Genomic DNA, 56,146 nt, shown 5'->3' on the forward strand with positions numbered 1-56,146 from the left:
GCGCATTCGGTCTTTCGCGCATCGTGCGGACCCAGCGGGCCGCGCTAGCGACCCGTAGGGCCACGTTAGTGAAAAGTGGACCCGGTTTTCCGCAATAAACGATGCACCAGCTCAGGGTTCGAGCATCGGATTGATCCTAAAAGTGGATTCCACTTTTAGGTCCGATGCTCTAAGAGCCCTGCATTCGATCAGACAGAACAGGGGCCCTCCCATGGCAACGCACAAGCTTCTCCTTCTCCCCGGCGACGGCATCGGTCCGGAGGTCATGCGAGAGGTCGAGAAGATCGTGGGTTGGTTCCGCAAGCGGGGCGTCGGCTTCGAGACCGAGACGGATCTCGTCGGCGGCGCGGCCTATGACGTGCACGGCGCGGCGATCTCCGAAGCCGCCATGGACCGTGCCCAACAGGCCGATGCGGTGCTCTTCGGCGCTGTCGGCGGCGCGAAATGGGACAGCGTGCCTTATGCGGTGCGCCCCGAAGCCGGCCTGCTCCGCCTGCGCAAGGATCTCGGCCTCTTCGCCAACCTGCGCCCCGCGATCTGCTATCCGGCCCTGGCCGATGCCTCCTCACTCAAGCGCGAGGTGGTGGAAGGCCTCGACATCATGATCGTGCGAGAGCTCACCGGCGGCGTCTATTTCGGCGAGCCGAAGGAGATCGTAACCCTGGAGGACGGCTCCCAGCGCGCAGTGGACACGCAGATCTACCACACGCACGAGGTGGAGCGCATCGCGCGCGTCGCCTTCGATCTCGCCAGGAAGCGCCGCAACAAGGTCTCCTCGGCCGAAAAGTTCAACGTGATGAAGACCGGCGTGTTCTGGCGCCAGGTCGTCACCCGCATCCACAAGGGCGAGTTCTCGGACGTTGAGCTCGAGCACGTGCTCGCCGACAACTGCGCCATGCAGCTCGTGCGCTGGCCGAAGCAGTTCGACGTGATCGTCACCGACAACCTCTTCGGCGACATCCTGTCGGACATCGCCGCGATGCTCACCGGCTCGCTCGGCATGCTGCCCTCCGCCTCGCTCGGAGCGGAGGATCCGGCCACCGGCCAGCGCAAGGCGCTCTACGAGCCCGTGCATGGCTCCGCGCCGGACATCGCCGGAAAGGGACTGGCCAATCCGATCGCCATGATCGGCTCTTTCGGCATGGCCTTGCGCTATTCCTTCGGTCTGCTGGACGAAGCGGATCGCCTCGACAAGGCCATCGCCAACGTGCTCGCCTCCGGCACTCGCACGAAGGACATTGCGGCTCCCGGCGCGAATGCGGTCGGCACCCAGGACGTGGGCGACGCCATCGTCAAGGAACTGGAAGCGCTCTCGTAAGAAATCGAAAAGCCCCGGAGCGATCCGGGGCTCTTTCTTCAGCGGATCGAACCTGTTGATTCGATGGTTGGGGTGCTATAGGCGGGGAACGGGTTGCGCGAGCCGACGAAGGGCCCGTTGGTGATCGGGTCGGGCAGAGAATCGAGACCGAAACGACCACGGTTTGGAGCATAGTCAGGGCTCAGCAGATAGGCCTGTGTTTGCCCATAGCCGCTGATGCCCGGGTTGATCGATCCTACAGGAACCACGGGGCCCGGATCCAGGAAGCTGCGAGGCTGGACCCGGAGGACAAGAGGACGATTCCGGGTCTGCGCATCAGCCACCACCGAGAGTGATGTGAGCGCAGCCAATGAAGCCAAACCCAAAAGTGCGATGCGGCGCATGGGTAAACCTCCAAGAATGGCGCATTGACCTTCTGTTGTGCGCCGTCAACACATGCAAACACTGTCAGAACAAGGCGACGCCGTTAAAATGGTTCCGTCTAAGCGTAACGTTCACCGCGAGGTGAGGAGGGCGACAGCCGATGCAGGATAAACCCAAGCTTGGCTTCGATCTATCGGCAAAAAAGGGTCTGAGTCTTCTGGGCGAGACCCCGCTGGTGGCCGAAACGCCCGAAGAGTTGCTCGACGACGAGACGACTCCGACCGCGCGGTTCTTCGTGCGCAACAACGGCCTTCTGCCCCAGCCGGTGGACGATCCCGAAGCTTGGACCTTCACCATCGACGGGGAGGTGGAGCATCCGCTTCGCCTGACGCTTGCGGAGCTGAAGAGCCGGTTCCAGCACAAGACCTTCCGCATGGTGCTCGAATGCGGCGGCAATGGGCGCTACTTCTTCGAGCCCAAGGCCGAAGGCAACGCCTGGACGAATGGCGGTGCAGGCTGCGCCGAATGGACGGGAGTTCCCCTCGGCGACGTGCTGCGTGCGGCCGGCCTGAAGGATAATGCCCTGTTCACGGGGCATTTCGGCGCCGATCCGGACAAGCATGGAAGCCACGAGCATCAGGCCATGTCGCGCGGCATGCGGATCGCCAAGGCCTTGGAGGAGCACACGCTGCTCGTCTGGGCGATGAACGGCGAGCCCCTGCCGTTCATCCATGGCGGTCCTCTCCGTCTCATCGTGCCGGGCTGGCCGGGATCCTTGAGCCAAAAGTGGCTCACGCGGATCTGGATCCGCGACCGGGAGCACGATGGGCCGGGCATGACCGGTCTGTCCTACCGGCTGCCGGTCCATCCCTTGGCCCCGGGTTCGGACGGGCGGGGCGTGGAAACCCGGATCCTCGAATCGATGCCCCTGCGCAGCATCGTCACCGCACCGGCCGATGGCGGGCGCTATCCGGAAGGCACACGCTCCATCAAGGTCCGAGGCTCTGCCTGGGCGGGCGATGACACGGTGACTCGGGTCGACGTGACCATCGACGGCGGTGCGACTTGGATCGAAGCGGCGATGACGCCGCCGCGCAACCGCTACGACTGGGTGCGCTGGCAGGTGATCCTGCCCCTGGCCGGCGACGGCTATTATGAGATATTCGCCCGCGCCACGGACTCACAAGGCCGCGCTCAGCCCTTCCGCGCGGCCAACTGGAATCCGAACGGTTACGGCTGCAACGTCATGCACCGGGTCGCGATCACGGTCGGGCCGGAGGCTTGATCGCCGTCGAGGCGGTGCGTGCGCTTGGCCCGCAGCCCTCCGTGCGGCTGCGCTCGGCCCGGGCGAAGACTGCTTTCAGGGAGGGGTTCGTGCCTCCCGCCAGGGTGATTCCGTCGATGAAGCAGGCGAGCTGCGCCTCGTCCGGCGCGGAGGATCCGCACAGCCAACCCTGGAAGCTGAACTCTGCGGCCGCATCCGGGAGGCGGAACGCCTGACAGGCCTGCTCGCCTTTGTTCGCCAGGAGCAGAGGTGCCGCCTCTACGGGGCCGAACTTCGTCTCGATCATGCGGCTCTGGCCCTGATGCGCCACCGCGAGGCCCGAGCGGGCCGCCCTGCGGACAATGTCGATGTAGAAGCTCCCGGCGGTCTCGGCCGTGCCCTGCACGAGAGTCACTTGCGCATAGCGGAAATCGCCGAAGCGCCCGAGGACCAAGGTGTCCTCCCGGGCTCCGTTCACATGCTCGCGCGCTTCCGATGCGACGGCGCCGGACGAACCTGCGAGCGCATAGGGGGCCGTAGGGGCCGGCACGGGCCTCCAGGTTGGCGCCGGCGCGACCAGAACCGAGGAGGGGACCTCCTTCTGGCGCTCCGTTGGCCGCGTCGTCTGCTCCTGCTCCAGGGCGAAATAGACCAGTCCTGCGATGCTGCAGGACGACATCAGGACGATGCGCAGCCACGCCAGAGGCTTTCGGCGCGGGCGCCGGGCAGGACGTTCATCGACCCAGTCGGCGACGTCGTCCTCATCCCATTCGGCATAAACCGCCCGCGGCATCGCTTGAACCCATCAACTCTGCTGATTACGTCATCAACATGTTCTACCGTGACACTGGCCAGTGTCCGAAAGGTTTTGCTAAGCAAGGTAAACCAAAGCCTAATCGCGCCGTGTGCCCTCATGACCCCCATCGTCATTCGCTTGGCTACCTCCGAGGATGCCCCTGCGGTCGCGGCCCTGATCCGATCCCTGGACCTGTATTACGTCGGTCCGGAGGTAGCCCAGCCGATGGAGCCGACTTTGGCCATGGTCGAGCGTTCCATGGTGGAGGCGGAGGGCACGCGCTATGCTCTGGCCTTCCTGGATGGCCGCCCTGTAGGCCTCGCCTGCTTCGCGGTGCTGCGGCCCGGCTTCAGGCTCTCAGGCCTCCTCTTCGTCAAGGAGCTGTTCGTCGAGCACCAAGCGCGCGGACAGGCAGTAGGGGCAGGGTTGATGCGGTGGCTGGCCGATTACGGCCGTGCCCATGGCCTCTCCCGGATCGACCTGACGACCGAGGGCACCAACACGCGGGCACAGGCCTTCTACGAGCGCCTCGGGGGCGAGCGGATGGACAAGGTGTTCTACCGCTTCAATCTCTCCACCGACGTGCTGTCGAATGATTGAAGCCCTGCGGGACCAAGGAAATACTTGACGAAAGCGTGTCTTTGGTGTGTTGCTGGCAGCGTATCGAAGCCCGGACCGGGCTTCTGGATGGACGATGGCAATGGCGCTGCTCACCCTCACGACGAGCAAAACGAAAACCGCCACGACGGCCGTGAAAACGACGGCCGAATAAGCCTCGTCGTCCCCGGTCCTCTCTCCCGTCGGGGCGAGAGGCAGCACCCGAATAGGGTTTTCACACATCCGGGGAGAGCGACAACAGGAGAAGACCAATGGGTTTCAAGATCGCCGTCGTCGGTGCGACCGGCAATGTGGGCCGCGAGATGCTGAGCATCCTCGCCGAGCGAGCCTTCCCGGCTGATGAGGTGGTGGCTCTGGCCTCCCGCCGCAGCCAAGGGTCGGAGGTCTCCTACGGCGACAAGACGCTCAAGACGAAGGCCCTCGACACTTACGACTTCTCCGACATCGATCTATGCCTCATGTCCGCCGGCGGCGACGTTTCCAAGGAATGGTCGCCCAGGATCGCCGCCCAAGGCGCGGTCGTGATCGATAACTCCTCGGCCTGGCGCTACGACCCGGAGGTGCCGCTGGTGGTGCCGGAGGTGAATGCCGAGGCGCTGCGCGACATCAAGAAGGGCATCGTGGCTAACCCGAACTGCTCCACGGCTCAGCTCGTCGTGGCCTTGAAGCCGCTTCATGACCGCGCCACCATCAAGCGCGTGGTCGTCGCCACCTACCAGTCGGTCTCCGGCGCCGGCAAGGACGGCATGGACGAACTCGACCGCCAGACGAAGGCGCTCTACTCCCTGCAGGACGTGCAGGAGAAGAAGTTTCCCAAGCGCATCGCCTTCAACCTGATCCCGCACATCGACGTGTTCATGGAGGACGGGTACACGAAGGAAGAGTGGAAGATGGTGGCCGAGACCAAGAAGATTCTCGACCCGAAGATCAAGCTCACGGCCACCTGCGTGCGCGTGCCGGTCTTCATCAGCCACTCGGAAGCCGTGAACGTGGAATTCGAAAACCCCATCACGGCTGACGAGGCGCGCGACATCCTGCGGGCCGCCCCCGGCATCATGGTGGTCGATAAGCGCGAGCCCGGCGGCTACATCACGCCCCATGAGGCGGCCGGAGAGGACGCCACCTACATCTCCCGCATCCGCGAGGACATCACGGTCGAGAACGGCCTGTCCTTCTGGTGCGTCTCCGACAACCTGCGCAAGGGCGCGGCCCTGAACGCCGTGCAGATCGCCGAAGCCATGGCCAATCGCGGCCTGCTGAAGGCCAAGAAGCAGGCAGCCTGACCACGCCTGGACGGAGGTTGTCCGGTCTCACCGCGTGAATACAAAGGGCCGCCGTCACATACGACGGCGGCCCTTTTCATGTCTGGGTGTAGCGGCTCCCAGGATTGGTCTGATGCGTTACACGAAGAAGAAATCCTTGTAGGTGATCTCCCCGCCGGTCTTCTTGTTCGGGTCGTAGGTGACGGTGGCGATCTCCAGGGCCTTCTGCTTCGTGCCCGAGCCGTCGGCATCGAAGTACAGCTTGTAGGTCTTGGCGTTCACCTTCTTGGCGACGAAGAAGTCATCGGCCTGCTTGGCCTCGCCGAGGGCGAACCATCCCTTCTTGATGGCGATGGGCTTGTCCAGCGACGCTCCCTTGCCCTTCAGGTGCTTGGCGATGGCCGAATTGCTGAAGGCCGCGTCGTCGAAGTAGAACGCATCGTACTTGGCCTGGAAATCCTTCACCTTGTCGACATGGCTCTTGTAGGTGCTCTTCGTCACCGAGAAGTCGAACAGGAAGGCGTCCCGGTTCGCGTCTGCCGCGGTCCACTTGCCGCCGGTGAGCGTGTCTTTGCCGGCCCCGCCCGACAGGATGTCGTTGCCGGCATCGCCCGAGAGAACGTCGTCGCCCGCGCCGCCGAACAGGCGATCAGTGCCGAGATTGCCGGAGAGCGCGTCGTTCAGGGCGCCGCCGTAGAACACGTCGCTGGCCGTCGAGCCGAGGGTGAACTCGGGATTCCAATCGATTACGCCGACGACGACGTCCTTCGTGAAGGACGCTCCGGCGCTATCGGTCACCCTTACCTTGACCGTGTGCGTTTGGGCCTGCTCGAAGTCGAGCAGGAATCCATTGTCCACCACGAGATCATGTCCGTTGACGATCTTGAAGCGGCCACCGGCGGTGTCGACGAGGTCGTAGGTGAACGTCTCGCCACTATCCTGATCGGTCGCACTTAGAGAACCCACGAAGTCGCCCGTTGCGGACAATTCGCGGATGGTGCTGTTCGACAGAGTGACATCCGTCGGCGCATGGTTGATCGGCTTGATCGTCAGATCGACCTGCTTGGTGACGGTCAGGATCGGATCGCTCTGATCGGTGATCTTGACGAAGACCGGAACGACAGTGGGAGACAACACATCCGGCAAGCTGCCGGCGCCGACCTTGATCGTCCCATTCGCATCTACCGTGAAGGTGTTGCCCGTATAGGCGGTGCCGTCGCCATTGACGAGAGCGTAGGAGTAGGTGCGGAAAGCAGACCGCGTGTCCGGATCGATCACGCCCTGCAGGGTTGCCAATGTGGTGCCGGCCTGAGCATCTTTCTGCACCGCGTTGACCGCATAGGTCGCTCCAGCCGGCGCCTCGTTCACGTCCTTGAGATAGACCTTGATGGTCGTGCTGGCCGAGGTCAGCCCATTTGCGCCGCTCTCGCGGGCGCGGACCACCACCTCGAAGTATTTCTTCTCGTCGGGCGTGTTGGCATTCTCCGGCGTAAGCTCGATGTTCGCTGCTTCGTAATTGGCCCCGCCCACGAAGGAGATGACGCCGGTACTCTGATTGATGGAGAACAGATTGCCGGGGTTGCTGACGAGTTCGTAAGTCAGCGTCGTCCCACCCAGGTGATCGTCGTTCGACTGCACCGTTGTGACCGCCGTAACCGGCCCGCCATTCTCGCTGAGCTCCACCACCATACTCTCGTCATATGTAGGGGCAGACGGCGGTGTGTTGGTTGCAGCGACAGGGTTCACCAGCACGTTGAGCTGCTTGGTGAAGGCAAGCGTCGGGTCGCTCTGATCCGTGATCTTCACGAAGACGGGGAGGAAGGTCGGGCTCGACACGTCGGGCAACCCGCCCGAGCCGACCCTGACATTCCCGTCCATATCCACCATGAAGGCGTTGCCCGTATAGGCGCTACCATTGGCGTTCACGAGGGAGTAGCTATAGGTGCGATACTCCGCCCGCGTGTCGGGATCCGTGATGGACACGAGACTTGCCACGGTCGTGCCGAAGGTTGCGGTTTCGCTGACCGTGTTGACCGTGTAGGTGGCAGCGACCGGCGCTTCGTTCACATCCTTGAGGTAGACCTTCACCACCGTATCGGACGAGACGAGCCCATTGGGGCCGCTCTCGTGAGCCCGCACGACGAGGTTGAAGTACTTCTTCTCGTTCGGCCGACCTTCGTTCAGGATCACGAGGCCGGTCGTGGTCGATTCATAGTTCGCACCGCCTGCGAAAGAGATGACGCCGTTCTCGTCGATGGAGAACAGATTGCCGGGATTGTTGACGAGTTCGTAAGAAAGCGTCGTGCCACCGGTCCCGTCATCCGTCGATTGCACCGTCGCAACGGTCGCGACTTCATCGCCGTTTTCGGTGAGTTCCACCACCGTGCCCTGGAGGATCGGCTTGGTCGGCGCGGTGTTGACGTTACCGGTGCTCGTCGGGTTGATCGTGACATTGAGCTGTTTGGTATAGGCGAGTGTCGCGTCGTTCTGATCCGCGATCTTCACGAAGACCGGGACATCGGTGGAACTCGCCACATCGGGGAGCCCGCCCGAGCCGACTCTGACATTGCCATCTACATCCACCGCGAAGGCATTGCCCGTGTAGTCGCTGCCATCGGCGTTGACCAGGGTGTAGCGATAGGTCCGGTACTCGTCCCGGGTGTCGGGATCCGCCACGGATACGAGCGTCGCGATCGTGCTGCCGGCCTGTGCATTCTCGCTGACTGCATTGACCGTGTAGGTGGCCGCGACCGGCGCCTCGTTCACGTCGTTCAGATAAACCTTCACCACCGTGTCGGAGGAAATAAGGCCTTTCGGCCCGCTTTCACGCGCCCGCACCACGAGGTTGAAGTACTTCTGCTCGTTCTCGCTCACGAGGCCGGATGTGAGCGATTCATAATTCGCGCCGCCCGCAAAAGAGATGACGCCGTTCTCATCGATCGAGAAGAAGTTGCCGGGGTTGCTGACCAGCTCATAGGACAGTGTAGTGCCGCCGAAACTGTCATCGTCGGAATGGACCGTTGCCACTACCGCAACAGCACCGCTGTTCTCGGTGAGGTTCTCCACGGCTCCCTGGACGACCGGCTTCGTGGGTGCGGTGTTGTCGGCTCCGGGCGTCACGGTGATCTGGAAATCCTTGTAGGTCGAAACCGCACCGGGGCCGCCGTTCTTATCCGTGACCTTGAGGGTGATGGTGTATGTTTCGACTTTCGTGACATCCGTCAGGGCGGCCACTTTCAGCTGGCCATTTTCGATCTTGAACCGCCCGCCCGCATTGCCGGCGCCGCTGGTGCCGCCCATGCCGGAGGTATCGAAGGCGAAGATGAGATTGGTGTCGCCGTCCGGATCGGCTGCCAGCAGCGTGCCGAGCAGCGTGCCGTCCGATGCCGTTTCGCTGATGGTGGTCAGGCCATTGAGGAAGAAGTTTGTGGGCGCTTCGTTCACGTTGTTGACGTAGACCTTGATGGGCGTCTCCTCCGACGACCAGTTGGTGAGGGCCTCCGTCGCCTTCACGGTCAGAAGATAGAATTTGCGCTCGAGCGCCGTACCGGGGTTCTCGACCTGGAGATCCGGGTCGGAGGTGCCGGCTTCGTAGTCCACCGCGCCCACCAGAGTGATGACGCCGCTTGCGGCATCGATGGCGAACTTGTTGCCGGGATTGGACCCAAGTGAATAGGTGGCGGCACCGGCCGTAAGACCCGGCGATTGCACGCTTGCGACGACCGTGAACGGGGCGGCGTTCTCGTTGATCGAGCCCGCGGCACTTTGCACGATCGGAGCGCCAGGAGCTTGGGTCGGCAGCGTAATGGTACCGTCCGCGAAGCTCAGGAACTCCAGATTCCTGAGCGTATCCGTGCCGTCGCGACTATTCGTGTTGTCCTTGACGGTCAGCGTGCCGTTGGCGTTGCGGGTGATCGTGTAGTCGGACAGGATGCCGGAGAACACGGCCGTGTCCTGACCCGCCCCGCCATCGAGCAGATCGTTGCCGCCTCCACCCTCGATGCGGTTATCGCCGGCGTTGCCGGTGATCGCATTCGCCAATCCATTGCCCGTGCCATTGACATTGCCGGAGCCGGTGAGAACGAGGTTCTCCACATTCGCGCCAAGGGCATGGGAAACGGAGGCGCGCACCGTATCGGCGCCTTCGCCCGCCGCCTCGGTCACGACATCATTCACGTCATCGACGATGTAGGTATCATTGCCGAGCCCGCCGGCCATCTGGTCCGCCCCTGCGCCGCCGTCGAGCAGGTTGCTCCCCGCATTTCCGGTGATCGCGTTGGCCAATGCGTTGCCGATGCCGCTGATGTCGTCCGATCCGGTGAGAACGAGATTTTCCACATCAGCGCCGAGCGCATAGGAAACCGAGGCGCGCACCGTATCGGTGCCCTCACCGCCCCGCTCCACCACCATGTCGCCCGCATGATCGACGATGTAGGTGTCGTTGCCTTCACCGCCGGTCAGAATGTCGGCACCCGCGCCGCCGTCGAGCGTATTGTTCCCCGCATTGCCGGTGATCGTATTTACCAGTGCGTTGCCGGTGCCCTCGATGGCGCCGGTGCCGGCGAGAACGAGGTTCTCTACATTGTCGGCGAGCGTATACGACATCGAGGCGCGCACGGTGTCGGTGCCTTCGCCCACCTCTTCGATGATGATGTCGGCGGCATCATCCACGACGTAGGTATCGTTGCCGCGTCCCCCCGCGAGTGCGTCGGCCCCTTCGCCACCGTCGAGCACGTTGTCGCCGGCATTGCCGACGATGCTGTTGGCCAGTGCGTTGCCTGTGCCGTTGATATTGTCGCTGCCGATGAGGGTCAGGTTCTCGACATTCGCGCCGAGCATATAGGAGATCGAGGCGCGGACGAGATCGGTCCCTTCGTCTGCCAGCTCAGTCACGACATCGTCCACGTCGTCGACCACGTAGCTGTCACTGCCGTCGCCACCTTCCATCACATCGGCGCCTTCGCCCCCGTCGAGATAATCGATCCCAGTGCCGCCCTTGAGGGTGTCATTTGACCTTCCGCCGAAAAGCGAATCGTTGCCGTCGTCGCCGATCAGCGTCTCGACGCCATCGCCGCCATAGGCCACGTCGTTGCCGGTGCCGAGGTCGACGTTGCCTGAAACAGTCCCGCCGCGCCCGTCGTAGAGGTCGTCGCCGGCCAGAAGAGAGACCCGGCCTTCCAGGTGTCCTTCGTTGCGAATCGTCTCCCGCCACTCTCCGCCCTCGATGGCCGTTTCGCCGATGATGGTTCCCTTGTTGATAAGAGAAGCGATGGTGGCGGGCTTATCATCAGTCGCGGCTTGCGTCGCGAATTTGATGCCGATGCTTCCGGAACCGTTGAGAGCCTGAATCAGCCCTTCATTGATGACGTGGCTTTCTCGATGAAGAAGAAGTCCGCGGGTTACACCGGTGATCGTTCCGAAATTTTTGACCTGAGTTCTGTCTGCATCGACCGTATTACTGGCCACATCCTCCACGCTGGTTTCGATGCCGATCCGGCCGTAGATCGATCCAGTGTTGGTGATGGATACATCGGAGTTTCCGACAAAAACCCCCGTTTGATCGCCGGTAATCTGGCCAGCATTCTCGACGACACCATTTTTACCGATTGCGGCACCTTTGGTCCCGCCATGGACGCTTCCGGTGGAAGCAACATGGATCGTCGCGTCCCTTACGTCGAGAATATTGAAATTAATGCCGGTAATTTGGCCAGCTACCAATCCGTAAACAGTGGTCGTGACATTGGTAGCCCCCTCTGAGGTTGAAATACCATCATTGGACGCGTCGCCCCAGTCTGGATCAGCGACAATCATCCCGCTTTCTGCAACGATCAGGTGCTCGCCGATACCAACGAGTGCGCCATAAACTTGAGTATCCAGAATGTAACGGATGGTCATAGCAATAATCTCCAGTTTCCCAGAGGTTATTACGTTACAAAAAACGGTCAACGTCTAAACTATCTCGTTAACCATCCTGACAACTTAGTCTTAGATATAAGTCCCTGTAATCGCTTCAGAAACCGCACTCAGAGCGGATTGGGCAGGAAAGCAAAATCCGTTTGCATTCCCGCAATTCGATGGCGACCAACCTTCGAATCCCTCACAAAACAGCTCCAGGCCTCATCCTGATAAGCATCGCACGATGAAAGCTTCACCGACCCAAGCTCAGGACCGGTGGAAGCTGCTGCTAACAGTGTGAGTTGCGTTCCATGGCCTACGTACAACGGAACGTTGTCTTAACGTCGACGTCTTCCACCACCGGCTTGAACTCGCCCGTGTCCGGATTGCGCACCAGCAGCTTGCCTGTCGCCACCCCGAAATAGGCGCCGTGGAGCTGCAGCTTGCCGCGCTCGACGAGAATACGCACGCAGGGGAACGTCATCAGGTTCCGAAGGCTGTTCTCGATGGCGGCAAGTTCCAGACGGGGCAGGTACTCTTCGAGGTTGCCGTCAGGCGGCCCGAGGCGATCGCCCGCCGGTTTGATCAGGCTCATCCAGCGGCCGATGAAATCGCCGGGCGAAAGGGGGGCCGCATCATCGGCAAAGGCGCGGATGCCGCCGCAGCGGGCATGGCCCAGCACCACGATATGCTTGACCCTGAGCGCCTGCACGGCGAATTCGAGCGCGGCCGAGGTGCCGTGGTAATCGCCGCCCGTCTCGAAGGGTGGCACCAGGTTCGCCACATTGCGGACCACGAACATCTCTCCCGGGCTCGCATCGAAGATGACTTCCGGCGAGACGCGGCTGTCGCAGCAGCCGATGATCATGACCTCGGGCGACTGTCCCTTCTCGGCCAGCGCCTCATAGCGGTTCTTCTCGCGCGGAAGGCGGTCATCGAGGAACGCACGGTAGCCTTCGGACAGACGTTGCGGAAACATGGGCGTCCTTCCCTTCAAGGATGGGTGATCTCGGCAAGCTTGGCGAGCTCGACATTGGCGCCGCACAGGAGCACGCCGATGCGCTCGCCCGAGCGGGGTTTATAGGCCCCCGAAACGAGAGCCGCCAGTGCCGCCGCTCCGCCGGGCTCGGATGCGATGCGATAGTCGCGCCAGAGCAGCCGTTGCGCATCGCGGATCGCCGCATCGGTGACGAGCGCCACGTGATCGACCGTGTCCCGGCAGATGGAATAGACGAGATCACCGGTGTTCTTCGCGCCGAGGGAATCGGCCGCCACCGAATCCACGTCCACGTCGACGGGCCGTCCGGCTTCGAGCGCGGCATGGAGCGCCCGCGAGCCTTCCGGCTCGACGCCCACCACCTTCACGCGCCCGGCCCACCAGCTCGCCACGCCGCCGATGAGGCCGCCGCCGCCAACCGCCACGAGGACGGTGTCGAGAGAGGGCGCATCCTGCTCCCATTCGAGGGCCGTCGTGCCCTGGCCGGTGATGGTGCTCTCGGCTCCGAACGGATGCACACGCAGGGCGCCGCTTTCCTCCACGTAGAGATCGCAGGCTCCTTGCGCATCCGCGTAGCGGGCGCCGCCGATCACCACCTCGGCTCCATGGGAGCGGATGACGGCGATCTTGGCGGGGCTCGAGATCTCCGGCACGAAGATGCGCGCCGTCACGCCGAGTTGTTTCGCCGCATAGGCCACGGCCGCGCCGTGATTGCCGCCGGACGCGGCCGCAACGCCGGCAACCGGAACATCCTTCGACAACAGGGTGTTGAAGGCGCCGCGGGTCTTGAACGAGCCCGCGTGCTGCAGGAATTCGAGCTTCAGGCTCACCGGCCCGTCATGGCCGAAGGCGCTGCCCATGTTCAGGGCAGGCGTGCGGCGGATATGGGGGGCGATGCGGGCGTGGGCCGCTTCGATATCGGCGCGGGTGATGGGCATGGCTCAACCTTGGGGCTGCTTGCGGAGCGTCCAGATGGCGACCGGCAGGCCGTGGGCATCACGGCCAGGCGGGTCGGGAAAGGATTGTCCTCCACCTCTCGCGAGATCCAGCGCCACGGTCAACCCCGCAAGTGCATCGAGCAGGTCGTCCTGGGCGGCTCCACGCGGAGGCGGCGCATCGATCAGGCTGCCAGGAAGCAGTCCGGACATCTTCAGGAGTTCTCGGCGAAGCGCCATGCCCGGCCCGTAAGGCGTTCCCTTCACCTTCTTCGGCCGGTCAAGCGCCCGGCTTCCGTTCAGGGCCCAGAAGGCGAGCTCGGGATGCACCTCATAGACGCGAGCGATCAGATCGGGCCGGGCGCGGAGCAGCGCGTCGATCTCGCGGATCTTCGGGAAGATGGCGAAGCCCTGCCGCGACACCTTCCGCGGCGGATCGGAGGTGGCGGCGGCCATCGTGCAGGCTTCTCCGTAGTCGGTCGTCTCTACGGCGCGGCGCGACGGAATGGCGAAGACGGAGGATTGCCGCTCGCCGAGCAGAGGACGAATCAGCTGCTCCGGCAGACGGCCCGATCCTTCGGTCCGGTCAGGCAGACCGATGGGCATGTCGACGGCAATCACCGAAGGCCGCTCCGGCGTGTCGGCAATGACTTCGAGAGCCGGCGCCGTCACGATGCGATAGGCGTTCGGATCGTCCAGCCGCATCAGGACCGCAATCCACCCGGCCCGGCAGCCATCGACCCCCGCAACCCACATTTTCTATGCGTCTCCTAACCCTATCTCACCCATCAAGAGATCTTCCTGTCATGGCCGGGCTCGTCCCGGCCATCCCGATGCTGTGAAGCGCCGTGCATCGCTCATCGAGATCACCGGCACAAGGCCGGGGATGACATGGAGGGTGCCAATTCCGCCGGGCGGCCTCTCGAAAATGACCCTGTTCTTCCCCTGACAGCACCCCTAAAACCGATGGGCCGAAGGAGGAAGCAGCCATGATCCCGATTCGCCCGCGCCGCAGCGCCCTCTACATGCCCGGACCCAACGCCCGCGCGATCGAGAAGGCGAAGACGCTGGCCGCCGATGTGGTGATCTTCGACCTCGAGGACGCGGTCGCGCCCGATCTGAAGGCACAGGCGCGCGAGCACGTCCGCGCGGCCGTTCAGGCCGGTGGTTACGGCCGGCGGGAAGTGGTGATTCGCATCAATGCGCTCGATACGCCCTGGGGAGAGGCCGATCTCGCGGCCGCAGCGGCGGCCGCGCCCGACGCAATTCTCGTGCCGAAGGTGTCGTCGGCCGAAACGCTCGCGGCGGTGGGCCTACGCCTGCGCAAGCTCGGTGCTGCGGAGCGCACCAGGGTCTGGGCCATGATCGAGACGCCGCTTGCGATTCTGCGGGCGGAATCCATCGCGAGCGCGGCTCACGACGTCGACGCCCGGCTGGCCTGCCTCGTCATGGGCACGAACGATCTCGCCAAGGATACCCGCACCCGCCTGCTGCCGGGGCGAACGGCGATGCTGCCCTGGCTGATGACGGCCCTTGCCGCCGCGCGGGCGCATGGCATCGACATTCTCGACGGCGTCTACAACACCCTGTCGGATGCAAACGGGTTCCGCGCCGAATGCGAGCAGGGCCGCGATTGCGGTTTCGACGGCAAGACGTTGATCCATCCTGATCAGATTGTGACGGCAAACGAGATCTTCGCGCCGTCACCGGACGAGATCGAGAGCGCTCGCGCGCTCGCGGCGGCTTTCGAGCAGCCGGAGAATGCCAGCAAGGGCGCCATCAGCCTCAACGGCCGGATGGTGGAGCGGCTTCATGCTGAGATGGCGAAGCGGACGCTGGCATTGGCAGACGCGATCCGGATATGACGGGCCTGGCCGGATCACATCTTTTGATTGCGGAATTGAGATAGTTCTCCGTAAGGTTGAAATGCATCAAAGTTTCGATAGGATCCCAACCAGGGTGTCGGCTCTCCGGCGGCCTCCCAATGCGACCTATCAAAAGCGCTTCCTCATGCATATTACCATCGACCAGAGCGAAACGGACCGCGCCGGAAAGAGCGAAATACAGTCGCTTCTTCTCATGAAAATCACCTGCAACAAGTACGATGCCGACGAATTCCCGTTCTACATGATCAGCGAGATCGTGGGCGGAGCCGTGTATACGTTTCAGTTGAATCCCATTCAGGACATGCAATTCATCGGCTCGACCGGGGAGCAGACCGAAATCTGGTTCAGGCCGGCCCCGATCCTGTTTGAGGGATCGTCGTTTCGGATCACGCAGTCCCGGTCCAATGATGTCTCCAACCGGCATGATCCCAACAACGCAGCCTTCGGCCAAACGTTTGTGATGCATGTGCCGAACACGCCGCGAAAGATCGGACCCGGCCAGTCCTGATGTCAGACATGCCGGAACCTCTTCGGTGGTGCTGACGAAGTCCTGCCGTGTCAGCCCTCCAGCTGGCGCGCCTCTTCCGGCAGCATGATCGGGATGCCGTCGCGGATCGGGTAGGCGAGTTTGGCGCGGCGGCTGATCAGCTCCTGGCGCCCGGCATCGTATTCGAGGGTTTCCTTGGTGAGAGGGCAGACGAGAAGCTCCAGGAGCTTGGGGTCGATCCGCGTCGCCTCCACCGGTTGGGGCGTCTCGGGCTGAGGGGTATCGGGAACCATCGGGTTATTCCTAAGATAAACTTGCCTATTGCAGGGTCGAGTCGGAGCCGGCGCCGCCGCGAGCGAGCTCGATCTCGGTCAGGGCGATGAGCACTTCAGCCCGACTCTTCAGGTCCGGCGCTTCGAGCAGCGCCTGTTTCTCACGCACGCCGAAGGGACTCATCATGCATAAAGCATTCACGAGGGCTTCGTTGGGAGCTTCCTCGATGCCGCGCCAGTCGACTTTCACATGCACCGCGTTGACGAAGTCGCGCAGGGCCTTCACTACGCCGGCGCGGTTTACGGCGTTCTCGCCGGCGCGAGCGGTGAAGTCGTTGGTGAACGGCTCGAACGTCACCCGGCATCGGCGGAACAGGTTCACCGCCGGAAGCTCCTCTTCGATGCGGAAGCGCGCGATGCCGATCAGCGTGATGAGGTACCGCCCGTCGCCGGTCTCGGCGAGCTGCGTGATGCGGCCGGCGCAGCCGACCCGGTAGAGTCTCGGTACGCTTGCCTGCGGGTCGTTGTCCGCATCCGGCTGCACCATGCCGATGATGCGGTCGGTCTTCAGTACCTCATCGACCATCGCCAGATAGCGCGGTTCGAAGATGTTGAGCGGCATCTGCCCGCGCGGCAGGAGGAGGGCGCCGGGGAGCGGGAAGACGGGGATGACCGACGGGCAATCCTCCGGCCCTCGGTATACCGCGTTCATTCCCATTCCGATCTCCTAAACCGCGTTAAACGGCGTCAAGAGAACAGGAGCGAGGAGAGCCTCCGCCGCCCTGCCAGCGTCATCGCGTCCATCGGGCCCCAGGCCTCGAAGAACTGGACGAGCTGCTTGCGTGCGCCGTCATCGTTCCAATTGCGGTCGCGACGAACGATTTCAAGGAGGTGATTGGCAGCTTCTTCGCGGCGCCCGAGGGCATTGAGTCCCACGGCCAGATCGAAGCGGGCCTGATGGTCCGTCGGGTCGGTCTCGACCTTGTGCTGGAGGTCCGCCAAGTCGCCCAACGAGCCCGCCTGCTCGGCGAGCTCGATCGCCGCCCGCGCGCCGGCCAGGGCCGGATCGTTGGCTTTCGCCGCCGGAGCCATGGCCAGGAAACGCTTGGCGCCTTCCAGGTCGCTCACCTCCACATGCAGCTTCACGAGGGCGGCCAGCGCCGCGACGTTCTCAGGGTCCTGGGCCAGGACGGCGGAGTAGAGCTCGGCCGCCCCGCCGATATCGCCCTCGGCGGCCAGGCGATCGGCCTCGGCTAGGATCTCCTCGGCCGCGCCGGGCCCGAGCGGCCCGACGAGACGCTCGATAAAGCTCTTGATCTGGCTCTCGGGCAGGGCCCCCATGAAGCCGTCCACCGGCTGGCCGCGCTGGAAGGCGAAGACGGCCGGGATGGACTGGACGCCGAGCTGACCTGCGATCTGGGGATGCTCGTCGATGTTCATCTTGACGAGTTTCACCTTGCCGCCGGCGGCTCGCACGGTCTTCTCGAGAATCGGGGTGAGCTGCTTGCAGGGGCCGCACCAGGGGGCCCAGAAATCGACCAGCACCGGCTGCTGCATGGATTCGGCCAGCACGTCCTGGCGGAAGTTCGCCGTGGTGGTGTCCTTCACGAGATCGTCGGAGGAGGGGACGGGGGTATCGGACAGCATGCGATCCTCGAAAGGTGAGAGTCGTGAGAAGAACGCTCCTTAGATGGGAGCTCAGGCGTCGTCTGGCAATTCCGCCGGCGGCTCCGGCAGGCGCAGGATCAGCGGATCGTGCCCCGTGGCCCGCAGGAAGGTCACCAGATCCTCCCGCGAGACCCCGGTGGTCATGGAATTGACCAGGGGGTGAAAATTCACCCGCTCGTGATCCATGAGGTTGGCGTCGAGCACCATGGTAACCTTGCCGTCCGTATCGTTTACCACCGCGAAGGCGGTGACCGAACCGGGCTCGACCCCCAGCAGGGCGCGTAGCTGCTCGGCCGATCCGAAGGAGAGCCGGCCGGAGGCACCGATGGCCTCGTGGGTGCGCCTGAGGTCGATGGCGGTGTCGTGCTTGGCGGAGATCAGGAAGAAGCGGCCCTTCTTGTCCTTCACGAACAGGTTCTTGGAATGGGCGCCCGGGATCTGCTCCTTGACGGATGCCGATTCGGCCACCGTGAAGACGGGCTCGTGCTCCACCGTCTCGGTCTTGATTCCGAGCGAGGACAGGCGATCCAGGAGCTCCTGCGGGGACAGATGGGCCAAGCGTGCAACCTCCGTACAAGCCCGGGTTCTAGCGACCGGATGAAGCAGGCTCAAGGGCTGGAGCGAAAAGATCGGCATGCCCCTCTTGCAATACGTCGCGTTTTGGGGCACATCACGGGCCTCGCAACGATGCCACGGCATCGCGGAGCGCGGGTGTAGCTCAGGGGTAGAGCACAACCTTGCCAAGGTTGGGGTCGAGGGTTCGAATCCCTTCGCCCGCTCCAATTCTTCTCGGAAACGAGAGCTGTACGAAGGCCCGCCGCAAGGCGGGCTTTTCGTTTTTGCGCTCGGGGCTCTTGGGCTCGGACAAGGTTGCATCGCTTCAGGGCGTAGCCCAAGATGGCGCCTCATCGTGTCGGTCCCATCCGGTCTTCCAGCCCCATGCTTGCGATCCAAGACGTCTTTGCCGCCGGGTACCGCTCGCTCCGGCTCATCCGCTTTCCGGTCGAGCCCCTGTCCGTCTTCCTCGGCGCAAACGGGACGGGCAAGACGAATCTCTATCGCGCGTTGCAGCTTCTGCAAGCGGCCGCCACCGGCACGCTCACGCACGATCTGGCGGCGGAAGGTGGCTTCGACTCGGTCTATTGGGCGGGAACGCGGAGCGCCAAGGATCCGGTCCGGGTCCGGCTCGGCGTCCGCCTGAAGGGCGAAGGCGACGATTACGATCTGGATTACGGCGTCGAGACCGGATTGGTCGAGCTCCTGGGCGCGGGCTTTGCCCTGGAGCCGCAGATCAAGGCGGAAACTCTTACCTATGAGGCGCGGGGCCGTTCGAAAGTCCTGCTCGAACGCCGTGGCCCCCGAGGGCATTGCCTCGACGAGGCCGGCATCAAGCGTCCGCTGGGATCCGAGATCCTCCCCTCCGAGACGGCGCTCGGCTCGCTGCAGGACGCGGCGGCCTTTCCCGATCTGCATCTCGCCCGCAGGACCCTGTTGGAATGGCGGTTCTTCCACGGATTTCGCACGGATGCGGCCTCTCCTCTGCGGAGGCCTGCCTTGGCCGTGACGTCGCCGACACTATCCCCCGACGGTTCGAATCTCGCGGCGGTCTTCGCGACCCTCGCTCATATCCGCCAGGACACCACCGATCTCGATCAGGCCTTCGACGATGCCTTTCCCGGCGCGCATCTCGTCATCCCTGAGCCTGACCGCTTCGCCACGTTCGGCGTGGTCTTTCCTGATTACCCGAAACGCATCTTCCAGCCCTCAGAATTGTCGGACGGCACGCTGCATTTCCTGGCGCTCGCGGGCGCGCTCCTGTCCTATCGGCTGCCGCCCTTCATTGCCTTGAACGAACCCGAGACGAGCCTGCATCCCGATTTGCTCGAACCGCTCGCGCGCATGATCGTCGCGGCCTCCAAGCGCACGCAGGTTTGGCTCGTGACCCATTCCGAGCCGCTTGCCGATGCGATCGCGCGCAACAGTGGTGTTTCGCCGCGCCGGGTCATCAAGCGCAAAGGCGAGACCTGGATCGACGGCCTTCGCCTCAGTGGAGATTTCGCCGAGGAGGAAGAGGAGGATGCGTGAGCGTCCATGCGTCTTCCGTCTCATGGCACCAGCAAACGCCCTCTGATAACGCTTGAACGTCGATGACGCCTGGGGCCATCCTGTTCGATGACGATCCGGGCGAACCTGAGAGGCCCCTATGACAGACGCGCGGCACCTGAGCATCTTGAAGGAACTCGAGCGGAAGGTGCTCTGGCTCTCCACTTGGACGATCCACAACGCCAACCATCTTCGCGCCAACGAGAACGGATTGAAGATCGGCGGCCATCAGGCCTCTTCCGCCTCGCTCTCGACGATCCTGGCTGCGCTCTACTTCTCGGTGCTGAGGCCCGAGGATCGGGTGGCGGTGAAGCCCCATGCCAGCCCGATCTACCACGCGATCCAGTATCTCTTCGGCCGTCAGACCCGCGAGAAGCTGGAGAATTTCCGCGGCTACAAGGGCGCGCAATCCTATCCGTCCCGCACCAAGGACATCGACGACGTGGATTTCTCCACCGGTTCGGTGGGGCTGGGCGTCGCCCAGACGCTGTTTGCCAGTCTCGTGCAGGATTACGTGAAGGCCCATGGCTGGGCCAAGGACAAGCCCGAGGGCCGCATGATCTCGCTCGTGGGCGACGCGGAGATGGACGAGGGCAACATCTTCGAGGCCCTGCTCGAGGGGTGGAAGCACGGCATCCGCAACACGTGGTGGATCATCGACTACAACCGCCAGAGCCTCGACGCGGTGATTCGCGAAGGCCTGTGGGAACGCTTCGAGGCCCTGTTCCGCAATTTCGGCTGGGACGTGGTCATCCTCAAGCACGGCTCCCTGATGCAGGAGGCGTTCAAGGAGCCTGGCGGCGATCGCCTGCGGGACTGGATCGATTCCTGCCCGAACCAGCTCTATTCGGCCCTGACCTACCAGGGCGGTGCAGCTTGGCGGAAGCGCCTGCTGGACGATCTCGGCGACCAGGGCCCCGTCACCCGCCTCATCGAGAAGCGGTCGGACGAGGAGCTGGCGCAGCTCATGTCCAATCTCGGCGGACACGACCTGCCGAGCCTGCTCGACGCCTTCGAGAGAGCCCGGCAGCACGACCGGCCGGTCTGCTTCCTGGCCTATACGATCAAGGGCTTCGGGCTGCCGCTCGCCGGCCACAAGGACAACCATTCCGGCATGCTGACGCCGACCCAGATGGAGGCCTGGCGCGCCGCTCAAGGGGTCCGGCCGGGTCATGAATGGGACAAGTTCGAAGGCTTCAAGATCCCGCAGGCCGAGATCGAGCGCTTCCTGAGCGAGGTGCCGTTCATCCAGAAGGGCACGCGGCGCTACACCGCCCCGAAGGTGCCGGTGCCGGAGACGCTCACCTTCCCGGCCAATCCCGCCATGTCGACCCAGCAGGGCTTCGGCCTGATCCTCAACGAGCTCGCCCGTTCCGACCAGGCACTGGCCGCCCGGGTCGTCACCACGGCACCGGACGTGACGGTCTCGACCAATCTCGGCGCCTGGGTGAACCGGCGCGGCCTGTTCGCCCGCGAAAGCCTGGTCGACACGTTCAAGAAGGAACGCATCCCTTCGACCTACAACTGGGAATTCTCGCCGAAGGGCCAGCATATCGAACTCGGCATCGCCGAGATGAACCTGTTCATCGTGCTCTCGGCACTGGGGCTGTCGCATTCTCTGTTCGGGGAGCGGATCCTGCCCATCGGCACCCTCTACGATCCCTTCATCTATCGCGGCGCCGATGCCCTGAACTATGCCTGCTACCAGGATGCCCGTTTCATGATTGTCGCCACGCCGTCGGGCGTGACGCTGGCGCCGGAAGGCGGCGCGCATCAATCGATCGGCACGCCGCTAGTGGGCATGGCGCAGGACGGGCTCGCCTCCTTCGAGCCGGCCTTCGTCGACGAACTGGCCGTGATCATGCGCTGGGCCTTCGACTACATGCAGCGCGACGGCGAAGGCGAGGCGAACGAGAAGACCTGGCTGCGCGACGAGACCGGCGGCTCGGTTTACCTGCGCCTGTCCACCCGCAGCCTCGAACAGCCGCAGCGCGCGATGACGACCGAGCTGGCCGATGACATCATGGCCGGCGCCTATTGGCTGCGCAAGCCCGGGCCGAACGCCCAGGTGGTCGTGGCCTATACGGGCGCAGTCGCGCCCGAGGCGATCGAGGCCGTGGGGCTCATGGCCGAGGACCGGCGCGACATCGGCCTGCTCGCCATCACGTCCGCCGACCGGCTGAATGCCGGCTGGACGGCTGCGCAACGCGCCCGCGAGCGCGGGCTCGTCCATGCCCGGTCGCACGTGGAGCGCCTGCTTGCCGACGTGCCGCCCCATTGCGGACTGGTGACGGTGATCGACGGCCACCCGGCGACGCTCGCCTGGATGGGCTCCGTCATGGGCCACCGCACGCGCTCATTGGGAGTCGAGCATTTTGGCCAGACCGGCACGATCAAGGATCTCTACCGCCATTTCGGCATCGACGCCCAGGGCATCATCGCGGCCGCCGAGATGATCGCACCCGGCCGGCCAATGCGCTACCTGAAGGCGGTGTGAGGAAAGCGGCCCTCAAGACTGCCCGGCCCTCAACGCCACCGTTGCAATGCCGGCGCCGATCAGGAGACTGCCGCCGGTCCGGTTGATCACGCGCATCGTCCGCGGGCTCTGCACGACGCTGCGCGCCCGCGACGCGATGAGCGCGTAGGTGATGACGTTTGCGAAGGCGAGGATCAGGAAGGTCGCCGCGAAGACGCTGACCTGAGGGAATAGATCGAGCTTGGGGTCGATGAATTGCGGCAGGAAGGCGATGAAGAAGGTCAAGCCCTTCGGGTTGAGCGCCGTGACGAGCCAGGCATGGCTCAGCATCTTGAGCGCGGAGGCCGCATCCGTGCGCGGTTTGGCGTCGAGCGCTCCACCGGCCCGCCAGAGCTTGATTCCGAGCCAGACGAGATAGGCGGCGCCGAGCCATTTGAGGACCGTGAACAGGGTGGCCGAGGCGGCCAGCAGCGCTCCCAGACCGAGGAGCGACAGGGTCATGGCTGTGAAATCGCCCAGTGCGACGCCGATTGCCATGGGTAGGGCGGTCCGCCAGCCCTGTCCAAGGGCATAGGACACGACCAGCAGGATGGTCGGCCCGGGAATGACGAGCAGGACGGCGGAGGCGGCCGTGAAGGCAAGCCAGGTTTCGAGTGTCATGGCAGGTTCCAATGCGACGATTGCGACATGCAGCCATGGATCCGCGGTCCTGTCGAGAGGAGAAGCAGGAGCAAAGCAGCGCCTGCAAGATCCTCAACCGAGCTGCGGATTTGCCGCCCGGGGCTTTTGCATGCTAACCGCGAGCCTTCCGAAATGAGAACTTCCTTAAGGCAGAGCATGGCCCGCAAGAGCCTCCTCCGGGGCGATACCCTTCCGTTGATCAGCCGCCTGTGGCGGGATTGGATGCGTCCGCACCGTAAGACGCTCGCCCTGGTTCTCCTGCTGGTGGGCTTGGTTTCGGGCGCCACGGGCCTGTACCCGGTTCTGATCAAGGCGGCCTTCGACGCCTTCGACGCCAAGGACGCGCAGGCAATCATGCTGGCGCCGCTCTTCGTGATCGTGGTCACGTCCGTGAAGGGCTTTTCGCTGCTTGCCCTGACGATCCTCACCAACAAGGTGGTGACGAGGATCGAGGCTGATATGCAGACGGCGCTCTATGGCCATCTGATCGAGGCTGACCTCGCCCAGATCGGGCGCGAGAGTCCGGCCGCCCTCACCCAGCGCTTCACCACGGATTTCGCGTTCATTCGTGAGGCGCTTACCCGTCTCTCGACGGTGTTCCTGCGCGAGGTCACGACGATCATCGCGCTGATTGCCGCGATGCTCTGGATCGACCCGGTCCTGACCCTGGTGGCAGCCGTCATTGCGCCCTTCTTCGCCTATCCGGTCGACAAGATCGGGCGGAAGCTGCGCCGGGTCGCCATCTCGACCCAGGAGCAGACGGGGCTGATGGCGAGTCTCATCACCGAGAGCCTTGCCGGAACCCGCATCGCCAAGACCTATGGGCTCGAACGCTATCTCAAGGCCAAGGCCGCCAAGACCTTCGACGACGTCCGCGGCCTCAAGATGAAGGCAGCCAACGCTCGCGGGCGGATGGACCCGATCCTGGAAACCGGCGGCGGCCTTGCGGTCGCTCTCGTGCTCATGCTGATCGGCCACAGGATCCTGTCGGGCAACAGCACGGTCGGCGATTTCACCGGTTTCGTCAGCGCCCTCGTCATGGCCGCGCAGCCGATTCGGGCGCTCGGCAACCTGAACGCCATCGTGCAGGAGGCTGCGGCGGCCCTCCACCGGACCTTCACGGTGATGGACGAGACCCCTCGGATCCAGGACAAGTCCGGAGCCGGGCCGCTCGCGCTCGAAGGCGGCGAGATCCGCTTCTCGAACCTCACCTTCTCCTACGATGGCGAGGCGGTGGCGCTCGACCATGTCGATCTGGTGGCCGAAGCCGGCCAGACCACGGCCCTTGTGGGCCGGTCAGGCTCGGGCAAATCGACCCTCCTGTCGCTCGTGCCGCGCCTCTACGACGTCAACCAGGGCGCTATCCTGATCGACGGACAGGACGTGCGGGACGTGACCCTGGCCAGCCTGCGCCGCGCCGTCGCGGTCGTGAGCCAGGACGTAATCCTCTTCGACGACACGATTCGGGCCAATATCGCTTTTGGGCGGCCGGATGCGACCGAGGAGGAGATCGTCGCGGCCGCCAAGGCAGCCGCGGCCCATGACTTCATCCTCAAGCAGCCGGACGGCTACGATACGTCGGTCGGTCCCGGCGGCGGACGTCTGTCGGGCGGCGAGCGCCAGCGCATCTCGCTCGCCCGCGCCTTCCTGAAGAACGCCCCGATCCTGCTGCTCGACGAGGCGACGAGCGCCCTCGATTCCGAATCGGAGCGCCTGGTCCAGGAGGCCATCCGCCGCCTCATGAAGGGTCGCACCACCCTGGTCATCGCCCACCGGCTCTCGACCGTGCGCAACGCGGAGAAGATCGTCGTGATGGAGGGCGGGCGCATCGCCGAGACGGGCTCGCACGAGGCTCTGATCGCCAAGAGAGGCACCTATGCCCGCCTCCACCGCCTGCAACTCTCTGACGACGAAGAGCCCAGTCGGGCGGTGTCATAGGATATTGGCCGCCGGGGACGACACGCGCGGTGTCGTGGCCGGAACAAAGCCGGCGATGGCGTGGGAGGCAAATGGAACAGTGTGATTCCCGGCCCTGCGGTCGACTATTCCCGCCGCATGATCCTGTCGACGAGGAGGCTCGACCAGAAGCTCGGGCGGAAGTTCCGCTCCAAAGTTTCGGAATCGTATTGCGTTTCGATCCAAGTCAGGAACGGGATACCCTTGGCCTCACCTTCGCGGCGGTAGAGGTCGAAGAACTCGTCGAGGATGCCCGTCTTCGAGAAGCGGAAATGGCCATAGCGCATGGAAAGCTGGCGCTGGGCCTCGTCAATGGATTTTCCTTCGAAAACAATCAGATAAAGGGCTGCGACGAAGCCCGCCCGGTCGGCGCCCGATTTGCAGTGCAGGACGGCCGGGTACTCGATCTTGTCGAAGAACTCTTTGGCCGATAGCAGGGTTTCCCGGTCCGGCGCTCCACGGGAGCGGACGACGAATTCCTCCAAATGGATGCCGAGCCGCTCGCAGGCCTCCTTCTGAAGCTGCCAAGAGCCATGCTCGCGGCCGCCGCGCAGGTTGATGATGGTGCGCACGCCCTCGCTTTTGAGGGCGGCGATCTGATGCGGGGCAGGCTGGGCCGAGCGCCACAGGCGGTCTGTCACCCGGTGTTTGTTGAGGTAGAAGAGGCGGAAGACTCCGTGATCGGCGACGAGCATATGGGCCCAGGCGCGCAGGCGGCCGGACAATCCCTCGACGGGCCGATCCCAGCGCGCGATGCGGGCCATGCGGCGGGCATAGCGGATTTCAGGCTTGAGGAACCGGTTGAACACGTCGATCCAAGCAATCTGTCAATGTAAGATCATTCGGTTTGCGACCGAAGGCGGACCTTATCGACGATGAAGGCCGATTAATCAATCGCATGTCTCGTAAGTAGTTGCCGCAGGCAGAAAAGCAGCCTCCAACCCACGTGAAGGCCTGAGGAATGCAACCAATCGGTTGCCGGTCTGCGGCCGGTCGTGTAAGGGGTGCGTTTCGAAACAACCCTCCTTGACGAAAAGAGCGGCTGGACACCGGGCTAAGACAAGCTTACCGGCGCTGAATCGTTGAGACCAACAAGCAGTTCAGGAGAGCGGCGTCATGTCGTCCACCTTCGAGACCGTCGCCGGCATCATTTCAGAGACCGCCGATATCCCACGCGAGCAGATCACGCCCGAGAGCCATGCCATCGAAGATCTCGGCATCGACTCCCTCGCCTTCCTCGACATCGCGTTCGCCATCGACAAGGCCTTCGGCATCAAGCTGCCGCTGGAGCAGTGGACACAGGAAGTGAACGAGGGCAAGGCTCCCGCCGAGGAATACTTCGTCCTGAAGAACCTCGTGGCCCGCATCGACGCTCTCGTGGCGGCCAAGCAGGCCTGATCGACACGAACAAACCATCCCGGCGGGCCGGCCGGTCGAGGCCGGCTCGAAGAGGCGATCCATCAGCGCTCCGCCTCATGGATTCTCTTCCCATTGAACCTGCCGGGGGCAAGACGGTAAGAGAACCGGATGCGCCTAGAATATTTCGAAATGATCGACCGGGTGACGACCCTCGACCGCGAGACCAAGCGGATTGAGGTGTCATCCACCGTCCCGCAGGAAAGCCCCGTTTTCGAAGGGCATTTTCCCGGCCATCCCCTGGTCCCCGGCGTTCTTCTGACCGAAACCATGGCCCAGGCCTCCGGCTATCTCGTGCTCGGCCTCATGGGCTTCACCCACATGCCATTCCTCATGGCCGTCGACAAGGCGCGCTTTCGCACCTTCGTCGGACCGGGTACGGTGCTCACCGTCCAGGCACAGCTGGAGCATGAGGGTTCGGGCTATGCCGTGACCAAGGCCAAGATCCTGGCCGAGGGCAAGCCGATCTGCGATGCGGAGCTGCGGTTCAGGATCATGCCCTTCCCGGAGGGCATGGACGGCCAGATGCGCGCCCAGGCGCGCCGCATCGGCCTTCTGGAGGAGACGGTTTGATGCGGGACGTCGTCATTACGGGAATTGGCCTCGTTTCCAGTGCCGGAGAGGGCCTGGAGGCGCATCTGGAGGCCCTCGCGGCAGGCGGTGCCCCGAACACGGATGCGGCGACTTTCGAGCCCTTCCCGGTCCATCCGGTGGTCGCCCTCGAATGGGACCGGCAGATCCCGAAGAAATCCGACCAGCGGCAGATGGAGGCTTGGCAAAGGCTCGGCTGCTACGCGGCGGGCCTTGCCCTGGATGCGGCCGGCGCGAAGGATGACGCGGCCCTAAAGGGCCGGATGCAGCTCATCGTCTCCGCCGGCGGCGGCGAGCGGGATTACGCGGTCGACGGGCAGATCCTCACGGGTCTGCGGCAGGCCGAAAACCCGGGCGTCTTCCTCAACGAGCGCCTTATGGGCGACCTGCGACCGACCCTGTTCCTGGCGCAGCTGTCCAATCTTCTGGCCGGCAACATTTCCATCGTTCACGGCGTGACGGGCGCCTCCCGCACCTTCATGGGCGAGGAATCGAGCGGCGTGGACGCGCTGCGCATCGCCCGTGAGCGGATCGCCTCGGGACAGGACGATATTTTCCTCGTCGGCGGTGCCTACAATGCCGAGCGGGCCGATGTGCTCCTGATCTACGAAATGGGTGGCTTCCTCTGGAAGAAGCCCTACGCGTCCGTCTGGGAGCGTCCCGCCGATGGCGGCGGCATGATTCTCGGTTCCGGGGCCTGCTTCCTGGTTCTCGAGTCCCGCGAGCATGCCGAGAAGCGGGGCGCCAAGGCGCTCGCTTCCGTCGCGGGCGTCGCGTCCGACCGCTCCCGCCGCAAGACCGGCAGCGTCGAGGAAGCGCTCCACGCTCTGTCGAAACAGCTCGGAGCGAAGCCCGACGTGGTGCTGTCCGGCGCCACCGGCATCAAGGGCATCACGGAAGAAGAGCAGGCGGCCTTGAAGGATATCGCGCCCGGCGCGGCGGTTCATGCCACCGGCAACCTCGTCGGCCATACCATCGAAGCGCAGGCCGCCACCGGAATGGCACTCGCCGCCGGGCTGATCGCCGAGGGAAAGGCCGGTGAGGCTCTCGTGACCTCCGTCGGCCATTGGCGCGGCGAAGGCGCCATCCGGCTCACCAAGGCTTGAGGAGAAGGCAATGGCACTCCGCGACAGACAGGGCCGCCCCCTCGTCGCCGTCACCGGCATGGGCGTGGTCACGTCCCTCGGCCAGGGCAAGGACGACACCTGGGCCGCCCTCACGGCCGGCAAATCCGGCATACACCGCATCAACCGCTTTCCGACGGAAGGCCTGCGCACCACGATCGCGGGCACGATCGACAATGTCGACGTCGAGCCCTTCTGCGCGCCCATGCTGTCCGAGCGCCTCGCCATGCTGGCCGCAGAGGAAGCCGTGGGCCAGTCCGGCCTCGCCCAGGAGAATTTCCCGGGAGCGCTCTTCATGGCGGTGCCTCCGGTCGAGATGGAATGGCCGCAGCGTGAGGCGCTGGCCAAGGCTTCCGGACAGGATGGCGACATCACCTACAAGGACCTCCTGAAGGCTGCGGGTTCCGGACGGTTCAAGGCCTGGCACGACCTGTTCATCTTCGGCACGGTGGCCGACCGGGTTGCCGACCGCTTCGGCACGAGGGGATCGCCGATTTCGCTCTCCACCGCCTGCTCGTCCGGCGCCACGGCGATTCAGCTCGGCGTCGAGGCGATCCGCCGCGGCGAGGCCGATGCGGCGCTCTGCATCGGTACCGACGGCTCCGTGAACCCGGAATCCCTCATCCGCTTCTCCCTGCTCTCGGCACTCTCGACGCAGAACGAGAACCCGGAAGCCGCCTCGAAGCCGTTCTCCAAGAACCGGGACGGTTTCGTCATGGGGGAGGGCGGGGCCGCTCTCGTGCTGGAAAATGCTGAAAGCGCGAAGGCCCGGGGCGCCACGATCCTTGGCTACGTGCTCGGCTGCGGCGAAAAGGGCGACGGCTTCCACCGTACCCGTTCTTCGCCTGACGGGATGCCTGCCATCACGGCCATCCGCCAGGCGCTGGAGGATGCGGGCGTTTCCCCTGAGGAAATCGACTATATCAACGCCCACGGCACCTCGACGCCCGAGAACGACAAGATGGAAGCCATGAGCTGCACCGCCGTGTTCGGCGAGCGCATGGCGAATCTGCCGATCTCCTCCAACAAGTCGATGATCGGTCACACGCTCACGGCGGCCGGCGCGGTCGAGGCGGTGATGTCGCTCCTGACGCTGGGCACGGGCCGCATTCCGCCGACCATCAACTATCAGGTTCCCGATCCGGCGATCCCGCTCGACGTGGTGCCGAACGTCGCCCGCGACGCGAAGGTGAACTACGTGCTGTCGAATTCCTTCGGGTTCGGCGGCCAGAACACCTGCCTCGTCTTCGGGGCCGAGCCGAAAGGGGCTTGAACCATGACCCGCGTTCTTGTGACGGGTGGCGGCAAAGGTGTCGGTGCCGCCATCGTGCGGGCGCTGGTGGCAGCCGGCCACGATGTGGATTTCACCTATCGCTCTTCGGGCGAGGCCGCGAAGGCCCTGGCCCACGAGCTGATGCAGGCCCATCCCGGCCGGAGCATCACGGCCCATGAGGTCGACCTCGCCGACAAGGCGGCTCTCGAGGCCTTCTGCGAGGCCATCGAGGGCGAGAGCTTCTTCGGCCTCGTGCACAACGCCGGCCAGCCCTACGACGCGCTCGCCGCCATGATGCAGCAGGACAAGGCCGAAGCCGCCATGCAGGTGAACTTCTGGTCGTTCACTCGCATCGCCAAAGCCCTCATGCGCGGCATGATCCGCGCCAAGGCCGGTCGCATCGTCGCCATCGGCTCGGTGGCGGCGCTTCAGGGCAACCCGGGCAACGCGGCCTATGCGGCCTCGAAAGGCGCGCTGATCTCCTATTGCCGCACGCTTTCCGTCGAGACCGCCAAGCGCGGTGTCGCCGTCAACGTGATCGCGCCGGGCTTCATCGATACGGACATGATGGCGCCCTACGCGGCCTATCGCGACAACATGGAAAAGCAGATCCCGGCTGGCCGCTTCGCGAAGCCCGATGAGATCGCGGGCCTCGCGGCGTTCCTCATGAGCGAACCCGCCGCCTACATTACCGGCACGGTGTTGCCCATCGACGGCGGCCTCACCTCGATGCTCGGCGTCCATCGGTAAGACGTTCTTCCCAGAGGCTAACTCTGCTGGTCATGTTATAAAGAGGCATGATCAGCTATGAAGACGTAACGACTCATGGAAGGCGTTCTGTCCTTCCTCCCGACCTGCAAAAGGCGGTCGCTCGGTTGGGCGAAGGGCCAGCTGAGTTGTTGGATGAAAAAGCGCTTTCAGCATTTGTCCTCGGCCTCCATCAGCTTCCTGTCGACGCCTATCCGCAAGCTGCGAAGGAAATTTACCTGAAAGGCAGGCTGTATCATCAGCCTGGGCGAAAGCGGCCTCACTTCCTCAGCCTCGTCTGGCCGACTAAGACGGAAAGCAATCTATTGCGGCAGCATTCGCTCCTGAAGTTTTTTTACCTCTTCCACGGCAGCGGGTATTTGCGCGAAGCGGCTCTCAAGGCTTGGAATGGACCGCTGGAGAGCCCGTTCCTGTTCGCCTGTGTCGCCTATCGATTGAACGATTGGGTCGGAGAGGTCCGACAAACGGCGTTTGCATGTGCGGAGAGGACGTTTCCGCAAACCTCGCCTGAGATAGTCGCAAAGGCCGCCTTCGTTCTGCTCGCGCGGGTCAGCGATTGGCAACGGTGGAGCGAAGAGGCTGCAATTCTGGAAGAGACCTTCTCTCGCCCCGATGTGATGGAGCGCCTAGCTTCGCTAGTTGTCACCGAAGCTACCGGACCAGTGGGCAAGGTGCTCACCTTTGCCCTGCGCCACGAAGAGATGGACCGTTATCTCCTGCGGATTTCCCAGAAGGCGATACAGCCATCCGTGCGTGCGTTAGCCCTCCGAACTCTCATTGAGGGGCGGACCCTATGGCCAGAGGGTTTGAGAAAAGAGTGGATCGACAAGTCGATGGGGCGCTTCAAGCTGGCTGTGGCTTATAGGGAGCGACCGATCGTCAGACCTGCCTCCCTCGATTCCCTGATCGCTCAGGGCGCCGCGGACCAAGCGGCAATGGTCCGAAGAATCGCGGCAGATGGTCTTGTCCGCTATCGGGCCTCCTTGAATGAGGTCGACCAACTGACGCAAAAATTCGCCGTGGATCGGAGCGCTTCCGTTCAGGAGCGCGCGAATTTCATCCTCAAAGAGCAAGAAGGGAAGGTGACGCGGTAGGTCCAGGATGCGCCCGGAACTTGCCATCCGCTCCGCCGCCCTTTAAGCCGCCGCAACCAGTTTCTCCCGTCATTCACGTCTTTGCTCCGTAAGCGGTGGAGCCCGGAACAAGACCGGAAGTGACGACGACAAGGATTTCGACCCATGCGCTCCCTTCAGCTCTTCGGCGACCGTGACCTTCGCATCACCGAGATGGAGGCGCCTCCGCCCCCGGCTCCCGGGGAGGTGCAGGTGCGGGTCAAGGCGCTCGCTCTCAACTTTCTCGATGTCTGGGGCTTTCGCGGCATGGCGTTTGCCAAGCGCAAGATGCCGCAGGCCGTGGGCGTCGAGGCCTCCGGCGAGATCGCCGCGGTGGGCGAGGGCGTGACCCGGTTCAAGGCGGGCGATCCGGTGACCATGTACGGGGCCGAGACCTGCGGCCATTGCCCCGCCTGCCGGAAGGGCTGGGACAATCTGTGCGAGAACGTCGCCGGCATCATGGGCTTCCATATCGATGGGTTTGCCCGTGAGCTGATCAACCGGCCCGAGCGGCTTGTCATTCCCGTTCCGCAGGGCGTTTCCTTCGAGCAGGCGGCTTGCGCGCCGATCGGCTTCGGCACCGTCCAGCACATGCTTTTCGACAACGCCAAGCTGGAGCCGGGCGAGTCGATCCTCGTCCATGCGGGCGGTTCCGGCATCGGCACGGCGGCGATCAAGATGGCCAAGGCCATCGGCTGCACGGTCTACACGACGGTCGGCGACGACGAGAAGGGCGAGAAGGCGAAAGCGCTCGGCGCCGATTATGTCATCAATTACCGGACCGAGCGCTTCGAGGGCGAGGTGCGCCGCCTCACCAAGCGCAAGGGCGTCGACGTGGTGTTCGAGCATGTGGGCGCCGAGACCTGGAACGGCTCGCTGCTCTGTCTCAAGCGCGGCGGACGCCTCGTGACCTGCGGCTCGACCTCCGGCGTGTCCACCACCATGAACCTGATGCAGCTCTTCCAGCAGCAATACCGGATCTTCGGCTCCTTCGGCTGCCGCATCGAGAACATCGCACAGTCGCTGGAGAAGATGGCCGGCGGCATGACACCCGTCATCGACGCCGTCTTTCCCCTCGACGAGTTCCAGAAAGGCCTGGAGCGGCTCGAGGGCCGGAAGGTTTTCGGCAAGGTGATCGTGACATTCTGACGTAGGTGCGGCCTCTGGTACAACCGGCAGCGCCATTACAGATCTTGACGAAACGGGCTCCCCGCGAAAAGACGCGGGGCCTTTTCTTTTTGATGCACCGGCTTCTCGCCGGATCTTCGTGCCAGGAATCGAAACGACGTGCACCAGCCCCACCGCTCCCGCAACCTTGTCTCGCGTCTCATCGGAACGGTCATGGTCGGCGTCGTGCGCGGCGTCTTTGCCTTCTCGCGGCTGTTGGGCCCGGAGCGCTCGGGCGCCGTGGGCGCCGCGCTTACCCGCACCTTCGGTCCACTGTTGCGGGCACACAGGACGGCGCTCGCCAATATCCGCGCAGCCTATCCGGAGAAGTCCGAGGCCGAGGTGAAGGCCCTGGCCCTTTCGGCGTGGGACAATCTCGGCCGCACGGGGGGCGAATATCCGCATCTCGGCCGTCTGTTCGATTTCGACCCGGACAGCACGGTGCCCGGCCGCACCGAGGTCGACGGCATCGATCACTTCCTCTCCTTGAGGGACGACGGCAAGCCCGGGATCATCTTTTCGGCCCATCTCGCCAATTGGGAGCTGCCCGCCATCTGCGCAGCGCGTTTCGGGCTCGACACCACGGCGGTGTTCCGCGCGCCCAACGATCCGGCCATCGCCCGCGTGCTGCACGAGATCCGCAGCGAGACCATGGGCAACCTGGAGGCGGCCCGCCAGGGCGCGGCCTTCGCCATGCAGGGCGCCCTGGAGAAGGGCGGCCATCTCGGCATGCTGATCGATCAGCATTTCACCCGCGGCGTGATCGTGAACTTCATGGGCCGCCCGACGCTGGTGAACCCCATCCTCGGCAAGTTCGCGCGCCGCTTCGACTGCCCGGTCCATGGCGTCCGGGTCATTCGGCTCCCCAACCACCGCTTCCGCCTGCAGCTCACGCCGCCGCTCGACCTGCCCCGCGATCCCGACGGGCAGATCAACGTGCAGGGCGCCATGCAGGCCATGACGGCCGTGGTGGAGGAATGGGTGAGGGAATATCCCGAGCAATGGCTGTGGATGCACCGCCGCTGGCGGGTTCCGGTCCCGCTCAACGTAACGTGAGTTTCCCTTAACGTCGATTTCGTGTTCGATAGCGGCACCATGGCGTCCCGTTTGACACTGACTTTGGCAGCCTTCGGCCTGGCCGCTCTCCTTCAACCTGCTCTGGCGGATCCGCCGCGCGCGGTCGTGGAGCTGTTCACGAGCCAGGGCTGCTCCTCCTGCCCGCCAGCGGACGAGCTCCTGGTCGAGTATTCCCGCCAGCCGGACATCATCGCCCTGTCCCTGCCTGTGAATTACTGGGATTATCTCGGCTGGAAGGACACGCTCGCGCATGTGGCCTTCACGGAGCGCCAGAAGGCCTATGCCCATTCCCGGAGCGACCGGCAGGTCTTCACGCCCCAGATGATCGTCAATGGCAAGAAATCCTGCATCGGCTCCGACCGGGACCAGATCGAGAAGGCCATTCAGGCGACCTCGAAGGGCCGCAAGGCCCTTCCCGTGAGCGTCACCGTCAATGAGCAGAACGGCCGGGTCACGATCACCGTCGACGAGACCCCCGACACGGCGCAGCGGGTGGCCGAGTTGTGGGTCCTGCCCGTCCTGAAGGCACAGACGGTGCCGATCGAACGCGGCGAGAACCGGGGCAAGACCATCACCTATGCCAATGTGGTGCGTGGCCTGAACCGCGTCGGCGAGTGGCTCGGCGGCTCGGCCCGGTTCGAAGTGCCGGTCGAAACCGCGCGCAGCGGCGGAGACGCCTATGTGGTGCTGCTGCAGAGCACCGATACGGCCCGGCCCGGCGTCATCCTGGGGGCCGCGAAGGGGCCTGGGTTCTAATCAAGGCAAGATAACGACCTTGTTCGGCAGCTCGTCCACGTCGTCGAGGCGCGGAGGCGCGTGTTCCGCCAGGATCGCGCCTGTGCGCCGGATGGCATCGAGGAGCCCTTCCGTCATGCGTCCTTCAACGATCGCATCGGTCAGGTCCGCGACGATGTCGGCCCAGATTTCCTCGTCGACCCGGTCCGAGATGCCGGTGTCGGCCAGGATCTCCGCGTGATGCTCGGCGAGCGCCAGGTAGATCAGCACGCCGGTCTTCTCCCGGGTGCGGGTGAGCCCCCGCCGCAGGAACTCGCGCGAGGCGGCCTCGTGGCCTTGCGTGCGCTTGATGGAGCGCGGCACCAGGGCATAGCGGAGCTTGGGCCAGGAGAGGAGGAGGCTCAGAGCGAGCGCCACTGCGAGCTGGACCAGGAAGATCCGCGACGTGCTGATCGACGTGAGCCAGATCAGCGGCCAGGGTGTGATCAAGGCTGCAAGAAGGCTCCAGAGAAGCGGGATCTCGCGGTAATGGCCGGCCTGCTCGGCCAGCACGAGGACAACCTCCCCGGAGGTATCATCCTCCACGTCGCTGATCGCCTGCGCGAGACGCGCCTGATCGTCGGGTGAAATCATCTACCAGCTCCCCGAAGCGCCGCCGCCGCCCGACGATCCGCCTCCTCCCGAGAACCCGCCTCCGCCGGACCAGCCTCCACCGCCGCCGGACCATCCGCTTCCGCCCGACCATCCACCTGGCGTGACGATCCAGGGGCCACGGCGCCCCCGCCGGATCCCGCCCGCACGGCCCGCGCCCATCATCCGCGAGATCAGGAAGAACAGGATCACGAGGATGACGAAGGCGACGAAGGGGTCGATGCCTGCGGTGTTGTCCTCGCGGACCTCGGCCCTGCGGTGCCATTCCTCGGCATCGCCGGTGAGGATCGACAGGATGGCATCGACGCCCGCATCGATGCCGCCGGCGAAATTGCCCTTCTGGAACTGGGGCGCGATGGCGGTCGTGATGATGACCTTGGAGAGCGCGTCCGTCAGGGCGCCCTCCAGGCCGTAGCCGACCTCGATGCGCACCTTGCGCTCCTGCGGCGCGACCAGAAGCAGGACCCCGTTGTTGTTCTTCTTCTGCCCGAGCTGCCAATGCCGGAACAGACGGTTGGCATAGTCCTCGACTGGGTAACCCTCGAGAGAGCGCAATGTGGCGACGACCACCTGGTCGGTTGTCTTGTCCTCGTGGGCCTTCAGCTTGGCTTCGAGGGCCGACCGCTCATCGGGCTTCAGGAGCCCCGCCGCATCGACCACCCGGCCGGTGAGAGGCGGAAAGGTCTGGGCGAGAGCGGGGAGGGCGGAGAGAAGGAGGAAGGTCGCGACGACAGCAACGATAAACGCCGAAACCCTCTCCCCCCTTGTGGGGGAGAGTTGGAGAGGGGGGTGCAGGCGGGCGCCCATCAAGGTCCGGCGCCGGCACCCCCACACTGACCCTCCCCACAAGGGGGAGGGGACGCGTGGTGCAGGCATCATCCGCTTAGAACTTCACCTCGGGCGGACGGTCGGAGCCGGCCGTGGCGGTGAACGTCTCCATGGGCTTGGCATCGGGGTAGACGATCGCGGCGATCCAGCGGCCCGGGATGGTGCGCAGCTCCGTGTTGTAGGCCTGGACGGTCGCAATGTAGTCGCGCCGCGCCACGGCGATGCGGTTCTCCGTGCCTTCGAGCTGGGACTGCAGGGCCAGGAAATTCGCGTTCGATTTCAGCTCCGGGTAGCGCTCGACGGTGGCGAGCAGGCGGCCGAGGGCACCGGAGAGCTGGTTCTGGGCTTCCTGGAATTGCCGGAACTTCTCCGGGTCCGTGACCGTGGAGGCGTCGACATGGATCTGCGTGGCCTTCGCCCGAGCTTCCGTCACCTGGGTCAGCACCTCCCGCTCCTGCTGGGCGAAGCCCTTTACGGTCTCGACCAAGTTGGGGATCAGGTCGGCCCGGCGCTGGTACTGGTTCTGCACCTCGCTCCAGGCGGCCTTGGCCTGCTCCTGCAGGGTCGGAACATTGTTGATCCCGCAGGCGGACAGCCCGAACGCCAGAAGCATGCCCGTGAGGGCGACGCGGATCCGGGTGGGTAAAAGCAAGGCCTTCATGTCTGTCCTTCTCGCGATTCGGTTCCACGAACCTTTGCCGGAATCAACAGATGGAGCACAGGCAGGTTTTCAACAAGCGGCTTTTCGGTGGCCGTGCACACGGGATTGAGGCATGATTCGGCCGCTTCACCGTCCGGATTCGTCCCATGACCTTCCTGCCCGACGTCAGTACCCTGCTCACCTATACCCTCGCGGCGATCCTGCTCTTCATCACGCCGGGGCCGGACATGAGCCTGTTCCTGGCGAAGACCATGGCCGGAGGGCGCAGGGCCGGCATGGCCTCGATGCTGGGCGCGATGACGGGATGCGGCGTGCATACGCTGCTGGCGGCGCTCGGCCTCTCGGCCCTGCTGGCGGCTTCCGTTACGGCCTTCACGGTATTGAAGATCGTCGGAGCCCTTTACCTGCTCTGGATGGCGTTCGATGCGGTGCGCAACGGTTCGGCGCTGCATGTGAAGGACGAAGGTCCGGCGGAGATCCCGTTCTGGAAGACCTTCTTCATGGGCGTGGGAATCAACCTCACGAACCCGAAGGTCGTCCTGTTCTTCGTGACCTTCCTGCCGCAATTCGTCGATTCGGCCGATCCGCACGCGGCCGACAAGCTGTTGTTCCTCGGCCTCTACTTCATCGTGCTGACGGCCCCCATGGGCGCGCTCCTGATCCTCGGCGCCGACAAGGTGGTCGCGCTCCTGCGCGGGCACCCAAAGCTGATGCGGGGGATCGATTATTCCTTCGCCGGCCTGTTCTCGGCCTTCGCCATCAAGATCCTGACGGCATCGGCGCGGTAGCGCTGCGGCCTTCTGCTGTCGCTGTCAAAGAGCCAGCACCTGTGGGCCCGCAGCTTGCGCTGCGAGCCTGCAGGGCTCGAGGGAGGTGCGAGAGGCCGCCGGCTCGATGCTAGGGTTGAGTGGAAGAGCCGGACGGCGCCTCGCACGCGGGATTTTTAGGCGTTTCGACTTGGCAGCCCACAGGCACCAAGGGCCTCCTGTCCGCCGGCTGCGTGACCGGCGGGCAGGCCCGCTCCCTGCCCCGACACTCGTGACGCCTCGCGAAGCGCGCCCCTCGGCGGGCGGGAATGGGCAATGATATAGCCGAGCTTGAGCCCGCTGTCAAGAACAAAGTGAGAACATAACGTTGTGCAATCCTCTGACCTCATCCTGAGGAGCAGCGTAGCTGCGTCTCGAAGGATCCTCCAGTGCGCTCGGGAGACGCCCTCGTCCTTCGAGACGGTCACTGACGTGACCTCCTCAGGATGAGGGCTGTGGGGGTGCTCGACAGACGTGGATGTACATCCCCGGATCAAGTCCGGGGACGGCCATGGCGCGGACATACGTCGTCGCGCCTTCTCTCACTCCTTCGCGGCAGGGGGAAGGGAAGGTGCGGCGTCGCGCCCTCCCCCGTCGCGTCCGGCGATGGCCCAGTAAACGAAGCCGGCAACCGCGCCGGTGAGGCCGAGGATGAGGCTTACATGCAGCTCCGCCGGCGAGCCGACCCGCGCGGCGCCTCGCAGGATCCAAGGCACGGCCGCCGTCAGGATGCCGGTGGCGAGCGCGTACCAGACGAGGCTGCGCATCCCCAGCACCTCGCTGATCACAGCGACGAACAGCGGCGGGAAGACGAGCAGCGTGAACACGATCCGGCCCACGGCCAGGAACGCGTCCGCCACGATGGGCCCAGGATCTTCCGCCGAGAACACCGCATCCAGCAGGGACCAGAAGCCGACGAAGACCGTGTCGCCGGTCAGCATCGCCATGACCGGATCGACGACGCTGGCGATGAGGAAGAAGGTGCCGCTCGCGCCGATGGCGATGAGAAGCGCGAAGGGGATGAGGATAAGCCAGCGGATCATGGGGTGGTTATAGGGCGAGCGCTCTCAGGTGTCTGCCGGAGACACTGGCCATCATGCGCGTGCTGTTCGCCAGACTAAAACGCACTACTTGAAAACCCGGGCGGCGGGCACGCATGGAGGAGATGGACGCCATGGCGACGTCGAAGCTGGACGAGCGGCGACTCATGAGCGACGAGGAATACACCCTCGTCGAGCAGACTCGTTATCCCGTGCTGGGCAAGCTGGAGGACGCGGCGCTCAAGGATTTGACCCAACGCCTGCGGGAGCGGCGCGACCGGGCGCGGGACATCGCCCATCGCCAGCGCCGTGAGGTTCGCGGCAAGGGGCGGCAGACGACTGCTTTTGAGAAACAGGATGCCGGCAACCGCCGGAAGGCGCGCATCCTGGCCGAGGCGCTGACTCGCATCAACAGCGAGCGCACGCATCGGAAAGCGGAAGAGCTACGCGCCAATGCCCATCGGGCACTCGCCCTGCGTCAGGGTATGGAGACATCGGCGCGACCCGATTCGGGCAGGACAGTGCGGAGTGGCATGCGCAAGAACACGAGCAGCCGCCGCGACCGGATCGTCAATCCGATGGATGTCGGACGCGTCTCGCAGGCGGGCAAACGCGCACAGGCCGTGCGGGACAATGCTTAGAGTACCAAGCGAGCTTCCGATACTCTTCCTGTCATCACCGGCCTTGTGCCGGTGATCCCGATTGATTGAGGCGCAGCACCTCACCGTATCGGGATGGCCGGGACAGGCCCGGCCATGACACGTGAGAGGGAGTGGTCTCGGAGACTACTCCCCGTTCCCCACCGCGTAGACGCCTTCCGCCCCGATGCCCTGTTCGGCCATCATGCGGGCGCGGGCGCGCAGTTTTTCCGTCTCGCTCTTGAGCTGGCCGCAGGCGGCGAGGATGTCGCGGCCCCGGGGGGTGCGCACCGGCGAGGCGTAGCCGGCCCGGTACACAATCTCGGAGAAGCGCTCGATCCGCTCCCAGTCCGAGCACTCGTATTTCGAGCCGGGCCAGGGATTGAACGGGATCAGGTTGATCTTCGCCGGAATGCCCTTGAGCAGGCGCACGAGCTCGCGGGCGTCCGCATCCGAGTCGTTCACGCCTTTGAGCATCACGTACTCAAAAGTGATGCGGCGAGCGTTCGACAGTCCGGGATAGGCGCGGCAGGCATCGAGCAGCTGCTTGATGTCGTACTTGCGGTTGATCGGCACCAGTTCGTCGCGCAGCTCGTCCCGCACCGCATGGAGCGAGATGGCGAGCATGGTGTTGGCTTCCGCGCCCAGCCGCTCCATCTGCGGCACGACGCCGGAGGTGGACACGGTGATGCGGCGGCGCGACAGGGTCAGGCCCTCGCCGTCCGACATGACGTCGATGGCGGCGATCACGTCGCCGATGTTGTAGAGCGGTTCGCCCATGCCCATGAACACGATGTTGGACACGAAGCGTCCGCCGTCGGTGGGAACGAAGGCCCCTTCCGGCGGCGTGGCGTCCGGCCAGTCGCCGATGGAATCGCGGGCCACGATGAGCTGGGCCACGATCTCGGCCGAGGTCAGGTTGCGCACGAGGCGCTGGGTGCCGGTGTGGCAGAAGGAGCAGGTGAGCGTGCAGCCGACCTGGCTCGATACGCAGAGCGTGCCGCGGTCGACTTCCGGGATGTACACGCACTCGATCTCCGCGCCCTTGTCGAGCGGGCCGGTGGAGGGCATGCGGATGAGCCACTTGCGGGTGCCGTCCTTCGACACCTGCTCCGACACCACCTGCGGGCGGGCGAGCGTATAGGCGGCGGCCAGCTTGGCGCGCAGCTCCTTGCCCACATTCGTCATCTCGGCAAAGTCTTTGGCGCCCCGGAAATAGATCCAGTGCCAGAGCTGGGCGACGCGCATCTTCAGCTCGCGCTCGGGCACGCCGATGGCGCTGAGCGAATCCTTGAGCTGATCGCGGGTGAGACCGACGAGCGAAGCGCCGCCGGGGGCGGCTCCCGCCACCACGTTCAGCTCCGCGGTCTTTTCGATGAACCCGGCCGCGCGCGCGGCATCGCTCACGGCTACGGGAGCCGCATTGGGGTTGCGCTTGGCGATGTCGAGCACCGTCGCCATGGGAAATCTCGTGCCTCGTTGTTGGGAATTAGCGAGCCTTATAACACGATTGCGTCGGAAAGGTGAGCTTCAAAAAGCAAAATTCCGGGCGCGAGGCTCGGAAGATGCTCATCCAGCTGTCACTTTTCAACCGCGCATCGTGCATTCGGCCCCTTACCTTGAGCGTCCGGCCGATGACACCCTCTCACGTCATGGCCGGTCTCGTGCCGGCCATCCCGGTTGGACAGGCTCGGCGCTTCAACCAATCGAGATCACCGGCACAAGGCCGGTGATGACGTAGGTAGAGCTTAGGGTCACGTTAGGACGCGCACTCCTTGCGGGCGTGCTCCAGAGCCTTGCCGAAGCCGTTCAGGGAGTAGCGGTCGGTCAGGCTCGAGCCACGGGCGGATTGCATCTTCACGGTCACGGTTCCGCTTCTCGCCATGGTGGCGATGGCCTGGCCTTCCTCGGCGGGGTTCTTGAGCCAGGCATTCGTCGCCTTGGTGATCAGGGCATAGGAGGCATTGCCCACGGCGGCTTCCGCCGGGCCGTTCTCCTTGGCCGCGAAGCCGAGCACCAGGGCGACCTCGTTCTTCACGTTCTCCGCCGGTCGGAACGAGACGAAGAGATAGGCCGGATCCCGGTTCACGTTCTTCGGCAGCCGGTCCTTGGGCTGGCTGAGGGCATAGCAGATCTTCGAGCGGCCGGTCTGGGCCGTATAGACGCCCCAGTCGCCGTAGGACGTGAGGAGCGAGGCGCCGCCCGGCCCCGTGGCGGCCTGCGTTGCCTTCGCGGCACCCGCACCCGCGGCTGCTCCGGCGGCCGCTGCGGCGGCAGGTTTTGCCGGACTGGTCTTGGCTGCCGGGGCAGGCTTGGCGGCCGGCTTCGCCGGAGCCGGTCGTGTCGATTGCTGTCCACGCTGGGGCTGAGCCAGAGCTGCAGGCCCAGTTCCGATGACGAACAAGGCGGAAAGGATGCCCGCGGCGATGCCGCGCTGGAAAGATGCAGTAATCATGGGGCGGACCATACAGGCGGATGGTTAAGAACTTTTCACCATCTCCGTTAAGGCTGTGCCAGGGGATTGGCGATGCGTCGAAACGTGGCGGCGGAGCAAGAATGGCGCTTTCAGCTGAACAGGAGCCCAATAAAAAAGGGTCGCCGAAGCGACCCTGAGGTGTACGAATAAAGCTTATTCGTCTTTCAAATGCCAGGAGATGGAAAATGACTTCAACGCAACAAGATCTTTATAAACTAACTATAATAACATTGCAATAAGTCAATATTCTTTGTTTGGAATATGGTCCTAACGCAGATGAGCTAAGCTTGCTCCGATGTATCCTTCAAGGCCTCCCGCGCCTTTTCCCTGTGTTCTTCCGTAATGGAACCAGCCACTTGCGTGATCGCCGCAGCCAGAACAGCTGCGTCATCGGCAAAGCCCAGCAGCGGCAGGAAGTCGGAAATCGCGTCCGCAGGGAAGACGAAATAGGCGATCGCCCCGACGAGAATCAGCTTCACCCGGCGCGGGGTCGACGGGTCGGTGGCGCAGTAGAAGGCAGCCACGAGGTCCTCGGCGAAGGGGATCTTGCCGGCAACCCGCTTCAGCTTCTGCCAGAATCGGCGTTTCAGGCCCTCCTCGTCCCGGGTCTCCTGGCGTATGGCCTCCATCTCGGCCTTGGTGAAAGGCTTCATGAAGGGTGCGCTCATATCCTGTGCTCCTTACAATCGTGTGCGTTCCCGTTGCGTCGAGGATAGCTTAAGACGTCTCCGGATGCAGGGAGAAAAGCCATGAAGCTCGACAAATTGATGGCGGCAATCGTCACCGGAGGGGCGTCCGGTCTCGGCGAGGCGACCGCACGCATGCTCGCCGCGAACGGCGCGAAGGTCGCCATTCTCGATATGAACGCCGAGCGCGGCGAAGAGGTTGCCCGCGAGATCGGCGCGGTGTTCTGCAAGGCGGACGTGACCGACGAGCTCTCCATCGATTCGGCGCTCGCCACCGCGCGCGCCGCGAACGGCATCGAGCGCATTCTCGTCAACTGCGCGGGCATCGCACCGGGCCGGCGCACGGTCACGAAGAAGCGCGAGACCGGCGAGCTGATTTCCCACGACGTGGCGAGCTTCCGCCGCGCGGTCGAGATCAACCTGATCGGCACCTATGCGATGATCGCCAAATGCGCCACAGCCATGGCCGGGCTCGATCCGGTCACGCCCGACGGCGGGCGCGGCGTCATCGTCAACACCTCGTCGGTGGCCGCCCAGGACGGCCAGATCGGGCAGGCGGCCTATGCCGCTTCCAAGGGCGGCGTCCTGGGGCTGACGCTTCCCGTCGCCCGCGACCTGTCGGGTTTCGGCATCCGGGTGATGACGATCATGCCGGGCCTGTTCCACACGCCTCTCTTCGAGGGCATCGCGGAGGATTACCGCAAGGCGCTGGAGGCCAACGTGCCGTTCCCCTCCCGTCTCGGACGGCCGGAGGAATATGCGACCCTGGTGAAGGCCATCATCGAGAACGACATGCTCAACGGCGAAGGCATCCGCCTCGACGGCGCTTTGCGCATGCAGCCGAAATGACCTTATGAGGTTCTCTCGCCCCGGTTCTCCGGATAGCTGATCAGATCCGGGGTGCGAAGCCAGTGCTCGCGGCGCTTCGCCCAGGCCTCATAGGTCGGCGTGAAGAGATTGGGTTCGTCGAAGGCGCCGAGCCTGATTTCGATTTCGCTGCCCGAATCCCGGTCGAAGACCTGCGAGCCGCAGACCGGGCAGAAGCAATCCTCGACGTTCGGCGTCGCGGACCAGCCCCGGAAGTCGCCTGAGATCGTGACCTGATCGGTGGCGAAGATCACAAAGGCGCTGAAAGGTGAGCCGCTGATCTTGCGGCAGGTCATGCAATGGCAGAGCCCCACGCGCTTCGGCTCGCCGCGCGTCGTGAAGGTCAGCTGCCCGCAGGCACAGCCTCCCGTACGGATGCGCGTCTCGATCATGGCCTATCCCTTCACCATGCCTACGGCGATCTGGTCCATGCGCTGCGCCAGTTCGATGTCGCGGCGCGTCAGGCCCTTGGCGTCATGGGTGGCGAGCGTCACCTCGACCCTGTTGTAGGTGTTCGACCATTCCGGATGATGGTTCATGGCTTCGGCCACGAGCGCCACGCGGGTCATCCAGCCGAAGGCCGCGTTGAAGTCACGGAAGACGAACCGCTTGGTGATCGCGTCGCGTCCTTCGACGAGCGTCCATCCGTCGAGAGCCGGCAGGAGTTCGGAACGTTCTGATTCGGTCAGGCGGGGCATCTGCGCACTTCATCGTCAGGAAAGAGTGTCTTTAGTGATGAAGCACGGGCGCGACGTTTCAAGTCCTTATGCGATCCCCAGAAGCCGGATCAGACCCAGGCTGATCGCGAGCAGCACCAGGAGCGAGAGCGTGACCGCCAGCGTCACCCGCGCGCCGACGGTTCGGAGCACCTTGAGATCCACGCCGAGGCCCAGCGCGGCCATGGAAACGACGGTGAGCAGCGTTGCCGTCGGCACGATGGCCCGCAGGATCGCATCCGGCACGAGGCCGACGGAGCGCATGAGCGCCAGTCCCAGGAAACCGACGATGAACCAGGGAACGAGCCGGCTCCAGCTCAGGCCCGGTCTGGCGTCCTGCGTGGTACGTCCCGCCACGAGGGAGAGCGCGATCACCACCGGTCCCAGCATCAGCACGCGCACGAGCTTCACCAGGGTTCCGAGCTGCGTGCTGACGAGGCCGACCGGCATGGTCGCGGCCAGCACCTGCGGCACCGCGTAGACTGTCAGGCCCGCCAGCACGCCGTATTGGGTCGCAGACAGGCCGAGCATGGGCACCAGCAGGGGCAGGGTGAGCACGACGATCACACCGAGGACGGCCGTGAACGCAATGGAGGACGCGACATCCTCCGGCTTCGCGCCGATGACCGGCGCCACGGCGGCAATCGCCGAGTTGCCGCAGATGGAATTGCCGCAGGCGACCAGGATCGCCATGCGCCGGGGCAGCCCGAGCCATCGGCCGAGCCCGTAGCTCGCCCCGATGGCGAGCGCCACCACGACGGCGATGCCGGCGATAAGCCCGAAACCGGCATCGAGCACGGCCTGAAAGCTGATCGAGGCACCGAGCAGCATCACGGCGACTTCGAGCAGGGTCTTGGCGGAAAAGCCGATGCCGGGAGCCCAGCGTCTGTCCGGTGTCCAGAAGGTTCGCACGACAGTGCCGATGAGGATCGCAATGACGAGTGCCTCGAGCCAGGGCCGCCCGGTCCAATGCTCCTCGAGCCATTGCAGGCCCATGGCCGCAAGCGCGACGGCCGCGCACAGAACGATGCCGGGCGCCAGTTGCGCGATGCGGGGGGAGATCATGGAATTGCTTCAGTCCTGGGTGTCGCCCAGGGGCTAGTCCCAAGGCCGGCAGGATGCAAGCGTGAAACGCACCGTTGTCATTCCGGGGCCGCGGAGCGGAACCCGGAACCCATAAACACGACGCGCCAGAAGCGGTGAGCAGCGTTACGACGCTTCTTACACTGTCAGCGGCTATAGGTTCCGGGTTCGCCTGCGGCGCCCCGGAATGACAGTCAGAGTTTTACTCAATCCCCGAACCCCTCCTCGATGGCGCGCCAATTCTGGGTCAGCGTGAACGAATCGCGGTCGATGACGATGAAGCAGCCGCCGCCCGGATGCTGAGGGCGGCTTTCCTGGCCGATCTCGACCTTCTGCAAATGCGCTGTCAGCAGGCATCCGACGCCCCCGTGGGAGACGACGACGATGTCGTCGGAGGTCTCGTCTTCGCGCAGGATCCGGCGGATGGCGTTCACGATGCGGGTCTGCGCGTCGACGGCGCGCTCCCATCCGCGGATGCTCTCGTGCGGGCGGCCGAAGAACTCGCGCACGACGTCCCAGAATTCCGGCGGTGCGATGTAGCCGGTCGCGGAACGATCGTTCTCGCCCAGATCCTCATCCGTGTCGTAGGACAGGCCGAGGGCCTCCGCCACAATGGCGGCCCCGTCCATCGCCTTGCGCTCGGTGCTGGAATAAACGGCGGACACGTCCCGGTCCGCAAGCAGCCCGGCGAAACGCTCCATACGGGCGCGGCCGGTCGCGTTCAGGGGCCATTCGGGAACGGGCCGGGCGGGGTCGATGACCACCTCGGGATGGGTGATGAAGATGAGCGAAGCCATAAGCGAGAAGTAACAGAATCTGCCGTTACCGTCGAGCTAGAGCATCGTGCGGAAAACCGGATCCACTTTTCCGTCCGAGCGCTAGAGGCACGAGCTTGTACAAATAGTTCGCCGCGACCAGCGTGCTTTGAGTAAACCCAGCCTGGGCCAACACCAGACATGCCGTAGCGCATGCGCGCTACCCACGTATGACAGTCGCTACCGGAGAGATCGCCCAGATTGTCTACTTCGCCGATTTGTCCGCGATAATACTCAACTTATGAATTTCTGGTGTCTTGGCGAACATGTCGCCTGCCGTGATCTTCTCCATCAACGCGGCTGCGACCTTTCCGTTGAGATGCGCGTCGCGTCCAGCCTCGTCATCGAAGGTATCGAATATGGCGAAAGAGGAAGGTCCTTCCTGAATCGCATACCACGAGATCGTTCCGGGTTCGGCGTTCACCAAAGGAACCGCCGACCGCAGGAAGTCCGCGACCTCTTTCTCCTTGCCGGGCTTGGCTTCAAGCGGAACGTACAGCGCGAACTTTGTCATTCTGCTCTCCTGTTCTGATCTTCGCGAGTGTCTGCCGGCTGCCAATCGGCTTCGTGTCATGAAGCGCCAACCGCATAATTCCTGGCGCCGGACTTCGTGCCCTGCAGAACTCTTTATAAGTTGCAGTTGCGACAATTTGACTGATACAGCGCGCGGCGCGTTGTCATCCGGCTCACTGTTGAAACGCTCATTTTCTAACCAAGCTCGATCAAAACGCCGAGCAAGGGTTATCGAACGCGCCGGCCGTTTGGAACGTTCGCTTCCCCCGCGCGAGGTGAACGCACCTGACACGTATGTTGTACGCGCAGGCTCGGTCGGTAGGTGACCCTCGCGACGGGTACCAAGCGTCAGATTTCGACCACTAGCTTAAGGGGTAGGCAGCCTCGACGATGTACGGCCCGCCGCCCACGGAACTGCGCGAGGAGTACAGGACGAAGCGGTCGGCCACGAAGGTCAGTTTCGGGAAATGGCCCCGGGTCGCAATGTAGTCGGCCACGGCGAGCGGCGATACGTTGCGAAGCCGCGCCAGAGTCACGTGCGGGGTGAACCTGCGCGTCTCGGGCGGCAGGCCGACTTGGCGCACGAGACGTTCCTGCTCCGCCTGCACCTCGTTCAGCTCGCCGTTGCCGGCGACGCGGGCGAAGACTGCGCGGGGTTTCCCGCCCCCGAAGGTGTCTAGCCCGTCGATGGTGATGGTGAGAGGAGCGCGCTGGCGCCTTTCGCCCAGGATCGACGTGATGTCGTCCGCCATGCGCTCGTCGATGTCACCGATGAATCGCAGGGTGAGGTGATAGTTCTCTGGATCGATCCAGCGCGCGCCGGGAAGGCCGCCGCGAAAGCCCGAAAGGGCCAAGCCGATCTCGGCCGGGACCTCGATGCCGGTGAACAGACGGGGCATGCGACACCTCCCGGGCTGCTGGTGTGATTGAGACGAATGGTAAGAGGGGTTTGTTCCGCCCAGAGCCAAACCCCCGTCGCCATCACCGGCCTCGTGCCGGTGATCTCGATCGGAGAGCCGCCGAGCTTCTCCGTATCGAGATGGCCGGGACGAGCCCGGCCATGACGGAATTGTCTCACTCCGCCTTCGCCCCCGTGACGATCAGCTCATCCGTGCGAGATCGCCGAGCAGGCTCGCCGCGACGGTGATCTTCGACAGGGTCAGGCCCGAAGAGACGATGCCGTCGACCGCGCTGCGGATGCGGTTGACGTCGGCGCCGCGCTTGTCGCTCCAGGCCTGCACGGCCTCGGCGCCGGACAGGTCCTGGGACGCCACCTCCGCCGTGAGGCCGCGATGGGCATAGGCGATGCTGTCGATGGCGCGGTCGAGGGCCAGCCGATCGAAATAGTCGCTGACGGTGATCTCCTGTGCCGCCCCGATGAGCGCTCCGAGGCGGAAGGACGCTTCGAGGGCGAAGTGGGTACAGGCGATGTCGCTGACGGGCTTGCCGGTCTTCTGCGCCGTCTGCACGATGTCGGGCGCGGCCACGAGGTCGGGCAGCGCCGCGATGCGGCGTGCCAGATCCTCCGGCGTGCCTGCATCCACCAGGACCTTCGTGCGCGCATTCCACGCCTCCTGTGCCTCGGGCGAGAGCGTGACGGTGAGGCTGCGCTCCACCTCGGCGATGCCGGCCCGATAAGTGCCGATGATCTCGTCGAGGGAATGGTTCACGAAATCCACGTTGCGGATGAACCAGACGATCCGGTTCATCAGGAGATCCTGCAGCTCGCCGTAGAGATGCAGCTGCATCTTGCCGGGCACGACTCCGTCGAGAGCGTCGATGGCGACGTTCATCTCCGCGAGGCCGAAGGAGTCGCGGGTGGCCGCATAGGCCGCCGCGATGGTCGGCGCATCCGCGCCGGTCTGGTCCACGAGGCGGGCCACCATGGTCGGGCCGCCCCGATTGATGATGGCGTTGGCGAGCTGCGTCGCGATGATCTCGCGGCGCAGGCGGTGGGTTGCAATCGCATCCGGGAAGCGCTCGCGCATTTCCGCCGGGAAATAGCGGTCGAGCTCCTTGCCGAGATAGGGATCGTCCGGCACCGCGCTCTCGAGCAGTTCGTCGTGCAGCGCGAGCTTGGCATAGGCGAGCAGCACGGCGAGCTCCGGACGGGTGAGCGCCTCGCCCCGGCGGGCGCGCTCCGTCAGGTTGTTGTCGTCGGGCAGATACTCGACCGTCCGGTTGAGGCGGCCCTGAGCCTCCAGCATGTGCATGAGCCGGCGCGCGAAGCCGAGATCGGCGGCGCCGCGCTGCTCGGAGAGCGAGATGGCCAGCGTCTGCAGGTAGTTGTTGCGCAGCACGAGAGCCGCGACGTCCTCGGTCATGTCGGCAAGCAGCGTGTTGCGCTGTTCCTCCGTGAGGCGTCCGTCGCGCTCGGGCGTCGTGAGCGCGATCTTGATGTTCACCTCCACGTCGGAGGTGTTGACGCCGGCCGAATTGTCGATGGCATCCGTGTTGAGGCGAACGCCGCTCTGCGCCGCCTCGATGCGCCCGCGCTGCGTGACGCCGAGATTGGCGCCTTCGCCGATCACCTTGGCGCGGACCTCCGGCCCGGTGATGCGGATCGCGTCGTTGGCGCGGTCGCCCACCTGCTCGTCCGTCTCGATGGACGAGCGGATATAGGTGCCGATGCCGCCGAACCAGAGCAGGTCGACACGACTTTTCAAGATCGCGTGCATCACCTCGGCGGGTGTCGCCTGCGGCTTGTCGATGTCGAGGAGCGTGCGCATTTCGTCCGAGAGCGGGATCGACTTCGCATTGCGCGGGAACACGCCGCCGCCTTGGGAGATCAGCGCCTTGTCGTAATCCTGCCAGCTCGACCGGGGCAGATTGAACAGCCGCTCGCGCTCCAGATAAGAGGCTTCCGGATCCGGGTTCGGATCGATGAAGATGTCACGGTGGTCGAAGGCCGCTACGAGCTTGAGCGCCCGCGACAGCAGCATGCCGTTGCCGAACACGTCGCCCGACATGTCGCCCACGCCCGCAACCGTCACCGGGGTGGTCTGGATGTCGATGTCCATCTCGCGGAAGTGGCGCTTCACCGCCTCCCAGGCGCCGCGGGCCGTGATGCCCATCTTCTTGTGGTCATAGCCCTGGCTGCCGCCGGACGCGAAGGCATCGCCGAGCCAATGGCCTTTCTCGATGGAGAGCGCATTGGCGATGTCGGAGAAGGTGGCCGTGCCCTTGTCGGCCGCGACCACGAGATAGGGGTCGTCGCCGTCGTGCCGCACGGTATCGGGCGGCGGGACGATGCTGTCGCCGACGATGTTGTCGGTGAGCTGCAGGAGCGTGCGCACGAAGATGCGGTAGCTTTCCGTGCCTTCCGCCAGCCAGGCCTGCCGGTCGCTTGCCGGCGGCAGGTGCTTGGGCACGAAGCCGCCCTTGGCGCCCACGGGCACGATGACCGCGTTCTTGACCTGCTGCGCCTTGACGAGGCCCAGCACCTCCGTGCGGAAATCCTGCGGCCGGTCGGACCAGCGCAGGCCTCCGCGCGCCACCTTGCCGAAGCGCAGATGCACTCCTTCGACGCGGGGCGAATAGACGAAGATCTCGTAGAGCGGTTTCGGCAGGGCTAAGCCGTCGACCTTGGCGCATTCGAACTTGAACGCGATGGTCTGGCGCGGCAGGCCGTTGTCTTCGAGCTGGAAGAAGTTGGTGCGGATCGCGGCTTCGATCAGGTTGACGAAGCGGCGCAGAATCCGGTCGTCGTCGAGGCTCGTGACCTCCTTCAGCTGGTCTTCGATGCGCTCGCGGATCGTGGCCTCGGCGGCTGCGCGTCCTTCACCTTTTCGCGGATCGAAGCGCGCATAGAACAGCTTGACGAGATCGGCCGTGATCGTGCCGTGGCGCGCCAGCGTCTCGGCGATGTAATCCTGCGCATAGGTGACCTGGATCTGGCGCAGGTAACGGCCGAGAGCCCGCACCATGGCGACATCGCGCCAGCCGAGCCCGGCTTCGAGCACGAGGCGGTTGTAGCCGTCGGATTCCGCCAGCCCCCGGAAGAGCGCGAGCAGCGCCGCTTCGACGAGAGACCGGATCTCGTCGATCTCGATCGTGCCACCTGAGGCGCGCTCCAGGGTCATGTCGTGGAGCCACACGCGATCTGTGCTCGAGAAGGCGACCCGATAGGTACGCTCGTTGACGACGCGGAAGCCGAGGTTTTCCAGAAGCGGCACGCGCTCCGACAGCGGGAGCGACATGTTGAGCGAGAACAGCTTCAGGTTCACGCGGGTTTCGTCGTCGGCTTCGCGGCGATAGAGGTCGACGGCGCGGGGACGGGCCTCCGAGAGCTGCTCCAGGAGAGCGATGTCGGCAATCGCCTGCTCGGCCCCGAAGGCCTCGCGATAGGCCGCGCTGAAGGCTTCGCCGTAGCGGGATGCCAGAGCTCGCGCGCGGGCGCCGCCGACACTGGCGTCGAGCGCGTCGCGCAGCGCATCGCTCCAGGTGCGCACGATGGCGGAGATGCCCTTCTCAAGGGCCTCCCGCGGCACGTCCGGCGTCTCGCCCTCGTCGCGGCCGATGATGTAATGGGTGCGGGCGAGCGGGCCCTCCGGATAATCCGGATAGGACGCGGAGACGCGTCCCCCGTAGATGCCCGCCAGGAACTGGCCGATGCGCTGGCGCGCCTGGGTGTCGTAGCGGTCCTTCGGCACGAAGACGAGCACCGAGACGAAGCGGTCGAACTCGTCCACGCGCGCAAGCGCCCTCACCCGCGGGCGCTCCGACAGGTTCATGATCTCGATGGCGAAGTGATAGAGCGTGTCCTCGTCGATCTGGAACAGCTCGTCGCGCGGATAGCTTTCGAGCACGTTGAGAAGCGCCCGGCCCGCATAGCTTGCCGGATCGAAGCCCGCGCGGGCGACGATCTTCTCCACCTTGTGACGCAGGTACGGCACTTCGCCCGTGGTGTTGGTGTAGGCGCTCGCCGTGAACAGGCCGACGATGCGCAATTCACCCCGCAGATGCCCGCTGTCGTCGAACAGCTTGACGCCGATATAGTCGAGATGCGCCCGGCGATGGACGCGCGACTTCACGTTCGCCTTGGTGATGATGAGCGCCTTCGGACGCGCCAGGAAGGCGCGGATTTCCGGCGTCATCGCAACCAGTTCGCGGCCGCGGCGCAGCACGCGCACGGATGGGTCGCGCAGGAGGCCGAGGCCCGAGCCTTCGACCGGATCGGCCGCCGTGTCGTCCGAGGGCAGTCGGTATTCGCGCAGACCTAAGAACGTGAAGTTGTCCCGCGAGATCCAGTCGAGGAACGCGATGGCTTCCTTCACCTCGTCCTCCGGCAGCGGTGGAGGATTGAGGCGGTAATTGTGGACGATCTCGGCGATGCGGGAGCGCATGCCCGGCCAATCGTGGACCGCGACGGAGACGTCCCGGTGGACGAGGCGCATGGCCTCGATCAGGCGGGTGCGGGTCTCGGGATCATCGAGGCGCGGCAGGTGGATGTGGATGAAGCTCTCGCGCTTCACGCCGAGCCGGAGAGCAGCCGTCGCCTCGCCCACGAGGCGCACGAGGGCGCCGCCCGCATCCCGCTCCACCGCCAGGATCGGGTGGGCGACGAGGAGCGGCTCGTAGCCCTCGTCCACGACCTCGGCGAGGGTCGAATCGAGCAGGAAGGGCATGTTGTCGTTGACGATTTCCAGCACCGTCACGTCCTGGCGCCGGCCCTCGCGCTCGATCTCGAAATCGAAGAGGCGGATATCCGCCCCGTCGGCCGTGCGGGAGGCCTTCAGGTGCTCGAAGGCTTCCGCAGCGAGATCCGCCAGGGTCTTCGGCGAATAGGACGCGAGATCCTCCGACGGGACGCGCCCGTACAGATCACGCACGAAGGTTGGCGGAATGGCCTTATGGCCTTTTTCCAGCACGGCGACGGCTTCCGCCGTCAACTCGCTTCCGCTGGTGGGGGTTTCCAGCTTCATGCGCGCATCCTCTTACATATCTGGTTGCGGGAGCGTTGCCACAGTGCGGCAGGTTGCGCAACAGAAGCATAAGGTTACTGACAAAGTACGGTAAAGTTGTTGCATCGCACAGGCACTTTACGCTGCCTTCGCCACCTCGGACGACAGATTTGCGTCGCCCCATTCCTTCATGGCCATCAGCACCGGCTCCAGCGACCGGCCGCGCACCGAGAGCGTGTATTCGACCCGGGGCGGCACCTGGGCATAGACCGTTCGCACGATGAGGCCGTCGGCCTCCAGCTCGCGCAACTGATGGGTAAGCATACGCTGCGTAATGGACGGGATGAGCCGGCGCAATTCGTTGAAGCGCAAGGTCCCCCGCAGGAGCTTGTAGAGCACGATGATCTTCCACTTGCCGTCGATCAGGCTCATCGTCCGTTCGACGGAGCAGCCCTGCATTCTCTGCGCCTTCTGCGGCATCACGGTATCCTTTTCGACACTATGGGCTGTTTTTGTGCGTTCTTGCAGCCGTCAACACTATGCTCAACTATGGCTCCGTCAACAGGAGACATGCCATGCGCGCAGTCGGTTACCAGCAATCCCTTCCCATCGAGCAGGACAATTCCCTCATCGATGTCGACCTGCCACGCCCCGAGCCCGGTCCGCGCGACCTGCTCGTCGAGATCAAGGCTGTGTCCCTCAATCCGGTCGATACGAAGGTCCGCATGCGCGCGCAGCCCGAGCCGGGCGGCGTGAAGGTCCTGGGCTTCGACGCGGCCGGGATCGTCCGAGGGACCGGACGGGACGCGTCCCTGTTCAAGGAAGGCGACGAGGTGTTCTATGCCGGCGCGATCACCCGGCAGGGCACCAATGCGGAATTTCATGTGGTGGACGAGCGGCTGGTCGGCGCGAAGCCGAAATCCATCGGCTTCGAAGAAGCCGCAGCTCTTCCGCTGACCACCCTGACCGCCTGGGAGACCCTGTTCGACCGGCTGGAGGTCAAGCGTCCGGTGAAGGGTGCCGCCAACGCCATCCTGATCGTTGGCGCGGCGGGCGGCGTCGGCTCCATCGCGACCCAGCTCGCGCGCAAGCTGACCGATCTGACCATCATCGCGACCGCCTCGCGGCCGGATACGCAGGCCTGGGTCCGGGAACTCGGCGCTCATCATGTCATCGATCACAGCAAGCCGCTCGCCGCACAGGTTGACGCATTGGGCATCGGTGCGCCGGCCTTCGTGTTCTCGATCACCCATACAGAAAATCATTTCGCAGAAATCGCGAAAGCCGCTGCCCCGCAGGGGCGTTTCGCCCTCATCGACGATCCGAAGATACCTCTCGACATCAGCCTCCTGAAGGGGAAGAGCGTGTCGATTCATTGGGAATCCATGTTCACACGCTCCACGTTCCAGACCGCCGACATGGAGCGACAGCACGAGATTCTGAACGAGGCATCGCGCCTGGTGGATGCAGGCACGATCCGGACGACATTGGCCGAAGTCGTCGGGCCGATCAACGCTGCCAATCTCAAGCGCGCTCATTCGCTCATCGAGAGCAACCGCACGCGGGGCAAGCTCGTTCTGTCGGGATTTTGAGGGTGCTCCAACCCTCTCGCGTTATCACCGGCCTCGTGCCGGTGATTGCTTCTGGAGAGCGCGACATCTCATAAGATCGAAATGGCCGCACAAGGCCGGCCATGACGAGGGAGCAAAGTTAAAAACCCGTTAACCGGCAAAGAAAAAGGGCTTTGCGATCTGGACCATCGCAAAGCCCTTTGAGCAAAAGAAAAGGCTGCCTTTGAAGGCAGCCCTGTGTCTCGATGGTGGCCCGGCCCACTGCGCGACTCAGAGGGCTGGGGGGCTGACGTGTCCAAGCCGTTCAATGAGCCGGGCCGTCGAGGCAACTTGAGCATTAACGGCATTCAGTGCGGCTCCATCACGGCGCGATTGGGGCAGGAATATGATTTGCACCAGCATCGGACCCAAAAGTGGAATGCACTTTTGGGATCCGTTCCGATGCTCATGTCTGAGCGGACGCATTGTCTTTGCGGAAAACCGGATCCACTTTTCACCGACGCGGCCCTCTGGGTCCGCACGATGCGCTAAAGAACCCGTGATTCAATGTGTCGTCATGGGTTGATCCCTTAGCCGCCGAAGCCCATCATCAGGATATGTTGATCAGTGATTGGAGGCTTCATGAGCGAAGGTGACATCGCGGAGCCGTTGCGCGGCGGCTCGGTGCAGGGTTCGGCCCACATCGTTCCTTTCCCCGCCGCGCCGAAACAGGTTTCCTTCGACCGTGCCGAGTTGCAGGCCATTCTCAACCTCTACGGCCGCATGGTCGCCGCCGGCGAATGGCGCGACTATGCCATCGATTTCCTGCCCGATAAGGCCGTCTTTTCCATTTTCCGGCGCACGTCCGAAATGCCCCTCTACCGGATCGAGAAGGACCCGAAGCTTGCCAAGAAGCAGGGCGCCTATTCGGTCATCGTCTCGACGGGCCTGATTCTCAAGCGCGGGCACGAGCTCGCCCGCGTGCTGCGGGTGCTCGACAGGCCGAAAGTCGTGTCGGCTTAAGCGACCGATCGGAACCGGAACGCCCTCTCGCTCATCGCGTTGCAGGAATGATGCCTCTGCAGCCGGGCCGGCTCGATGCGCGGCCCGATCACAGCGGCAGCAAGGGGGTATTCATGGCGCGCGACCTGACTGGCCTTTCCGTCGTCATCACAGGCGCGTCGAGTGGCATCGGACGCGCCGCCGCGCTGGCATTCGCCAGACGCGGCGCTCATCTGACGCTTGCGGCACGCCGGGCGGAGCTGATCGAGGAAGTGGCGCATGAATGTCGGGACCTGGGGGCACGAGCCGTTGCCGTCCCGACCGACGTGACCGATGCGGCGGCCGTCGGTCACCTTGCCCAAGCGGCTCAGAGGGCCTTCGGCACCATCGACGTCTGGATCAACAATGCGGGAACGGGCGTGTTCGGTCCCTACCAGGATGCGGACATCGCCCTCCACCGCCGCACGGTCGAGGTGAACCTGTTTGGCGCCATGCATGGTGCCTATGCGGTTCTGCCGATCTTTCTCCGCCAAGGCCATGGCGTTCTCATCAACAATATTTCGCTCGGAGGCTGGGCGCCGAGCCCCTTTGCCGCGGCCTACACCGCCTCCAAGTTCGCCCTGCGGGGATTCACGGCCAGCCTGCGCCAGGAGCTGGGGGATCATCCGGGTATCCATGTCTGCGGCGTGTTCCCGGCCATTATCGACACGCCCGGCTTCGAGCATGGAGCGAATGTCTCGGGCCGGCGGCTCAACCTGGGACCGCTCGTCTACGCGCCGGAGGATGTGGCCGAAACCTTCGTTTCCCTCGTGCGCTGGCCGCGTGACGAAGCTGCGGTCGGATGGCCGGCCCGGGCGGCGCAGGTCGCCTATGCGGTGGCACCCGGCCCGACGGAACACCTGATGGGCGTGGCGATGCGCCGGGCCCTTCGGCGAGCGCCGCCGGAGCCGCGTAGAGAAGGAGCGCTGCTTCAGCCCATTCCGCAAGGCCGTGGTGTGAGCGGCGGCTGGCGCGAGCGGAATGGCCTGCCTTTTTCGGCGCGCCGAACCAGCACCGCTCTGGGCGTCGCGGCCCTGGCGGGATTGGCCCTTCTCCTGGGAACGAGAGCCGCGGCCCGCGCGCGAAGCTGATCAGACCGGCCGCGTCGGCGGCTCGGCCACTCCGCGTCCGAGGGGACGCTGCATCAGCACGGTGGAGAGCCAGCGTCCGTGCTTGTAGCCGATGCCCTTGAGAATGCCGACGGGCTCGAAGCCCAGGCTGCGGTGGAGGCCGATGGAGCCTTTCGATTCCTCGTCGCCGATGACCGCCACCATGAGACGGAAATCCCGCTTCTCGCACTCCTCGATGAGCGCGGCGAGCAGCAGGCGCCCGACGCCTTGGCCCTGGGCGGACGGGGCGACGTAGATCGAATCCTCCACCGTCGAGCGATAGGCCGGGCGCGTCCGGTAGGCGCCCGCATAGGCGTATCCGAGGATCACGCCGTCCTTTTCCGCCACGAGATAGGGATAGCCGCCCTCGAGGATTGCGGTCCGGCGGCGCGCCATCTCGGCCCTGTCGGGCGGATCGAGCTCGAAGGAGGCCGTGCCATGCATCACCGCATGGGCATAGATGACTGTCACGGCATCGAGATCGGATTCGGCAGACGGACGGACGAGAATGCTCATGCCGCTT

Annotated in this window: 52 protein-coding genes and 1 tRNA gene; 25 read left to right on the forward strand and 28 right to left on the reverse strand. The window is 64.5% G+C overall.

All coding sequences use genetic code 11. The features are described 5' to 3' along the window. Positions 1–211: 211 nt before the first annotated feature. On the forward strand, positions 212–1,318 hold the full coding sequence (gene leuB / locus DDF70_RS07480; RefSeq protein ID WP_114944242.1) for a 3-isopropylmalate dehydrogenase: 1,107 nt from the start codon (positions 212–214) through the stop codon (positions 1,316–1,318). Between the two features lie 38 nt (positions 1,319–1,356). Here the strand turns inward: leuB and DDF70_RS07485 are convergent, their stop codons facing one another. Next, positions 1,357–1,701, reverse strand: coding sequence for a hypothetical protein (locus DDF70_RS07485; protein ID WP_114944243.1), 345 nt, complete (start codon positions 1,699–1,701; stop codon positions 1,357–1,359). A gap of 140 nt (positions 1,702–1,841) precedes the next feature. On the opposite strand from DDF70_RS07485, the gene DDF70_RS07490 reads away from it, so the two are divergent. Beyond that, positions 1,842–2,966 carry a sulfite oxidase gene (locus tag DDF70_RS07490; protein WP_114944244.1) on the forward strand — a complete coding sequence of 375 codons (1,125 nt, stop codon included), beginning with the start codon at positions 1,842–1,844 and terminating at the stop codon, positions 2,964–2,966. Here the strand turns inward: DDF70_RS07490 and DDF70_RS36415 are convergent. After that, complete coding sequence (locus tag DDF70_RS36415; protein ID WP_162820246.1) at positions 2,944–3,738, reverse strand: hypothetical protein; 795 nt, start codon at positions 3,736–3,738, stop codon at positions 2,944–2,946. The genes DDF70_RS07490 and DDF70_RS36415 overlap by 23 nt on opposite strands. Before the next feature lie 120 nt (positions 3,739–3,858). Here DDF70_RS36415 and DDF70_RS36420 point away from each other — a divergent pair, with 120 nt between their 5' ends. After that, the gene (locus DDF70_RS36420) at positions 3,859–4,341 is read left to right on the forward strand and encodes a GNAT family N-acetyltransferase (protein WP_162820247.1); all 483 of its coding nucleotides are present in this window, start codon (positions 3,859–3,861) and stop codon (positions 4,339–4,341) included. 269 nt (positions 4,342–4,610) lie between these two features. Beyond that, a complete protein-coding gene (locus DDF70_RS07505) occupies positions 4,611–5,642 on the forward strand; it encodes an aspartate-semialdehyde dehydrogenase (protein WP_114944247.1) in 1,032 nt (343 codons plus the stop codon). A gap of 117 nt (positions 5,643–5,759) precedes the next feature. On the opposite strand, the gene DDF70_RS37875 is transcribed toward DDF70_RS07505, so the two are convergent. From DDF70_RS37875 to DDF70_RS07535, 4 genes are all read right to left on the reverse strand, one after another. Further along, positions 5,760–11,516, reverse strand: a complete 5,757-nt coding sequence (locus DDF70_RS37875) for a hypothetical protein (protein WP_245435401.1) — start codon at positions 11,514–11,516, stop codon at positions 5,760–5,762. A gap of 316 nt (positions 11,517–11,832) precedes the next feature. Further along, positions 11,833–12,495: a carbonic anhydrase gene (locus DDF70_RS07525; RefSeq protein WP_114944248.1), complete on the reverse strand. Its 663-nt coding sequence runs from the start codon at positions 12,493–12,495 to the stop codon at positions 11,833–11,835. Positions 12,496–12,509: 14 nt separating this feature from the next. Next, complete coding sequence (locus DDF70_RS07530; RefSeq protein ID WP_114944249.1) at positions 12,510–13,451, reverse strand: threonine/serine dehydratase; 942 nt, start codon at positions 13,449–13,451, stop codon at positions 12,510–12,512. Positions 13,452–13,454: 3 nt separating this feature from the next. Beyond that, entirely contained in the window at positions 13,455–14,204 is a 750-nt protein-coding gene (locus tag DDF70_RS07535) for a DUF429 domain-containing protein (protein WP_114944250.1), read from the reverse strand. 233 nt (positions 14,205–14,437) lie between these two features. Between DDF70_RS07535 and DDF70_RS07540 the strand changes: the two genes are divergently transcribed. Together DDF70_RS07540 and DDF70_RS07545 are read left to right on the forward strand one after the other, a co-directional pair. Next, positions 14,438–15,313 (forward strand): HpcH/HpaI aldolase/citrate lyase family protein, encoded by an 876-nt coding sequence (locus DDF70_RS07540; protein ID WP_114944251.1) that lies wholly within the window; start codon positions 14,438–14,440, stop codon positions 15,311–15,313. Positions 15,314–15,458: 145 nt separating this feature from the next. Beyond that, positions 15,459–15,842 (forward strand): hypothetical protein, encoded by a 384-nt coding sequence (locus DDF70_RS07545; protein ID WP_162820248.1) that lies wholly within the window; start codon positions 15,459–15,461, stop codon positions 15,840–15,842. A 50-nt stretch (positions 15,843–15,892) separates the two neighbouring features. Here the strand turns inward: DDF70_RS07545 and DDF70_RS07550 are convergent, their stop codons facing one another. From DDF70_RS07550 to DDF70_RS07565, 4 genes are read right to left on the reverse strand one after another with little or no spacing between them, the layout of a single operon-like run. After that, entirely contained in the window at positions 15,893–16,114 is a 222-nt protein-coding gene (locus tag DDF70_RS07550; protein ID WP_114944253.1) for a Trm112 family protein, read from the reverse strand. Between the two features lie 25 nt (positions 16,115–16,139). Continuing rightward, a complete protein-coding gene (locus DDF70_RS07555) occupies positions 16,140–16,811 on the reverse strand; it encodes an LON peptidase substrate-binding domain-containing protein (RefSeq protein ID WP_114944254.1) in 672 nt (223 codons plus the stop codon). 29 nt (positions 16,812–16,840) lie between these two features. Beyond that, the gene (gene trxA, locus DDF70_RS07560) at positions 16,841–17,740 is read right to left on the reverse strand and encodes a thioredoxin (RefSeq protein WP_114944255.1); all 900 of its coding nucleotides are present in this window, start codon (positions 17,738–17,740) and stop codon (positions 16,841–16,843) included. Between the two features lie 51 nt (positions 17,741–17,791). After that, positions 17,792–18,319, reverse strand: coding sequence for a prolyl-tRNA synthetase associated domain-containing protein (locus tag DDF70_RS07565; protein ID WP_114944256.1), 528 nt, complete (start codon positions 18,317–18,319; stop codon positions 17,792–17,794). Between the two features lie 149 nt (positions 18,320–18,468). Between DDF70_RS07565 and DDF70_RS07570 the strand changes: the two genes are divergently transcribed. The 3 genes from DDF70_RS07570 to DDF70_RS07580 all read left to right on the forward strand — a co-directional run bounded on the left by DDF70_RS07570 (position 18,469) and on the right by DDF70_RS07580 (position 22,361). Further along, positions 18,469–18,543 (forward strand) — tRNA-Gly (locus DDF70_RS07570). A 157-nt stretch (positions 18,544–18,700) separates the two neighbouring features. Continuing rightward, the gene (locus DDF70_RS07575) at positions 18,701–19,846 is read left to right on the forward strand and encodes an AAA family ATPase (RefSeq protein ID WP_114944257.1); all 1,146 of its coding nucleotides are present in this window, start codon (positions 18,701–18,703) and stop codon (positions 19,844–19,846) included. A gap of 118 nt (positions 19,847–19,964) precedes the next feature. Then, positions 19,965–22,361: a transketolase-like TK C-terminal-containing protein gene (locus DDF70_RS07580; RefSeq protein WP_114944258.1), complete on the forward strand. Its 2,397-nt coding sequence runs from the start codon at positions 19,965–19,967 to the stop codon at positions 22,359–22,361. Positions 22,362–22,373: 12 nt separating this feature from the next. On the opposite strand, the gene DDF70_RS07585 is transcribed toward DDF70_RS07580, so the two are convergent. Beyond that, positions 22,374–23,000, reverse strand: a complete 627-nt coding sequence (locus tag DDF70_RS07585; protein WP_114944259.1) for a LysE family translocator — start codon at positions 22,998–23,000, stop codon at positions 22,374–22,376. Positions 23,001–23,177: 177 nt separating this feature from the next. Here DDF70_RS07585 and DDF70_RS07590 point away from each other — a divergent pair, with 177 nt between their 5' ends. Beyond that, a complete protein-coding gene (locus tag DDF70_RS07590) occupies positions 23,178–24,959 on the forward strand; it encodes an ABC transporter ATP-binding protein (RefSeq protein ID WP_114944260.1) in 1,782 nt (593 codons plus the stop codon). Between the two features lie 104 nt (positions 24,960–25,063). Here DDF70_RS07590 and DDF70_RS07595 read toward each other — a convergent pair whose 3' ends face one another. After that, a complete protein-coding gene (locus DDF70_RS07595; protein ID WP_114944261.1) occupies positions 25,064–25,786 on the reverse strand; it encodes a fused DSP-PTPase phosphatase/NAD kinase-like protein in 723 nt (240 codons plus the stop codon). Positions 25,787–26,093: 307 nt separating this feature from the next. Between DDF70_RS07595 and DDF70_RS07600 the strand changes: the two genes are divergently transcribed. The 9 genes from DDF70_RS07600 to DDF70_RS07640 all read left to right on the forward strand — a co-directional run bounded on the left by DDF70_RS07600 (position 26,094) and on the right by DDF70_RS07640 (position 34,261). After that, positions 26,094–26,375, forward strand: a complete 282-nt coding sequence (locus DDF70_RS07600) for an acyl carrier protein (RefSeq protein ID WP_009490841.1) — start codon at positions 26,094–26,096, stop codon at positions 26,373–26,375. A 129-nt stretch (positions 26,376–26,504) separates the two neighbouring features. After that, a complete protein-coding gene (locus DDF70_RS07605; protein WP_114944262.1) occupies positions 26,505–26,966 on the forward strand; it encodes a 3-hydroxyacyl-ACP dehydratase FabZ family protein in 462 nt (153 codons plus the stop codon). Further along, positions 26,966–28,090, forward strand: a complete 1,125-nt coding sequence (locus DDF70_RS07610; protein ID WP_114944263.1) for a beta-ketoacyl-ACP synthase — start codon at positions 26,966–26,968, stop codon at positions 28,088–28,090. The genes DDF70_RS07605 and DDF70_RS07610 overlap by 1 nt, the downstream gene beginning before the upstream one ends. Positions 28,091–28,100: 10 nt before the next feature. After that, complete coding sequence (locus DDF70_RS07615; protein WP_114944264.1) at positions 28,101–29,381, forward strand: beta-ketoacyl-ACP synthase; 1,281 nt, start codon at positions 28,101–28,103, stop codon at positions 29,379–29,381. 3 nt (positions 29,382–29,384) lie between these two features. Then, the gene (locus DDF70_RS07620; RefSeq protein ID WP_114944265.1) at positions 29,385–30,131 is read left to right on the forward strand and encodes an SDR family NAD(P)-dependent oxidoreductase; all 747 of its coding nucleotides are present in this window, start codon (positions 29,385–29,387) and stop codon (positions 30,129–30,131) included. A gap of 47 nt (positions 30,132–30,178) precedes the next feature. After that, positions 30,179–31,243 (forward strand): hypothetical protein, encoded by a 1,065-nt coding sequence (locus tag DDF70_RS07625; RefSeq protein ID WP_114944266.1) that lies wholly within the window; start codon positions 30,179–30,181, stop codon positions 31,241–31,243. A 144-nt stretch (positions 31,244–31,387) separates the two neighbouring features. Next, complete coding sequence (locus DDF70_RS07630) at positions 31,388–32,410, forward strand: zinc-binding dehydrogenase (RefSeq protein WP_114944267.1); 1,023 nt, start codon at positions 31,388–31,390, stop codon at positions 32,408–32,410. A gap of 138 nt (positions 32,411–32,548) precedes the next feature. Further along, the gene (locus DDF70_RS07635; protein WP_281024345.1) at positions 32,549–33,484 is read left to right on the forward strand and encodes a lipid A biosynthesis lauroyl acyltransferase; all 936 of its coding nucleotides are present in this window, start codon (positions 32,549–32,551) and stop codon (positions 33,482–33,484) included. Positions 33,485–33,523: 39 nt separating this feature from the next. Continuing rightward, entirely contained in the window at positions 33,524–34,261 is a 738-nt protein-coding gene (locus DDF70_RS07640) for a DUF1223 domain-containing protein (protein ID WP_170316043.1), read from the forward strand. Here DDF70_RS07640 and DDF70_RS07645 read toward each other — a convergent pair whose 3' ends face one another. From DDF70_RS07645 to DDF70_RS07655, 3 genes are all read right to left on the reverse strand, one after another. Continuing rightward, a complete protein-coding gene (locus DDF70_RS07645; RefSeq protein WP_114944269.1) occupies positions 34,262–34,873 on the reverse strand; it encodes a TPM domain-containing protein in 612 nt (203 codons plus the stop codon). It abuts the gene before it with no gap. Further along, the gene (locus tag DDF70_RS07650; protein WP_245435402.1) at positions 34,874–35,698 is read right to left on the reverse strand and encodes a TPM domain-containing protein; all 825 of its coding nucleotides are present in this window, start codon (positions 35,696–35,698) and stop codon (positions 34,874–34,876) included. It abuts the gene before it with no gap. A gap of 76 nt (positions 35,699–35,774) precedes the next feature. After that, the gene (locus tag DDF70_RS07655) at positions 35,775–36,380 is read right to left on the reverse strand and encodes a LemA family protein (RefSeq protein ID WP_114944270.1); all 606 of its coding nucleotides are present in this window, start codon (positions 36,378–36,380) and stop codon (positions 35,775–35,777) included. A 146-nt stretch (positions 36,381–36,526) separates the two neighbouring features. On the opposite strand from DDF70_RS07655, the gene DDF70_RS07660 reads away from it, so the two are divergent. Next, positions 36,527–37,168 (forward strand): LysE family translocator, encoded by a 642-nt coding sequence (locus DDF70_RS07660; protein ID WP_114944271.1) that lies wholly within the window; start codon positions 36,527–36,529, stop codon positions 37,166–37,168. Between the two features lie 560 nt (positions 37,169–37,728). Here the strand turns inward: DDF70_RS07660 and DDF70_RS07665 are convergent. Then, complete coding sequence (locus DDF70_RS07665) at positions 37,729–38,229, reverse strand: hypothetical protein (protein WP_114944272.1); 501 nt, start codon at positions 38,227–38,229, stop codon at positions 37,729–37,731. Positions 38,230–38,360: 131 nt separating this feature from the next. Between DDF70_RS07665 and DDF70_RS07670 the strand changes: the two genes are divergently transcribed. Beyond that, positions 38,361–38,867, forward strand: coding sequence for a hypothetical protein (locus DDF70_RS07670; protein WP_162820249.1), 507 nt, complete (start codon positions 38,361–38,363; stop codon positions 38,865–38,867). Between the two features lie 144 nt (positions 38,868–39,011). On the opposite strand, the gene rlmN is transcribed toward DDF70_RS07670, so the two are convergent. The 3 genes from rlmN to DDF70_RS07685 all read right to left on the reverse strand — a co-directional run bounded on the left by rlmN (position 39,012) and on the right by DDF70_RS07685 (position 41,969). Beyond that, positions 39,012–40,325 (reverse strand): dual-specificity RNA methyltransferase RlmN, encoded by a 1,314-nt coding sequence (gene rlmN, locus DDF70_RS07675; RefSeq protein ID WP_245435403.1) that lies wholly within the window; start codon positions 40,323–40,325, stop codon positions 39,012–39,014. Between the two features lie 298 nt (positions 40,326–40,623). Further along, a complete protein-coding gene (locus tag DDF70_RS07680; protein WP_205772405.1) occupies positions 40,624–41,319 on the reverse strand; it encodes a hypothetical protein in 696 nt (231 codons plus the stop codon). A gap of 302 nt (positions 41,320–41,621) precedes the next feature. Then, positions 41,622–41,969, reverse strand: a complete 348-nt coding sequence (locus DDF70_RS07685; protein WP_425374061.1) for a YkvA family protein — start codon at positions 41,967–41,969, stop codon at positions 41,622–41,624. Positions 41,970–42,089: 120 nt separating this feature from the next. Between DDF70_RS07685 and DDF70_RS07690 the strand changes: the two genes are divergently transcribed. After that, entirely contained in the window at positions 42,090–42,875 is a 786-nt protein-coding gene (locus tag DDF70_RS07690; RefSeq protein WP_114944274.1) for an SDR family NAD(P)-dependent oxidoreductase, read from the forward strand. Positions 42,876–42,877: 2 nt separating this feature from the next. Here DDF70_RS07690 and DDF70_RS07695 read toward each other — a convergent pair whose 3' ends face one another. From DDF70_RS07695 to DDF70_RS07730, 8 genes are all read right to left on the reverse strand, one after another. Further along, the gene (locus DDF70_RS07695; RefSeq protein WP_114944275.1) at positions 42,878–43,285 is read right to left on the reverse strand and encodes a GFA family protein; all 408 of its coding nucleotides are present in this window, start codon (positions 43,283–43,285) and stop codon (positions 42,878–42,880) included. Between the two features lie 3 nt (positions 43,286–43,288). Then, positions 43,289–43,591, reverse strand: coding sequence for a 4a-hydroxytetrahydrobiopterin dehydratase (locus DDF70_RS07700; RefSeq protein ID WP_114944276.1), 303 nt, complete (start codon positions 43,589–43,591; stop codon positions 43,289–43,291). A gap of 66 nt (positions 43,592–43,657) precedes the next feature. After that, on the reverse strand, positions 43,658–44,674 hold the full coding sequence (locus tag DDF70_RS07705; protein WP_114944277.1) for a YeiH family protein: 1,017 nt from the start codon (positions 44,672–44,674) through the stop codon (positions 43,658–43,660). Positions 44,675–44,898: 224 nt separating this feature from the next. Further along, a complete protein-coding gene (locus tag DDF70_RS07710; protein WP_114944278.1) occupies positions 44,899–45,489 on the reverse strand; it encodes a histidine phosphatase family protein in 591 nt (196 codons plus the stop codon). 223 nt (positions 45,490–45,712) lie between these two features. Then, positions 45,713–46,021 carry a putative quinol monooxygenase gene (locus tag DDF70_RS07715; protein ID WP_114944279.1) on the reverse strand — a complete coding sequence of 103 codons (309 nt, stop codon included), beginning with the start codon at positions 46,019–46,021 and terminating at the stop codon, positions 45,713–45,715. Between the two features lie 361 nt (positions 46,022–46,382). Next, a complete protein-coding gene (thpR, locus tag DDF70_RS07720) occupies positions 46,383–46,919 on the reverse strand; it encodes an RNA 2',3'-cyclic phosphodiesterase (RefSeq protein WP_114944280.1) in 537 nt (178 codons plus the stop codon). 201 nt (positions 46,920–47,120) lie between these two features. Further along, complete coding sequence (locus tag DDF70_RS07725; RefSeq protein WP_114944281.1) at positions 47,121–51,944, reverse strand: NAD-glutamate dehydrogenase; 4,824 nt, start codon at positions 51,942–51,944, stop codon at positions 47,121–47,123. A gap of 117 nt (positions 51,945–52,061) precedes the next feature. Next, positions 52,062–52,403, reverse strand: coding sequence for a winged helix-turn-helix transcriptional regulator (locus DDF70_RS07730; RefSeq protein ID WP_114944282.1), 342 nt, complete (start codon positions 52,401–52,403; stop codon positions 52,062–52,064). A 95-nt stretch (positions 52,404–52,498) separates the two neighbouring features. On the opposite strand from DDF70_RS07730, the gene DDF70_RS07735 reads away from it, so the two are divergent. From DDF70_RS07735 to DDF70_RS07745, 3 genes are all read left to right on the forward strand, one after another. Beyond that, on the forward strand, positions 52,499–53,515 hold the full coding sequence (locus DDF70_RS07735; RefSeq protein ID WP_114944283.1) for a zinc-binding alcohol dehydrogenase family protein: 1,017 nt from the start codon (positions 52,499–52,501) through the stop codon (positions 53,513–53,515). Between the two features lie 600 nt (positions 53,516–54,115). After that, complete coding sequence (locus tag DDF70_RS07740; RefSeq protein WP_114944284.1) at positions 54,116–54,496, forward strand: DUF2794 domain-containing protein; 381 nt, start codon at positions 54,116–54,118, stop codon at positions 54,494–54,496. A gap of 113 nt (positions 54,497–54,609) precedes the next feature. Continuing rightward, positions 54,610–55,605: an SDR family oxidoreductase gene (locus DDF70_RS07745; protein ID WP_245435404.1), complete on the forward strand. Its 996-nt coding sequence runs from the start codon at positions 54,610–54,612 to the stop codon at positions 55,603–55,605. Here DDF70_RS07745 and DDF70_RS07750 read toward each other — a convergent pair whose 3' ends face one another. Next, positions 55,606–56,139, reverse strand: coding sequence for a GNAT family N-acetyltransferase (locus DDF70_RS07750; protein ID WP_114944285.1), 534 nt, complete (start codon positions 56,137–56,139; stop codon positions 55,606–55,608). Positions 56,140–56,146 lie beyond the last annotated feature (7 nt).

The sequence above is a fragment of the Microvirga calopogonii genome (genome assembly GCF_003347665.1).
GTDB classification, from domain to species: Bacteria; Pseudomonadota; Alphaproteobacteria; order Rhizobiales; family Beijerinckiaceae; genus Microvirga; species Microvirga calopogonii.

Bases quoted from the DNA above. Each gene is read 5' to 3' on its own strand.
- DDF70_RS07630 (WP_114944267.1), top strand. From the start codon at position 31,388: ATGCGCTCCCTTCAGCTCTTCGGCGACCGTGACCTTCGCATCACCGAG.
- DDF70_RS07620 (WP_114944265.1), top strand. From the start codon at position 29,385: ATGACCCGCGTTCTTGTGACGGGTGGCGGCAAAGGTGTCGGTGCCGCC.
- DDF70_RS07725 (WP_114944281.1), bottom strand. From the start codon at position 51,944: ATGAAGCTGGAAACCCCCACCAGCGGAAGCGAGTTGACGGCGGAAGCC.
- DDF70_RS07740 (WP_114944284.1), top strand. From the start codon at position 54,116: ATGAGCGAAGGTGACATCGCGGAGCCGTTGCGCGGCGGCTCGGTGCAG.
- DDF70_RS07645 (WP_114944269.1), bottom strand. From the start codon at position 34,873: ATGATTTCACCCGACGATCAGGCGCGTCTCGCGCAGGCGATCAGCGAC.
- DDF70_RS07535 (WP_114944250.1), bottom strand. From the start codon at position 14,204: ATGTGGGTTGCGGGGGTCGATGGCTGCCGGGCCGGGTGGATTGCGGTC.
- DDF70_RS07530 (WP_114944249.1), bottom strand. From the start codon at position 13,451: ATGCCCATCACCCGCGCCGATATCGAAGCGGCCCACGCCCGCATCGCC.
- DDF70_RS07615 (WP_114944264.1), top strand. From the start codon at position 28,101: ATGGCACTCCGCGACAGACAGGGCCGCCCCCTCGTCGCCGTCACCGGC.
- DDF70_RS07680 (WP_205772405.1), bottom strand. From the start codon at position 41,319: ATGATTACTGCATCTTTCCAGCGCGGCATCGCCGCGGGCATCCTTTCC.
- DDF70_RS07485 (WP_114944243.1), bottom strand. From the start codon at position 1,701: ATGCGCCGCATCGCACTTTTGGGTTTGGCTTCATTGGCTGCGCTCACA.
- DDF70_RS07545 (WP_162820248.1), top strand. From the start codon at position 15,459: ATGCATATTACCATCGACCAGAGCGAAACGGACCGCGCCGGAAAGAGC.
- DDF70_RS07600 (WP_009490841.1), top strand. From the start codon at position 26,094: ATGTCGTCCACCTTCGAGACCGTCGCCGGCATCATTTCAGAGACCGCC.
- DDF70_RS07575 (WP_114944257.1), top strand. From the start codon at position 18,701: ATGCTTGCGATCCAAGACGTCTTTGCCGCCGGGTACCGCTCGCTCCGG.
- DDF70_RS07590 (WP_114944260.1), top strand. From the start codon at position 23,178: ATGGCCCGCAAGAGCCTCCTCCGGGGCGATACCCTTCCGTTGATCAGC.
- DDF70_RS07735 (WP_114944283.1), top strand. From the start codon at position 52,499: ATGCGCGCAGTCGGTTACCAGCAATCCCTTCCCATCGAGCAGGACAAT.
- DDF70_RS07685 (WP_425374061.1), bottom strand. From the start codon at position 41,969: ATGGAGGCCATACGCCAGGAGACCCGGGACGAGGAGGGCCTGAAACGC.
- DDF70_RS07670 (WP_162820249.1), top strand. From the start codon at position 38,361: ATGGCGACGTCGAAGCTGGACGAGCGGCGACTCATGAGCGACGAGGAA.
- DDF70_RS07540 (WP_114944251.1), top strand. From the start codon at position 14,438: ATGATCCCGATTCGCCCGCGCCGCAGCGCCCTCTACATGCCCGGACCC.
- DDF70_RS07660 (WP_114944271.1), top strand. From the start codon at position 36,527: ATGACCTTCCTGCCCGACGTCAGTACCCTGCTCACCTATACCCTCGCG.
- DDF70_RS07665 (WP_114944272.1), bottom strand. From the start codon at position 38,229: ATGATCCGCTGGCTTATCCTCATCCCCTTCGCGCTTCTCATCGCCATC.
- DDF70_RS07585 (WP_114944259.1), bottom strand. From the start codon at position 23,000: ATGACACTCGAAACCTGGCTTGCCTTCACGGCCGCCTCCGCCGTCCTG.
- DDF70_RS07505 (WP_114944247.1), top strand. From the start codon at position 4,611: ATGGGTTTCAAGATCGCCGTCGTCGGTGCGACCGGCAATGTGGGCCGC.
- DDF70_RS07705 (WP_114944277.1), bottom strand. From the start codon at position 44,674: ATGATCTCCCCCCGCATCGCGCAACTGGCGCCCGGCATCGTTCTGTGC.
- DDF70_RS36415 (WP_162820246.1), bottom strand. From the start codon at position 3,738: ATGCCGCGGGCGGTTTATGCCGAATGGGATGAGGACGACGTCGCCGAC.
- DDF70_RS07625 (WP_114944266.1), top strand. From the start codon at position 30,179: ATGATCAGCTATGAAGACGTAACGACTCATGGAAGGCGTTCTGTCCTT.
- DDF70_RS07695 (WP_114944275.1), bottom strand. From the start codon at position 43,285: ATGATCGAGACGCGCATCCGTACGGGAGGCTGTGCCTGCGGGCAGCTG.
- trxA (WP_114944255.1), bottom strand. From the start codon at position 17,740: ATGCTGTCCGATACCCCCGTCCCCTCCTCCGACGATCTCGTGAAGGAC.
- DDF70_RS07525 (WP_114944248.1), bottom strand. From the start codon at position 12,495: ATGTTTCCGCAACGTCTGTCCGAAGGCTACCGTGCGTTCCTCGATGAC.
- DDF70_RS07690 (WP_114944274.1), top strand. From the start codon at position 42,090: ATGAAGCTCGACAAATTGATGGCGGCAATCGTCACCGGAGGGGCGTCC.
- leuB (WP_114944242.1), top strand. From the start codon at position 212: ATGGCAACGCACAAGCTTCTCCTTCTCCCCGGCGACGGCATCGGTCCG.
- rlmN (WP_245435403.1), bottom strand. From the start codon at position 40,325: ATGGCGACGGTGCTCGACATCGCCAAGCGCAACCCCAATGCGGCTCCC.
- DDF70_RS07550 (WP_114944253.1), bottom strand. From the start codon at position 16,114: ATGGTTCCCGATACCCCTCAGCCCGAGACGCCCCAACCGGTGGAGGCG.
- DDF70_RS37875 (WP_245435401.1), bottom strand. From the start codon at position 11,516: ATGACCATCCGTTACATTCTGGATACTCAAGTTTATGGCGCACTCGTT.
- DDF70_RS07710 (WP_114944278.1), bottom strand. From the start codon at position 45,489: ATGGCTTCGCTCATCTTCATCACCCATCCCGAGGTGGTCATCGACCCC.
- DDF70_RS07750 (WP_114944285.1), bottom strand. From the start codon at position 56,139: ATGAGCATTCTCGTCCGTCCGTCTGCCGAATCCGATCTCGATGCCGTG.
- DDF70_RS07745 (WP_245435404.1), top strand. From the start codon at position 54,610: ATGGCGCGCGACCTGACTGGCCTTTCCGTCGTCATCACAGGCGCGTCG.
- DDF70_RS07655 (WP_114944270.1), bottom strand. From the start codon at position 36,380: ATGAAGGCCTTGCTTTTACCCACCCGGATCCGCGTCGCCCTCACGGGC.
- DDF70_RS36420 (WP_162820247.1), top strand. From the start codon at position 3,859: ATGACCCCCATCGTCATTCGCTTGGCTACCTCCGAGGATGCCCCTGCG.
- DDF70_RS07610 (WP_114944263.1), top strand. From the start codon at position 26,966: ATGCGGGACGTCGTCATTACGGGAATTGGCCTCGTTTCCAGTGCCGGA.
- DDF70_RS07730 (WP_114944282.1), bottom strand. From the start codon at position 52,403: ATGCCGCAGAAGGCGCAGAGAATGCAGGGCTGCTCCGTCGAACGGACG.
- thpR (WP_114944280.1), bottom strand. From the start codon at position 46,919: ATGCCCCGTCTGTTCACCGGCATCGAGGTCCCGGCCGAGATCGGCTTG.
- DDF70_RS07555 (WP_114944254.1), bottom strand. From the start codon at position 16,811: ATGGGAATGAACGCGGTATACCGAGGGCCGGAGGATTGCCCGTCGGTC.
- DDF70_RS07580 (WP_114944258.1), top strand. From the start codon at position 19,965: ATGACAGACGCGCGGCACCTGAGCATCTTGAAGGAACTCGAGCGGAAG.
- DDF70_RS07490 (WP_114944244.1), top strand. From the start codon at position 1,842: ATGCAGGATAAACCCAAGCTTGGCTTCGATCTATCGGCAAAAAAGGGT.
- DDF70_RS07715 (WP_114944279.1), bottom strand. From the start codon at position 46,021: ATGACAAAGTTCGCGCTGTACGTTCCGCTTGAAGCCAAGCCCGGCAAG.
- DDF70_RS07605 (WP_114944262.1), top strand. From the start codon at position 26,505: ATGCGCCTAGAATATTTCGAAATGATCGACCGGGTGACGACCCTCGAC.
- DDF70_RS07700 (WP_114944276.1), bottom strand. From the start codon at position 43,591: ATGCCCCGCCTGACCGAATCAGAACGTTCCGAACTCCTGCCGGCTCTC.
- DDF70_RS07640 (WP_170316043.1), top strand. From the start codon at position 33,524: ATGGCGTCCCGTTTGACACTGACTTTGGCAGCCTTCGGCCTGGCCGCT.
- DDF70_RS07650 (WP_245435402.1), bottom strand. From the start codon at position 35,698: ATGGGCGCCCGCCTGCACCCCCCTCTCCAACTCTCCCCCACAAGGGGG.